Below are 55,872 nucleotides of genomic sequence, written 5' to 3'. Positions count from 1 at the left end.
AGGTCGGCATCAGCCAGCATTGGGTCAGCCCCGCCACGCCGTTCGACAGCGAGTGCGTGGCGGCGGTGCAGCAGGCGGTGGAGGGCCTGGGCTACCCTCAGCAGTCCATCGTCAGCGGCGCCGGCCATGACGCCATCCTGCTGGCGCGCTACTGCCCGACGGCCATGGTGTTCATTCCCTGTGTCGGTGGCCTGAGCCACAACGAAGCCGAAGATGTGTTGCCCGAGGACGTGCGCCAGGGTGCCGATGTATTGCTTAACGCCGTGCTGGCCCGCGCCGGCCGGGTAGCCTGAGGAGAAGTTATGCGCAGTTTTTTCCACCCTGAACAATTGCTGCACCATCCCCGCAGCTACTACTCCCGGGGCCAGATGCGCACGCCCCAGGAAGTCCCCGAGCGCGCCCGGCGCCTGGTGCAGGCGGCCCACTCCCTGGGCTTTGCGGTATGCCAACCCGCGGACGCCGGCCTGCAACCCTTGCAGGCGGTGCACGGCGCGTCGTACCTGAAGTTCCTTGAAGAAGCCTACCGGCGCTGGAAGGACATCCCCGAGGACTGGGGCGATGAAGTCATGTCCAACATCTTCGTGCGTGAGCCCAATGCGCTGCGCGGCATCCTCGCCCAGGCCGCCCGTTACCTGGCGGACGGCAGCTGCCCGGTGGGCGAGCAGACCTGGCGTTCGGCCTACTGGTCGGCGCAGAGCGCCATTGCCGGGGCCCGTGCCCTACTGGACGGCGAACCGGCTGCCTATGCCTTGTGCCGCCCGCCGGGCCACCACGCCCGGGCCGAAGCCGCGGGTGGCTTCTGCTACCTGAACAATGCGGCGATCGCCGCCCAGGTGTTGCGCGAGCGCTACGCCCGGGTTGCGGTGCTGGATACCGACATGCACCACGGTCAGGGCATCCAGGAAATCTTCTACGAACGGGCCGACGTGCTGTATGTCTCGGTGCATGGCGACCCGACCAACTTCTACCCGGCGGTTGTCGGTTTTACCGAGGAACGTGGCAGCGGAGCGGGTGAGGGCTACAACCTCAACCTGCCGATGACGCATGGCGCCAGCGAAGCGGATTTTCTTGCCCACCTGGATCAGGCCCTGGCCGCGGTGAAGGATTTTGGCGCCCAGGTACTGGTGCTGTCCCTGGGCTTCGACATCTACCAGCTCGATCCGCAAAGCAAGGTTGCGGTGACCCGCGACGGTTTCGCCATCCTTGGCCAGCGCATCCGCAGCCTCGGCCTGCCGTGCCTGATCGTCCAGGAAGGTGGCTACCATCTGGACAGCCTGGAAGACAACGCGCGGGCGTTTTTCGCCACGGCCGAGGACTGGCAGCGCTGATCGCGGTGCGCTTGCAATGGCCTGGCGGGCAGTCGGGCGTCCACCGGCTGCTCTGGGAAATTTCCTACAAACCTGCGAGATAAACCCTTCTTCGGCCCCGCGAATCGCTTGTCACTATAGCCAGCCCTACAGCCCGCAAAGTGACAGGCAACGATGGTTTCGCTCCGTGTTCTTGTTCTGGAAAGCCATTCCTTTCAACGCAACGTGATGGTCATGCAATTGCAGAAACTCGGAATGTCCGAGGTGCTGCAGGCCGAGCAGGCCGAGCAGGCCATGGCATGGATCGAACTGTCGGGATGCATCGATATCGTCCTCTGTGATCTGGCCATGCAGGGGGGCGATGCCCTGCAGTTTCTGCGCCGGTCCAGCCAGGCGGGCATGGTGCGTTCGGTGGTGCAGTGTGGCGAACTGGAGCCGGAACTGCGCCGCGGCCTGGGGCAGCTCCTGGCCTTGATGGGGGTGCGGCTGCTGGGGGAGCTGGAAACACCCCCGCAGCCCCAGCTTCTGCAGCGGGTGCTCAAGCGCTACAGCCATTGACGCCATCTGCCCAGGTCCCTGGGGTTGCCGCCGCAGGATCTGCCCAGCGAAGACGATGTGCGCCGTGGCCTGGCCCTGGGGGAGTTCCGTGCCTGGTTCCAGCCCAAGTTCGCGATGCGGACCGGCGACCTGGCCGGTATCGAAGCCCTGGCGCGCTGGGAGCATCCCTCCCGGGGCCTGCTGTTGCCGGAAATCTTCCTGGCCGCGGTGCTGGCCTACGATCTGATCGACGAAATGTTCAAGCAATTGCTCGAGCAGGGCCTGGGCATGCTGGGCATGTTGCGCCGCGAGGGAATGAACCTTGAACTGGCCTTCAACCTGCACGCCTCGCAGCTGGCGCACTGTGAACTGATCGACGAAATCCAGCACGCCTTGCGCCGCCACGAACTCCCTGGCTCGACCTTGTTGTTCGAGCTGGCGGAGAATGGCTTGCTGGATATGCAGTTCACCACGCTGGAGAGTCTGCTGCGTTTGCGCATGATGGGTTGCGGTCTGGCGATCGATGATTTCGGCATGGGATTTTCTTCGTTGAAGCTACTCTGTCAGGTGCCTTTCAATCAGATCAAACTGGAGGGCGAGTGCGTGCAGAATCTCTGGGATCCACGCAGCCGGGCGGCGGTGAGCAGCACCCTGGCGCTGGCCGCTTCGTTGAACATGAGCGTGGTGATCGAGGGCGTGAGCAGCCAGCGTATTCGCGATGAACTGGTGCGGATGGGGTGCCTGTTCGGCCAGGGTTTCTACCTGGCCCACCCGATGACGGGGCATGGCCTGCGGCAGTGGCTGGAAGGTCGTGCCCGCTGAGTCGGGGGAGTAGTGCAAGCCGGGGCGTTGGGTAGCAGTCGATCTATTTTTGGAGGTTCAATGCAAAAGGCTTTGGTTGTGGACGATCATCCGTTCATTCGCTCCACCGTGAAAATGTTGCTCAAGCAGGAAGGTTTTGAAGTCGTCGCGGAAACCGACAACGGCGTCGATGCCGTACAACTGGTGCGTGAGCATCAGCCCGAGTTGATCCTGCTGGATATTGCCATGCCACGCATGGACGGCCTGGAAGTCCTGAGCCGGATCACCGCCCTGGGCTTGACCTGCAAGATCCTGATTCTCACCTCGCAGTCGCCGCTCTATTATTCCGCGCGCTGCATGAAGGCCGGCGCGGCCGGCTACATCTCGAAAGTCGACGACCTGAGCGAACTGATCAAGGGCATCAAGGCGGTAATGTCGGGGTACATGTATTTCCCCAATCTGGCGGTCAGCTCAGTGCGTCGCAGCGACAGCGAAGCCTCGGAACAGGCGATGATCCAGAGCCTGTCCGATCGCGAACTGAGCATCCTGCAGCAACTGGCCCTGGGCATGAGCAACAAGGACATCGGCGAAAGCATGCTGCTCAGCAGCAAGACCGTCAGCACCTACAAAACCCGGCTGATCGAGAAGCTGAACATGAAGTCGGTGGTGTACCTGGCCGACTTCGCCAAACGCAATCACCTGATCTAGATGGGCAATCATTTGCGAACCGGTCTTGCGGCACTGTTTGTGTTCATCCAGCTGTGCACGGCACCGGCGGCCATGGCCGAAGCCAGGGTCCAGAGCATGGGCGTGCTCGGGCGCTCCAGCGTCGATGGCTATCACGTCTCGCTGGACGAGGCCGACTGGAGCTGGCTGCGGCACAAGGGCACGTTGCTGCTGGGGGCCTCGGAGCCTGACTACGCACCCTTTGACATGACCGGCAACGGACGCTCTTTCGAAGGCTTGTCGGCCGACTACGCGGTGCTGCTGGCCAACCTGCTGCACGTCGATGTGCAGGTGCGCCGCTATGGCTCCCGCGCCGAAGTGATCCAGGCGCTCAAGGACGGCGACATCGACCTGCTGGCCACCGCCAATGGTTTTGAAGCCGCCGACCCGCAACTGCTGATCTCCAGGCCCTATGCCGAAGACCAGCCGACCCTGGTCACCCGCAGCAACGATAGCCAGAGCCTGCCGCCCGACCTGGCGGGCAAGCGGGTGGCGATGCTCTATCACTACCTGCCGCCTGCTACCGTCAAGCAGCGCTACCCCGAGGCCCAGCTGCAACTCTACCCATCGGCCTTGAGTGCCATCGGCGCGGTCGCCTTTGGTCAGGCGGACGTGTACCTGGGCGACTCGATCAGCGCCAATTACCTGATCAACCGCAACTACCTCAACAATGTGCAGTTGACCGACTTCGCGCGCCTGGAGGTGAACCATTTCGCCTTTGCCACGGCCCAGGACAACCAACGCCTGTTGAATATCGTCAACGCGGCGCTGGAGGTGATTCCCGTCAGTGAACAGATGACCATCCACCGCCGCTGGAGTGCGGGTGGCGCGGGTATTCCCGGCCAGTCCCGCCTGCATTTCAGCGACAAGGAACAGCGCTGGTTGGAGCAGCATCCGCGCCTGAAAGTGGCGATCAACGAGAACTACCTGCCGCTGTCGTTCATCAATGCCCAGGGCGAGTTTCGCGGCATCAGTTCCGATGTGCTGAACAAGATCAGCCTGCGCACCGGCCTGAAGTTCGAGGTGGTGCGCGGCGACTCGGTGAACGAGCTGATCGAGCTGATCGAGCTGGTCAAGAGCGGCAAGGCTGACCTGCTGGCCGCCTTCACCCCCAGCTACGAGCGGGAAAACGAACTGCGCTTCACCCCGCCTTACCTGACCACGCCTTTTGTCCTGGTGACGCGTATCGACGAAGGGGCGCCGAACACCCTGGACGAGATGGCCGGGAAAAAACTCGCGTTGATCCGCGGCAACGTGCTGCGCGAGTTCATCATCGACAACTTCCCGCGCATCCAGCTGGTGGCGGTGGAGAATGCCGCTGAAGCCATGGCGCTGGTGGCCAGGGGCGAGGTGGACGGTGCGGTCAATTCACTGATCAGCGCCCGTTACATGATTTCCCGGCAGTACCTGGACCGGCTGCGAGTGACCAGCACGGTCGGCACCTTGCCAGCGCGGGTGGCCTTCGCTACCAACCGCGGGGCGCTGGAACTGTATTCGATCCTCGACAAGGCGCTGCTGAGCATCACCCCCGATGAGATGGATGCCTTGACCAACCGCTGGCGCAGTGAAGTGGTGATCAACGACAGCTACTGGCAGCGTTATCGCCCGGCCATCATCCAGGGCTTTATCGCCGCCGCTGTCCTGCTGTTGCTCGCCGTGGGCTGGATTACCTACCTGCGCGGTCTGATCCGCAAGCGTGAGCAGGCCGAGCGGGCCCTCGGCGACCAGATGGAGTTCATGCGCGTGCTGATCGACGGCACCCCGCATCCGATCTATGTCCGCGATCGCCAAGGGCGCCTGATGGTGTGCAACTCGGCCTACCTCGATGTGTTCGGTGTCGCGCGCGAAGAAGTGATCGGCAAGACCGTCGTCGAAGGTGTACTGAACGCGCAGAAAGTCGAGGCCCAGGCCTATCACGACGATTACCTGCGCGTCATGCACGAGGGCCAGTCACGGGTCCAGGACCGCACGTTGACCCTGCGGCAGGGCACGGCGCTGACGATCTATCACTGGATGCTGCCGTACCGTGGCAGCGACGGCGAGGTCGCCGGGCTGATCTCCGGCTGGATCGATGTCAGCGAGCGCCAGCACCTGCTTGAGCAGTTGCGCGAGGCCAAGGACGACGCCGATGGCGCCAACCGGGCCAAGACCACGTTCCTGGCCACCATGAGCCATGAAATCCGCACGCCGATGAACGCGGTGATCGGCATGCTTGAACTGGCGATGAAAAAGGCCGACCAGGGCGTCATGGACCGCTTCTCCATCGAAGTCGCCTCGGGGGCGGCGCTCGGCTTGCTGGAGCTGATCGGCGACATCCTCGATATTGCGCGGATCGAGTCCGGGCGCCTGTCGCTGTCTCCGCAGCGGGCCAATCTGCGGGTCCTGGTGGATTCGGTGGCGAGGATCTTCGAGGGGCTGGCGCGGCAGAAACGCCTGCGACTGATACTCGACCTCGACTTCAAGAGTAACCGTGACGTACTGATCGACCCGCTGCGCTTCAAGCAGATCGTTTCGAACCTGCTGAGCAATGCCATCAAGTTCACCCACGAAGGCGAAGTGCGTTTGAGCGTGCAGGTGGCGTCCGACACCGACGAGGAGCGCCTGGCCATCCGCCTGCTGATCGAGGACACCGGCAGCGGCATCTCGGTCGAGGATCAACAGCGCCTGTTCAGCCCGTTCGCCCAGGCCAGCAACAGCAACCCATCGGCCCGTGGCGGCTCGGGCCTGGGCCTGGTGATCAGCCGCACCCTGTGCGAAATGATGGGGGGCCAGTTGACCCTGAGCAGCGTGCTGGGGCAGGGCACGCGGATCGAGGTGCTGCTCGACTTCCCGACCCTGGCGCCTTTGCCAGAAGTCGAGACACCCGTGGTGGAGCGGATTGCGCCGCCGCAGATCCTCGACATCCTGGTGGTCGATGACTACCCGGCCAACCGCCTGCTGCTGTCTCAGCAGTTGAGCTACCTGGGGCACCGGGTCAGTGATGCCGAAGACGGCGCCCATGGCCTGCGGGCCTGGCGCAACCAGCATTTCGACGTGGTCATTACCGACTGCAACATGCCGGTGATGAATGGCTATGTGCTGAGCAAGGCCATTCGCGAGGAAGAACACACCCAGGGCCTGGCGCCCTGCCTGATCCTGGGGTTCACCGCCAATGCCCAGCCGGAGGAAAAGGCACGCTGCCTGGAGGCCGGGATGGACGATTGCCTGTTCAAGCCCATCAGCCTCAAGGACCTGGGCGCGCGGCTGGCGTTGGTCGCTCCGGGGGGAGAGCCGCCGCTGATCAAGGAGGAGGCGACGCCGCCGGCGGGTGACATCGACCTGAGCAGCCTGGAGCAGTTGACCCGGGGCGACCGGGAGTCGATCAGGAGCCTGCTCGGCGATCTGGCCGGCAGCAATGAACAGGACCTGGCCCGGCTGCTCGAACTGTTCGGCAAAAATGACCTGACGGGCCTCGCGGACCTGGCGCATCGGGTCAAGGGTGGCGCGAGAATCATCAAGGCGCACGCGCTGATTGCCTGTTGCGAGCAACTGGAAGCTGCTTGCAACGAACTGGGCGGCGAGCGCCTGACGGAATCGGTGGATGCCTTGCACCAGGCCATGGAGCAACTGGCCGAGACGCTGCAAATACACTGCGCCTGATCGCGCATTTCCCCTCTGCCGGCCCTCGCTGCTTGGCCGTTCTGGCCGAGCAGCAGGGGGGCGCAACGTGTCGCTCGAATACTTCCCGAGCCTCGCTCATGGCGGGTCGCCCGCATCGCCTGCCTGAACCGGGCGGTGCCCCAGCGGCTTGTGGCCCTGGGCTGTTCGCCCGCGGTGTCGGGCGGGGCGGGACGCTGAATCGCTCAGAAATTTCCTACAAGTCGCTGTGAATTCTCCGGCTCAATGGCGTAGGAAATCTGGCGATGATGGCTTCGTCGCAGTAGTTCAGGTGGCTTGTTCCCACATGACGCACCCCGCGTCTGGCAAACCATCCAGGCTTTCGCGACAGGTTTCAAAATCTATTTTTTGGAGTTATGCCATGAATCGCCAAGCCCTTGTCCTCGCTGTATTGGTTGCCGCCTGCGGCGCTCAATTGGCCAATGCCGCCGACGGCACCATCAATTTCAACGGTGAGCTGGTCGACCAGACCTGCACCATCGCGGTCGACGGCGTGGTGACCCCAGCCGCCGCCACTGTGACCCTGCCGACCGTATCCATCGGCCGCCTGACCGCGGCCGGCCAGGTGACCGGCCAGACCGGTTTCAACATCCAGTTGAGCAACTGCGTGGGCGCGGCCACCACCACCGCGGCCTTCTTCGAGTCCGGCGCGTCGGTAGACCCGGTCAGCGGCAACCTGAATAACATGACCGGCACCGCCACCAACGTGCAATTGCAACTGGTGGATGCCGCCAACGGTTCGGCGATCCAGGCGGGCAACACCAACCAGCGCACCCGCACCACGCGCAACACCCTGGATGCCGGCAGCGTCAACATGCCGTACGCGATCCAGTACATCGCCAGCGGCACGACCACTCCGGGCACCGTGGTCAGCTCGGTGACCTACTCCATCGACTACCAGTAAGCCCATTGCTGGTGCGCGCCCTGGCCAGCGGTCGGGCGCGCACCGGCCCCCTTGATGAGGTGCAACATGTCTGGAGTGAAGAAGAACCTGCGTCGCGGTGCCCTGGCACTGCTGGCCGCCCTGGCCTGTTCCCAGGCCATGGCCGGTGTGGTGATCACGGGTACGCGCCTGGTCTATCCGGCGAGCCAGAAGGAAATCACCGTCAAGTTGAACAACAACGGCATGCGCCCGGCGCTGATCCAGTCCTGGGTCGACAGTGGCGATGTGGAATCCAGCCCCACCAGTTCGAAAGCGCCATTCGTGCTGTCGCCACCGGTGTCGCGTATCGACCCGAGCAAAGGCCAGAGCCTGCGCCTGATGTTCACCGGTGCGGCATTGCCGGCCAACAAGGAATCGGTGTTCTGGCTCAACGTGCTGGAGATTCCGCCCAAGGCCGAAGGCCCGGTGGACTTGAACGTGCTGCAGATGGCGTTCCGTTCACGGATCAAGATTTTCTACCGCCCGGACGGTCTGCCAGGCAAGCCGACCGAAGCGATCGAGCAGTTGCAATGGACGCTGATCAAGCAAGGCCAGGGCTTTGCCCTGCAGGTCTACAACCCGACAGCGTTTCACGTGTCCATGGTGCAGTTGGCGCTGGTGGCTGGAACCCAGCGCCACGACAGTGAAGAGGGCATGGTCGGCCCTGGCCAGACCCAGGTGTTCACCGTGCCGACGCTCAAGTCCGCGCCCGGCGCGGGTGCCCAGGTGGAATTCAACGCCATCAACGATTACGGCGCCCTGGTGCCGAGCAAGCAGCTACTCAAGCCCTGATCCCTGACTCGACATTTCTGCGTTCGAGGAACCTATGACGACGTTCTCCAGCCCTGCGGCCAACCTGCGGGCACAGCCTCGCTTTGCCTTGAATCCGCTGGCGGCACTGATTTCCCAGGCTCTGGTTGCGCTGCTGGGTGTGTGTGTGGCGCACGGTGCGCTGGCCGAAGACGTGCAATTCAACGAAGTCTTTCTGCCCAGGGACTCGCAGAGCCTGGACCTGAGCGCCTACCAGAAGGGCAACCCGGTGCTGCCCGGCGAATACCGTGCGGATGTCGCGGTCAACGGTCGGCTGGTCAGTCGTCAGGACATCCGCATCAATGCCGACGCACAGGGCAGCAACCCGCTGGTGTGCTTCAACCGTGGATTGCTGGAGTTGATCGGTGTCGACCTGCGACGCCTGTCGCCCGAGAACTTGATGATCGTGGAAAGCGGCCGGCCCTGCCTGGACCTCGCGCAGCTGATCGAGGGTGCCAGCGCCAGCTTCTCACCCTCCAGCCAGCAGCTGGACATCAGCATTCCGCAGATTGCCTTGCGCCGCGATGCCCGCGGCTATGTCAGCCCCGAGCTGTGGGACCGCGGCGTGACCGCGGGCACCCTGAGCTACAACCTCAACGCCAACCACAACCGGACGGACACCGGTAACTATGACTCGGCGTACCTGGGGTTGAATGCCGGGTTGAACCTTGGCGACTGGCGCCTGCGCCACGACGGCTCGGTGAGCTGGCAGAAAGACACGGGCCAGGACTACCAGGTGCTGAACACCTACGCCCAGCGCGACGTCACCTCGCTCAAGAGCCAGTTGACCTTGGGCGAGGCCAACACCAGCGGCGAGATTTTCGACACCATCGCCTATCGCGGGGTGCAACTGGGCACCGACGACCGCATGTTGCCCGAGTCGCAGCGCGGTTATGCCCCGGTGATTCGCGGCATTGCCCGTACCAGTGCGCGGGTGGCGGTGCGTCAGTCCGGCAACCTGCTGTATGAAACCACCGTGGCGCCGGGTGCGTTCGTCATCGACGACCTGTACTCCACCGGTTACGGCGGTGACCTGGACGTGACCGTCTATGAAGCCGACGGCAGCGAGCAGCGCTTCATCGTGCCCTACGCCTCCACCGCGCAACTGCTGCGCCCGGGCGCTTCGCGCTTCAGCGTCACCGCGGGGGAAACCCGCAATAACTACATCGACCGTCAGGCCAAGGTGCTGCAAGGCACCTATCAGCGTGGGCTGAGCAACACCTTCACCGGCTTTGGCGGCACCCAGACCAGCGACGACTACATGGCGCTGCTCACCGGCCTGGCGTTCAGCACGCCGATTGGCGCCATGGCCGCCGACATCAGCCACGCGCAGACCAACTTGCCCAGCGGCGCCGCCAAGGGCCAGAGCCTGCGCCTGACCTACAGCAAGAACATCCTCAGCACGGGTAGCAACTTCGCCGTGGCCGCCACGCGCTTTTCCACCGAGGGCTACCTGGATTTCAACAACGCCGTGCAACTGCTGGACGCCGAACGCAACGCCCTGGACACCAGCCTGTTCGGTCGGCCGCGCAGCCGTGTGTCGCTGACGGCCAACCAGAGCCTCGGTGACTGGGGCCAGGTGGCATTCAGTGGGTTTACCCAGAACTACTGGAACCTGCCGGGCAGCGATGTGCAGTACCAGTTCAGCTACAACAAGCAGGTCAACCAGGTCAGCTATGGCGTCAGCGCCAACCGCAGCCGCGTCGGCCTGGGCGACATGCAGAACAACCTGCTGTTCACCGTCAGCCTGCCGCTGGAATTCGGCTCTGCGGTCAACCGGCCGCAACTGTCGGCGCGGGTCATGCGCGACACCACTGGCCACTTCAGCGAGCAGGCGACCCTGAGTGGCACCGCCGGTGAAGACCGGCGCTACAGCTACGGCGTGACCGCCGGCCATGAAGGCGCGACCCGCACCAGCAGCACCTCGCTCAACGGCCAGTACATCGGCTCCAAGGCCATGGTCGGCGCCACCCTGAGCCGCGGCGAGGGCTATGACAGCCTGTCGCTGAACACCAGCGGCACGCTGGTCGCCCATCCAGCGGGCGTGACCTTCAGCCCCTATCGCGGCGAAACCATGGCCGTGGTCAGCGCGCCGGGCGCGGCGGGAGCGAAGGTGGCCGGCTACCCGGGCCTGGAGCTCGATGGCCGGGGCAACGCCGTGGTGCCTTACCTGCGCCCTTACGAATTGAACGAAGTGGCCATCGACCCGCTGGGCACTTCGCTGGATGTCGAGCTGACCGAAACCAGCCAACAGGTCGCGCCGCGCGCCGGCGCCGTGGTGGCCCTCAAGTACGGCACCAGCAACGGTCAGGCGCTGTTGCTCAACGTGACCCTGGCCGATGGCAGCCCGCTGCCGTTCGGTGCCGGCGTGACCGACGATCGCGGTGTCTCCGTGGGCGTGGTCGGGCAGGGCGGCCAGCTGTATGCCCGGGTCAAGGACAACGCTCGCCGGTTGCTGATCAGCTGGGGCAGTCAGGCCGGCCAGCAATGCGCATTGCCCTTGCCGCCGGGCAAGAGCGACGGCCAGCAACTGCGCCAGGTGGATGTCGTGTGTTCGCCGGCCTTGTCCGACCACTCCATGGCCTCGGCCACAACCCGATAAGCCGTAGACGGAGGAAACACCATGACTCGCCAGGCCAACCCGCGGTCAGCACAAAAACGTTCCTTGAAGCGCCTGACCCAGGTCGCCGGCCTGCTGGCCGCACTGGCCAGCGCCGGCGCCATGGCCAATACCTGCCAGCTCGCCAGTGACAACCCGCTGGGTAACCAGCCGGTGACGGCCACCATGCCGCTGGTGGGGGGCAACCTCACCGTCGGGCGGGACATGCCCCTGGGCAGTGAAATCTACCGGCAGACCTTCATGCCCAGCACCAATACGATCCTTCATTGCGTCAACCTGACCGGGAGGATCCAGGAGCGTAACTACTTCACCTCGACCCCGCTGCCATTGTCCGCGTGGACGGGTAACCCCTACGGGGGAAAGGTGTATGAAAGCGGCGTGGCCGGTATCGGCGTGGCGATCTGGTTTCGCAGCGACACGCTGCCCTACAACTGGGTGATGACCAACTGCGACAACATGATGGCTAACTGCAAGGTCAACAGCGGTGCCGGCAACATGGCGCTGGTGGTGTCGCTGATCAAGATCGGTGAAGTCTCGCCGGGGGTGATCAACGGTGCGCAGTTTCCAACGGTGATCCGTGACCTGCTGACCGACAACACGCTGACCACCCTGCGCCTCGGTTTTTCGGGAAACATCAATATCGTGTCCCGCACCTGCAGCACCCCGGATGTGGCGGTGGTCATGGGCAAGCACTATCTGAGGGCGTTCTCGGGCGTGAACAGCGCAACGCCCTGGCAGGATTTTTCCATCGCCCTGAACAACTGCCCGGCCTTTCATGGTTTCTATTCCGGGGTCGGGCCGCGCTGGAACCAGTCGGGGCCGGTGGACGACCTGAACACCCGTAAAGGCAACGTGCTGCGCCTGCGCCTCGATCCGGTGCGCACCGCGATCAATCCGGGCCAGGGCATCCTGAGCCTGGACCCGAGCGCCCCGGGCGATGCGACGGCGGCCAGTGGCATCGGCCTTCAGGTCGCCGACAGCCATGGCGGGGCGCTGCCCCTGGCCACCCTGCGGACCAGTGGCATCACCCCGCGCGCGCAGGAGGGCGCCAGCTACAGCATCCCGCTCAAGGCCCGCTACATCCAGACCGCCAGCCGCGTCACGGCGGGGCCGGCGAATGCCTCGGTGGTGTTCACCATCAATTATCAGTAACGACGGGCCGGTCAGCGCACTGGGGCTGACGCTCGCGCTGTGGCCACCGGTGTGTCCAGGTCGGAGCGATCAGATGCATGCCGGGGTACGGGAGAGCCAATGATGAAAATGAAACGAGTCTTGAGGGCAGGGGCCGCAGTGTTGGCATTGTCGTCGCTGGCGGGGCTGGCGATGGCCGACTGCACGTTTATCGACGGCACTTCGCCGATGGTCAGGACCATGCCGTTGCTGGGGGGCAATATCACCGTGGGCCGCGACGTGCCCCTGGGAACCGAGGTGTATCGGCAGACCTTTTCACCGGTGACCGGTGTGAAAATCCGCTGTTCGGCCGGGCTGTACAACATCGAGACGAGCCGCGGGCTTCCTGTTCTGCCGCGGTCCTTGTCCGGTTGGTTGGGGACGCCATGGGGGGGGCATGTCTATGAATCAGGAGTGCCGGGTATCGGTGTGGCGATCTGGTACAGCGGTACTCCACTTCCATTCTCTGGCAACGGTACGAATTGTGGTGGGGGGACTGCGGATTGCATCTGGAGCGTTCAGGGAACCATGGCCTTTGACCTGTCACTCATCAAGATCGGCGATGTCTCTCCAGGGACCGTCGAGGGCTCGCAACTGCCCACGGTCGACCAGAAATGGGTGACCAGCAATACCCTCGACGTTTCCCGGGTCAACTTCTCCGGCAGCATGAACGTGGTATCCCGCACCTGTGACACCCCGGATGTCGCGGTGCCCATGGGCACTCACATGACCCATGAGTTTTCCGGGCTCAACAGCGCCACGCCCTGGAAGGACTTTGTCATCAGCCTGAACAACTGTCCGGCGTTTCACGGTACGCACCGAGGCGGCGGCCCGAGCTGGAGGAGCGATGGCACGGTTGCAACCCGTACCCCCAATGCCAACGTGCTGATGCTGCGCCTGGATGCGACCCGGCCCGCGCTCAACCCAACCCTTGGCATCCTGAGCCTCAACCCCAGCGCCCCTGGCGACGCCGTTGCCGCCACGGGCGTCGGCGTGCAAGTGGCGGACCGCGTGGGTACGCCGCTGCCGCTGGCCACCCTGCGTCCCAGCGGCATTGTCCCGAGTGCCGTGGAAGGCCGCAGCTACGACATTGCGCTCCGGGCGCGCTACATCCAGACCGCCAGCAGCGTCACGGCGGGGCCGGCCAATGCCTCGGCAGTGTTCACCATCAACTACCAGTAACGCTGGCCGGGCGTCCTCCCGCGATGCGGAAGGGTGCTCCGGGCCGCGTCTGTTTCCCACTCGGAGCCTTGTTCCATGTGCAGATTTCCATTGCGTGTCCTGGTCCTCGAGGACCATTCCTTTCAACGTCGCTTGGCGGTGAGCATGCTGCGGCAATTGGGCTGCCGCGAAGTGTTTGAAGCCGCCGACGGGGCCGCGGCCCTGGCGCTTCTGCAGGAGGTGGGCCCGGTGGATATCGCCCTGTGCGACCTGCGCATGGAGGGCATGGACGGCCTGGAGTTTCTCCAGTGTGCCGGCGATACCCGCCAGGTCGGCTCGGTCATCCTCAGCAGCTCGCTCTCGGCGGATGTGCGCCGCTCGGTACGCCAAATCATTTCCCTGCTGGGGCTGGAGTTCCTTGGCGATGTCGGCAAACCCTTGTGCATGGAGGCCCTGCAGGCCCTGCTAAAAAAGCACTTGCCTGCGCCTGCTACCAGGTGCGGCCCAGCGCCGGCCCCGGAGCGGATCCAGGAACATGAGCTCCGGCGTGCCCTGCAGGCGGGCCAGTTGCAGCCCTATTACCAACCCAAGTTCGACCTGCGCACGGGGCAGGTTCGCGGCGTGGAAGTCCTGGCGCGCTGGGTTCACCCCGGCCGGGGCCTGTTGTCGCCGGCGGCGTTCATACCGTTGCTGGAGCGGTGTGGGCTGATGGACGCACTGCTGTTCGGGCAGATGGAGCAGGCGTTGGACCTGCAACGCCAGGCGCGTAGCCAGGGGCATGCGCTGAACCTGGCCTTCAACCTGCAGGCCGCGCAGTTGACCAACGATGAACTGGCGCCCCGTATCAAGGCTCTGCTCAAGCGTCATGGCGCTGCAGGGGCGGGCCTGACCTTCGAGCTGACCGAATGCGGGCTGTTGCAAGCCACGCAGACCAGCATCAAGAACCTGGTGCGCCTGCGCATGATGGGCTGCTACCTGGCGATCGATGATTTTGGCACGGGGTTTTCCTCGTTGCAGCGTCTGTGTGCGCTGCCCTTTACCGAGATCAAGCTGGATGCCGAGTTCGTCCGGGCGCTCGGGCACGAACCGCGCTGTCAGGCGGCGATCGCCAGCACCCTGGCACTGGGCCGGGCACTGGAGATGTCGGTGGTGATCGAGGGCATCGAAACCGAAGAACAGCGTCAGCAGCTTCTGCGGCTGGGCAGCACCACGGGCCAGGGTTATCTGTGCGCCCGGCCAATGAGCGGCGGGCAACTGCTGCACTGGCTGGGGCAACAACGGATCTGTGCCTGAAGCGCCAGGAGCTCACCAATCCCCCCTGATGGCTTGGGAAAATTCCTGCATACCGGGTTTACCGCACTCGATACGCTGGCGGCGTCTCAGCTGATTTACATCAGGAATCCACTGCACACTCCCATCACGGTTTGCCACGATGACCAACAAGACTCTGCGGATACTGGTCGCTGACGATCAGCACTTCCAGCGCCTGAAAATCGAAAAGATCCTCAACCAGCTGGGGTATTTCCGAATAGCCCCGGTGCAGTCGTTCGATGAGATCGAAATCTTGACCTGTTTGGCCAGCCGGCCGTTCGACCTGTTGATCATCAGCACCACGCTGGTCGCCGAGCGAAAGATCGACCTCGATGCCTTCTGCCGCGACAACCCGCTGATTCACCACGCCCTGATCTATGACAATCAGCAGGCACAGCTGCCACCCATGCCGCAGCCGCTGCCGCCGGCGGTGCAGATCAGCCTGCCGGGGGCGCCAGGGAGCGAGTCGCTCAGACAGTTGATGGCGATCATCGATCCGCCTGTGCAACGCCCTGGGTTGCAGGTGCTGCCGTGGTTGCGCGAGCTTTCCCGGGGGCTGCGTAGTTAGCGGCTGAGGGTGGCCGTCGCAAGCGCCATACGGCACTTGCCATTCGCTTTACGTTAACGTCAAGATGCGCGGGCGCAGTTTCTCTCGTGGCGCAGGTTTTGCTTCTGCAAAGGCAGGCTGGCCACGAGCCAAACTTCCCTTTACTGCCCTTTGTACCCGGAGTAGACATTGACCACGGCTTGCGTGCCTCGCGCAATCCAAGGGAGTGGAGCGGGTACAGCGGGCGGACCGATTCGGAGCGCTTGATGACTCTTATAAAAACAATAAAGGGTGAGCAGCAACATGAAGCCCGGCTGGCCCGGGAACGGCTCCACCTGGAAGGCGAGATCCCCGACGGGGTCCTGCGTGCGGAAATCGATGCCTCATGGCGACGCAGCCTCAGTCATGGCGTGCACGTTGGCAGTCAACACCAACTGACCCTGGAATCCAGCGCCAGCCTGGAAGTGCTGCTGGCCAGCAACCGCCTGTTGCTGGACGCAGCGACACCGGCCATCGACTACCTGACCCAGCACCAGGGCCAGGACGGGATGATCATCCTGGCCAACGCCGACGCGACCATCCTGGCGATCGAAGGGCGTGCCGACCGGCTCAAGGACAGCGGCGTGCAGGACATCACCCTTGGCGCCTGCTGGAGCGAGGCCACCCGCGGCACCAATGCCCTGGGCACGGCCCTGGTGGAAGCCCGGCCAACCCTGATCGATTGCGGCGAGCATTACCTGGATCGTCTCAGTCATTTCTCCTGCACTTCGGTGCCCATCCAGTGTCCCCAGGGCGAGATCCTCGGGGTCCTCGACCTGACCCGTGAAGGCCCGCTGGGGCGTGCCCAGGACAGCACCGCGCTGCTGGCCATGGCGGTCAGCCAGATCGAGGCCCGGGTGTTCTATGCCTCCTATCCGCAACAGATCGTCCTGGCTTTCCACAGCCGTCGGCAATACCTGGAGTCGCCGTGGCAAGGGCTGCTGGCCTTGAGCCTGGGAGGGCAGGTCCTGGCGGCCAGCGGCCAGGCCTGCCAATTGCTCAACACTCCGCGCGCCGCGTTGGTCGGACGCCGTTGCGAGGAGTTTCTCGGGGTCGACGGCCTGCAGTTGCTGGCGCGCCTGCAGCAAGGCGCAGTGGGCAGCTTGCAGACCGCCAAGGGCGAGCTGTTCTACAAGGCCCTGCGGGCACCACAGCCTTCGTTGAATCTGCACCGTGGGCCGCGCAGTGCGCCACCCAAAACCGCACCGATGCCACCAGACCTGGAAGCCCTGGCCGGTGGCAACAGCCGTTACGCACGGACCTTGCGCATGGCCCGCCAAGGCCTGGCCAATGGCTTGCCGGTGTTGCTGTTGGGCGAAACCGGAACCGGCAAGGAAGTCCTGGCCCGGGCCCTGCATCGCTCAGGCAGCCGCGCCGAGAAACCCTTTGTCGCGGTCAACTGCGCGGCGATTCCAGAGGGCTTGATCGAGTCGGAGTTGTTCGGCTACCGCGAAGGCGCCTTCACCGGTTCGCGCCGGGGCGGGATGATCGGACGCCTGCAACAGGCCCACGGCGGCACTCTGTTTCTGGATGAGATCGGCGACATGCCGCTGGCCCTGCAAGCGCGACTGCTGCGGGTGCTGCAGGACCGCAAGGTGGCGCCCCTGGGCGCGGGCGAGGAGCAGGACATCGACGTCGCGCTGATCTGCGCCACCCACCGCGACCTCAAGCAGCAAGTGCAGGACAAGGCCTTTCGCGAAGACCTGTTCTACCGGGTCAACGGCATCAGCGTGCTGCTGCCGGCACTGCGCGAGCGCGAGGATCTGGCGACCCTGCTGGACAGACTGCTGAGCAAGCTTGGCGGCGCCGAAGTGGCGATCGCCGAGGACCTGCGCCGGCTGCTGGTGGACTACCACTGGCCGGGCAACATCCGGCAACTGGAGATGGTCTTGCGCACCGCCCTGGCCTTGCGCGAAGAGGGGGAAACCCACATCGGCCTCGAGCATCTGCCGGACAGCATGCTTGACGACCTGAATGCCAGCGAGCGGCCACAGACCGGAAGCATTCGCGAGAACGAACTGGAGTTGATCCGTAGCGCCCTGGACAACCACCAGGGCAACGTATCGGCCGCGGCGGACGCCCTGGGCATCAGCCGCGCGACCCTGTACCGCAAACTCAAACAGTTGCGCTGCTGATGCAGCGCCTGATCACTCGGCTGGTGGACAGCCGCGATCCCCAGGCGCTGAGCGCCGCCCTGGGCTGGCTCTACAGTTTCGTCCGGCCTCATCGCCTGGCCATTGGCGGCTTGTTGGGCCTGTCGGTGTGCGCGTCGTTGCTGGTGTTGGTGCAACCCTGGCTGACCAAGTTGCTGATTGACGATGGCCTGCTGGCCCGAGACTTTTCCAAGCTGGTGTTGATCGCCGGCCTGATGATTTTCGCCGGGTTGCTCGGCACCTTGCTGTCGGGCGTCAACCGCTACCTGCATACACGCTTGTCCGGGCGCATTCTGTTTGCCCTGCGCGATGACCTGTACCGCCACCTGCAACGCCTGTCGCCGAGCTTCTATGGACAGCGGCGGATCGGTGACCTGATGTCGCGCCTGGACGGCGATGTCGCGGAGATCCAGCGCTTCGCCGTGGACTCGCTGTTCTCCGCGGTGTCCAGCGTGATCGGCCTGGTGGTGGCCCTGGCGATGCTCCTGACTCTGTCCTGGAAACTCTCGTTGCTGGCCCTGGTGCTGATTCCCCTGGACGTGCTCTGGCTGCGCTGGATGCGGCGCAAGGTGGAACGTGACGTGCGCCAGTTGCGCGAGCGTTCGGCGGACATGTCGTCGTTCATGGTGGAAACCCTGCCGGTGATGAAATTCATCCAGAGCGCCGGCCAGCAACAACGCGAAGCCCAGCGCCTGGATCGCCTCGGCCAGGGCTACATGAGCCAGTTGCTCAAGCTGCAAGTCACCGAGTTCTTCACCCAGGCGGTGCCTGGCACCTTGACCTCGCTGTCTCGGGCTTGCGCGTTCCTGATTGGCGGTTACTGGGTGGTGCAGGGCACCTGGCAACTGGGGGCGCTGATTGCCTTTTCCACTTATCTGGGGATGGCCGTGGGGCCGGTGCAGAGTTTGCTGGGGCTGTACGTGGCAATCCAGCGCATGACCGTGAGCCTGGGCCGGGTCATGGAACTGCGGGGCGAAGAGCCGAGCATCAGCGCACCGCAAACGCCGCGGCCGGTGCCGGACAATGGCGAGTTGCACTTCAAGGCAGTGCACTTCAGTCATCCTGGCCGTGCCGTGACCTTGAGCGGCATCGAGGCGCGGATTCCCTATGGCCGCAAAGTGGCCCTGAGTGGCGCTTCGGGTGCCGGTAAAAGCACCCTGATCGACCTGTTGCAGCGCCACCACGATCCTCAATCCGGGCAGGTGCTGTTGGGGGGGATCGATCTGCGAGAGTTGGACCTGGCGCAACTGCGCCACCGGGTAGCGGTAGTCAGCCAGGACATCGTGCTGTTTCGCGGCAGCCTGGCGGACAACCTGGCCTACAGCGTGCCCGATGCCAGCCGCGAAGCGGTGGCCGAAGTGGCGCGTCTGGCGCAGTTGCAAAGTCTCATCGAGTCTCTGCCCGAAGGCCTGGACAGCCCCCTGGGCGAGCGCGGCCAGCAGCTCTCCGGCGGGCAGAAACAACGTATCGCGATTGCCCGTGCCTTGCTCCAGGACCCGATGATCCTGGTGTTGGACGAAGCCACCTCGGCGGTGGATGAGGCCACCGAGCGCGAGGTGATCGAGGCCATCGACCGGCTGTTTGCCGGGCGCACGCGGATCCTCATCAGCCATCGGCCTTCGACTCTGGCCGATGCCGACCAGCGCTTCGAACTGCTGGACGGCGTACTGCACACCGTGGCGGTGGCCCATGAAGCCTGAGTTGCGCATTGGCGTCATCGACAGTGGCCATGCCGCACATCAGCCGGTCAATGCCGGTCGGCGTTTCTTCCTGACGCCGCGAGGGCTGGAGGAGGGTGAGTTGCAGGAGGACGCTCTGGGCCATGGCAGTGCGGTGATCGAAGCCATCCGCCAGCGGGCACCGGCGGCACGCCTGTGCGTGGCCCAGGTGTTCGACCAGCGCGGAGTCACCAGTGCCCTGCAAGTGGCCGCTGCGCTGTATTGGTTGTTGGAGCAGGGCGTATGCCTGATCAACCTCAGCCTGGGCCTGCGCCAGGATCGCCAGCTACTGCGTCAGGCCTGCGCCGAAGCTGCCGCTCGCGGCGTGTTGCTCTGCGCCTCCAGCCCGGCCCAGGGTGAGCCGGTGTACCCGGCCAGCTATCCCGGGGTGTTGCGAGTGACTGGTGATGCCCGCTGTAGCGCCGATCAATGGTCCTGGCTGGACACCGCGCAAGCGGATTTTGCCGCCTGTGTGCGAGGTTGCGGCCCGGGGCAAGCCGGTGCCAGCCTGGGATGCGCCGCCTTGAGCGGGCATATCGCCGCCTACTTGCAGACACATCCCGGCGCCAGCCATCCGCAGATTCGCCAGTGGCTGCAAGCGCAAGCTGCTTACCATGGTCCTGAACGGCGACACCTGTCATGCCAGCGATCCTGATTCTCGGCGCCGGCCCGGCCGGTGCCGCAGTGGCACTGGGGTTGCGGCGTCTCGATTACCCCGTGACCCTGGTCAGTGACTGGCGGCGTTTTCCGGCCCTGGAAGGCGTCTCGGTACGGGTGCTGGAGGCCCTGCGCGGCGCCGGCCTGGAACAGGCGCTGGCCCAGGCCCTGCAACCTTCCCAGCGGCAAGTGGCGTGGAACGGCCAGGAGCATGCGCAGAACATTGAATACCTGCTGGACCGCCCGGCCTTCGACCGTGGCCTGCGCGACGCCTTGCGCTTGGCTGGAGTGCGGATGATCGAGGGGCGGGTGCTGGGCGTGCAGTCCACCGACACTGGGCATCGGGTCCAGGTGGAGGGACATGAGCAGATCTTCGGCGAGTTTCTGGTGGAGGCCCGCGGGCGCCAGGCTCCTGCGCTCGGCAAGGTGTTGTGTCAGGGCGAGGGCTCAGGCCTGCGCGGGCCGGAAACCGTCAGTCTGCTCAACCGCTGGCAGGGGCCGCGCGGCCGTGCGGCCAGCGCCGTGCACAGTCTGGAGGATGGCTGGGCCTGGATGGCCCGGCGAGCGGATGGCCAATGCTATTGGCAGCTTACGGTGGATGTGGCCAGCGCTGACCTGCCGGGCAAGGCGCAGTTGCTGGAGTATTGTCGCCAGCGCCGTCGGAGTTCGCCCCTGGCCGAGGTTTTTTTTGCCGGGGCAGAGGAGCACGACCTGCACCTGCATGCCCGCAGCAGTACGGCGATCCTCAGTCCCCAGGTGTGTGGCGACAATTGGCTGCGGGTCGGCGATGCGGCCATGGCGGTGGACCCGCTGTCGGGCAATGGGATTTTCCAATCCCTGTCCTCGGCCTTGCAGGCGCCGGCAGTGATCAACACCCTGTTGCAACGGCCGGAGCGCGCGGCCCTGGCGCGGCAGTTTCACCGGCAGCGGGTAGAGCAGCTGTTCCTGCGTTTTGCCCGCATCGGCCGGGACTTCTACGCCGACGAACAGCGTTGGCCCGAGCAGCCTTTTTGGCAGGCCCGCCGGCAATGGCCGGACCAGCGGCCGGCGCACAATACGCTGGATTTCTCTGCCCTGCGCATCGAGCGCGCCCCGGTATTACGCGATGGCCTGGTGGATGAAGTTGAGGTGGTGATTACCCCTGACCAGCCGTTGGGTGTCTGGCATGTGCAAGGTGTTGAGCTGGCGCCTGTGCTGCGTCGGTTGCAGCAACAATCGTCCCACGCAGCCTTGTCAGGCCTGGACGAAGAACAGGGCAGGGCGGTGCGCGGCTGGTTGCTGGGACAGGGCTATCGGCCATGAGGGCGCGGGGCGGGTTTAGCGCGAGCAGTCTTGCGTCGATCCTTTTCCACGGCGCCGGTCGGGCTTGTTCGCGATCCGCACAGCGCTCATCCAGAGCGTGTCGTCCCGATTTGAAGCTGTAAGCCGAGGCCCAGACAGGCCCCGGCTTAGGATGGCTAGCGGTCAGCTACCGGGATTGAGGTACACCCGCTGGCCGCCTTTCCAGGTTTCGCAGATCTTGATGTCCCTGATCGAGGTGGCCGGCACTTTTTCGTCCAGCGGATCCTGCTCGAGAATCACGAAGTCCGCGAAGTTTTTGTCCTGCAAGGACCCGGTCCAGCCTTCGGCATGGCACTGCCAGGCCGCGTCATAGGTGATGGCTTTCAAGGCTTGCTTGCGGGTCAGGCACTCGGCCTCGTTGAGGATCGGTTGCTTGCGAGGGTCGCTGATGAACTGCGCAGGCTGCTGTGTATCACGAATGCCTTCCATCTTGCGGGTCACCGCTTGCTCCATGGAGCGCAGGGGCCCCAGTGGCGTTACCGAGCAGTCGCTGTGCAGGGAGATCTTCAGCTGCTGCTCCAGGGCCGATTGGCACAGGTCGAGCATGACTTCGGCCTTTTTATCAAAAATGGCGTGTCTGAAGGAGTAGCCCCAGTACCCGACATGGCCGATCAGGAAGCTGGGTGACAGGCCCAGGCGCTTCATGGTCGCGAGGCTGTTCTCGGTCAGCAGCGAGCAGTGTTCGATGCGATGGCGTTTTTCCAGGCCGCTTTGGCCTTGCAAGGCATCCTCATAGGCTTGCAGGGTGAACTCGATGGCCCGGTCGCCGTTGGCGTGAATCATCAGTGGCCAGCCAGTCTCGACGGCATTGCGCACGAGGTTCTTGTAGGTCTCGGGGATTTTTACCGGTGTCGGCTGCGCAGTGTCGCAGAAATTGAAATTGCCCAGCGGACTAGCCGCATTGCAGCAGTATTTCGTGGCCTGGTAGCCCGTCAGCCCTTGATTGGAACCATCGGACACCAGCTTGACCGAGCCTTGATAGAAACGCTTGGCCTCTTCTCGGCTGACGGGCTGGTAGCGCGGCAGCGCTTTGATGCTATCGGCCGAGCCATCGCAGGCGGCGGCGTAACCAATCCGGAGGTTCCTCGGGTGAGTCAGGAAGTAGGCGGTCAATACCCGCTTCGACATGGGGTCCATCATCGCGTCATACAGCAGGGTAATCCCGCGGCGGGACGCTTTGTCGAAATAGTCGTCGAGGCGCTTGAAGACCTTCAGCATTTCCAGCTTCTGCTTGAGGGGAATGGCCTTGATGGCGGACAACACGTCGCCTTCCTGCAGGACGCCGTTTTTGGCTTGGATGCCGGTCTTTTTAAACACCGCCTCGCTCGCCGCGGTGTTCAGGTAGGCGGTGTGCATGGATGCACTGATGAGCAGCATTGGGTGCTGCTGGTCGATAGTGTCCAGGTTGCCGACGTCGCCGGAGCCACACTGCAAGGTGATGAGTTTGTTCTGGCCGCCAGGGACGACTTCGAAGGGCATCAGTGCCGGATCGACCATGTGTCCGAGGATCCAGCTCGAGTTGTCCTTGGGGAGGTGGCTCTGGATGGTGTCTTTTAACCAGCCCCAGTCATAGACGGGCCGTAGTCGTTGGTTCTTCTTTTCATCAGGGTTTTCGGTATCAACCGCTCCCAGGTTCAGCCAGCCTTCCATGGCACAGCTCTGCACGATATGCGCGTGGGGTTCGACCAGGCCGGGCAACAGGGTTTTACCGCCCAGGGACTGCTTCTTGTAGGCAATGCCCAGGGCTTTCATGCGGGCTTCGACGACGGCCAGGGTGCCTGATGCGACAACGTCACCGGCATGGATGCCAAGGGCCTCGACGCGTTCGTCCATGTTGCCGTGGCGCATGGGGTAGATGGTGCCGCCGGTAAAGATGATGGATTCGCCGGTCAGTTCCTTTGCCAGATCCTGTGCGCTATGTGGCTGACTCGCGGAGTGGCTGTCCGGGTCGAGAGTGTCCTTCAAAGCGTTCCAGATCGGGTTGTGGCAACCGCACTGGACATAGTCGTGATCATTTCCATTTGATCTCATGATGCTTTCCTCAGGTTTTCGGTGGTTTGAGGCGTTGCAGGTTGATGAGCCGGGCTCCTGTGCCAGGTGGCGGGTCGGCTCGCGCTGAGCGTAGCAGCCGTTTTACCCATGAACCGGGCATTGGTCGGGGGGACGCCGGCCAGCGGCCGGCGCTCCCTGACAGGGGCTGTCTGGGCTGTTGCAGGCGGCGCTCGCGGGGGGCGCGAACGCCTGATTGGCGCGGGTTAGAGCTTGATCAACACCGATTTCAGCTCGGTATAGTGCTCAATCGCCGCATGGCCCATTTCCCGACCAACGCCAGACATCTTGTAACCGCCGAATGGCAGTGCCGGGTCCAGTGCACTGTGGCAGTTGACCCATACCGAGCCGGACTTGATCCGGGGAATCATCCGGTGCACCGCCGCCAGATCGTTGGACCAGATGCTTGCCCCCAGCCCGTAGGGACTGTCATTAGCCATGCGCAAGGCATCGGCTTCATCGTCGAAAGGAATTGCCACCAGCACCGGGCCGAAGATCTCTTCCTGGACCAGGGAGTGTTTCTGGTCGACATCGACAATCACCGTTGGCTTGACGAAATACCCCGGCCCGAACTGTTCACCGCCACAGGCGATGGTGGCGCCGCTTTCCCGGCCCATCTCGATGTAGCGGTAGACCCGCTCCTGTTGCCGCGCGGAAATCAGCGGGCCCATCTCGACACTGGCATCCAGGCCGTTGCCCAGTTTCATGGCATTGGCGATGCCGGCGATGTCGGCCACCACGTTGTCGAAATGCTTGCGCTGCACATAGAGCCGGGAACCGGCGCAGCACACCTGGCCCTGGTTGAAGAAAATCGCGCTGGCGGCACCGGCCGCCGCGTTGCCCAGGTCGGCGTCGGCCATGACGATCGTCGGCGACTTGCCCCCCAGTTCCAGGGTCACCCGGGTCATGGAATCCATGGCGATCTTGCCGATTTCCTTGCCCACGGCGGTCGAGCCGGTGAAGGTCAGTTTGTCCACCAGGGGGTTGTGGGTCAGGGCGCTGCCGGCAGTGATACCGGTACCGGTGACCACGTTGAACACGCCGTCGGGGTAACCGGCTTCCTGCACCAGTTCGGCCAGCTTCAGTGCGCTCAGTGGCGTCTCATCGGCGGGCTTGAGCACCACGGTGCAACCGGTGGCCAGGGCCGGACCGAGCTTCCAGCAGGCCAGCAACAGGGGGAAGTTCCAGGCGACGATGGCCCCCACCACGCCCACCGCTTCACGGCGGATGAAGCTGTGGAACTGAGCGTCGGGCATCAGCGGCATCGAGACCTCGACGCTGCTGCCTTCGATCTTGGTGGCCCAGCCGGCCATGTAGCGCAGAAAGTCGATGGACAGCTGCACGTCCATGACCTGGGCCACGGCGGCGCTCTTGCCGTTGTTCAGGCATTCCAGCTGGGCCAGCAGCTCTGCGTCGCGCTGCATCAGGTCGGCGAGTTTCCACAGCAGGTTCTGCCGCTCCCGGGGCCGGGTGCGAGTCCAGGGTGAATCATCGAACGCCTGGCGTGCCGCCAATACGGCGCGGTTGACATCGTCCACCGTGGCCCGGGGCACCAGGCACAGCTGTTCGCCGGTGGCCGGGTTGCGCAGGGACATGGTCTGGCCGTCAGCGGCCTCGACCCAGTCGGCGCCGATCAACATGCGCGGGGCGCGCTGGATAAAGGCCGTGGTAGCGGCGAGCAGTGGGGCAATAGCCATGGCGAAGCCTCTTGTTGTAGGTGAGGCAGGGGCTTTCGCAATGGCTATGCCAGTTCCGCGTTGCTGGCTCAGGCCCGGTTTTCAGGGGGCTTGGGAGGAGGGGCCGGCGCCAGGCAGGCGCCGGTTTTTCGCAAACTGCGACAGCTCGTGAGAATCAAGAGACGCACAGGCGCATGGTTATCTGGGTCATGTCGCGCCGGCGAGGGCCGCGGCGGCTAGATATGCAACCAGGCCAGCGAGCCCAGCAGCACGCTGGCTCCGGCGGCGCCATAGGCGAGTTTCTTCAGCCATTCCTTGCGGGTCAGCAAGGTGATTGCCGCCATCGAGATGGCGATCTGAATCGCCATCATCGCCTGGGCCCAGCGATGGTGCTGGTGCAGGGCAGCTTCCGACTGCTCGTCCCATTCCCGCGCCTCGGCTTCGAGGGCCTCGGCCTTCAGGCGCACCGCTTCCTTTTCCTTCTGGTAGCGTTGGGCCTCGATGCTGTAGTGCGCGGCATCGAGCCCGGGAATATGGGTCGCCAGCTCCGCCAGGTTCTGCCGGCTGGACTTGGCCTGGTAGTAGTTCCATTGGTTGGCGGCTTCGGTCTTCTTCATCGCGGCGTTGTTCTTGTCCATCGCCGCCATGCTCTCCGTGGAGCCGGCCTGATAACTCAGGAGTGCCCCCAAGGTGGCCATGATCGCTGTCATCACCGCGATCTTGCTGGCGAAGTTGTCATTGCGCACATGGGCGTGTTCGGCCACGTGTTCCAGGTGCTTTTCGTGGGGGCTGGGCACTTCGAAGTCTTCAGTCATGGCGTCGACCTGGAGGGGAGGGTGAAGGTTTCAAATTGTAACTAGGGTAGTGGACGACGGCAGGGCTGGCGTGACTTCGTTCAGCTGGCCGACAGCCTGGGGCCAATCCCCCGCAGCGACAGGGCGTGCGGGCAAAAAAAAGCCCGCAGTGTCGCGGGCCAAATGGGATTCATTAAGGAGTGGCTATCAATCTAGGCAGCGCGAGGTGAAAGCCCCGTGAAAAAAAAGTCGTGCCGAGGAAAAACCTTACGAGTGTTAGTTCCAGTCGCACCGCGTTTTAGGATCGGTCCGATAGGCCTGCCCGGGACGCTCACGTATATTCCCTCCTGCTCGCCCAGCCAAAGGGGGTACTTCGGCTTAGGTGCCACTGCCGAAGTGATGGGCGAGCACTTTTTCCTTCCTGCTGTATCCCGCCTGTAGCTTCCTTCCTCTCTGCTCCTCGTTTATCCCGCTGTCCTTTCTGGCTGTTTACACACCTCGATCAATCATTTGCCAATGGCGCGTCACATTCCGCCGTGCTGTTTCGTCTGGATGGACTTACTGCACAAGGAGTTGCTCATGTCCGATCTACCCCTGCTGATTCTCGGCGGCAGCTACGCCGGCCTGTTGGCGGCTGCCCGTCTGCGCCGCAAGGTGCCCAAGGCGCGCATCCTGCTGATTGCCGATCAGGGGCATTTTCAGCAGCGGGTGCGCTGGCATGAAGCGCTGGCGGGCCGGCGGGTCAAGCGTGCAGCCCTGGCGCCGCTGCTGGCCAGGGCCGGGGTGGAGTTTCTCCAGGCGCGGATCAGTGCCTGGGACCCAGCGGCCCGGCAGGTCGAAGTACAGACCTTGCAAGGACCTCGGATCATTGCCTATCGCGGGCTGATCTGCGCCTTGGGCAGTGTCAGTCAAGGCAGCCAAGTGCCCGGCGCTGAATACCTGTGGCAGTTGAGTTTCGATCAGCCCCTGGCAGCGCGTCATGCTGAACTCCAGCAACTGGCCGCCCGGGGTGGGCGTTTGTTGGTGATCGGCAACGGCCTGACCGGGGTCGAATGTGCCAGTGAGCTGGCACAACGTTTCCGCGGCTTGCAGGTGAGCCTGCTGGGTAGCCAGGAGCCCTTGCGGGGTTTTTGCCGCGAGGCCCGGGAGCATGCCGAGCGCCGTCTGCGGCAATTGCAGGTGACACTGCTGCGGGGGCGGGTGCGCTGTCTGCAAGCGGACGCTGCACAGTTGGAGGATGGGCGCTTGCTCAGTGCCGACCGGCTGCTGTGGTGCGGTGGTCTGCGGGCCAATCCACTGCTGCTGGAAAGCGGCCTGCCGCTGACCCCAGAGGGGCGCTTGCGGGTCGGCGCGGACCTGCGCGTCGAAGGCTACGACCACCTGTGGGCGGCGGGGGATTGCAGCGCCGCGACCCTGACCGACGGGCAACTGCTGCGCCTGTCCTGCGCCACGGCGTTACCCAGTGGCGGACATGCCGGAGAAGCCATGGGCGACTGGCTGCAAGGGCGCCAGCCACAACCCTTTGCCTTTGCCTATGTGTTGCGTTGCCTGAGCCTGGGGCGCGGTGACGGCATCTGGCAACTGACCGATGCTCGGGATCGTGCGCAATCTCGTTGGTTGGGGGGCTGGCGCGCGGCGCTGATCAAATGGATGCTGTGCACCCTGGTCTGGGTGGCGCCCCGTTGGGAGCTGAGCCTTGGACGGGCGATCTATCATTGGCCGCGTACGGTGCTGGATAAGGAATCGATATGAGTGACCTGGGCTTCTTCCTTGCCGAACGAGCACGGCTGCAAGCCTTGGCCTATCGGCTGCTGGGCAGCCAGAGCGAAGCCGATGATGTGCTGCAGGATCTCTGGTTGCGCTGGCAGGCCCTGGACCTGCAACCGCTCAACCCCCAGGCGTACCTGACGCGAATGCTCAGCAACCTGTGCCTGGACCAACTGCGGGGGCGACGCAAACAGCTCTATATCGGACCCTGGTTGCCGGAGCCGCTGCTGGATGAGGTGCCTGACAGCGCCCGGCCCGAGGACGTGCATGGCCGTTGGCAGACCCTGTCCCTGGCGTTTCTCCTGGTGCTGGAGCAATTGACCCCGACCCAGCGGGTGGTCTGGGTGCTGCGTGAGCTCTTCGGTTATCCCTTTGCCGAATTGGGTGCTCTGCTGGGGCGCAGTTCGGCGGCCTGTCGCAAGCTGTTCGAACGGGCCCAACTGCGCCTGGCCGAACAAGCGCCGTCAATCACCCAGGAGGCGGATCGACAACTGGCCCAGGACTGCCTGCAAGCCTGCCTCAGTGGCGACACCGAGGCCCTGCTGAAGCTGTTGGCCACGGATGCGCAATTGCTGTCCGACGGTGGTGGCCAGGTATTGGCGGCGTTGCGGCCGATCCAGGGGGCGGCGCCTGTCCAGCGTTTCATTCATGGGCTACGGGGTAAGTTCAGCAACGATTTCAGCCTGCGGGTCGAGTGCTGCAACGGGCTGCCAGCGCTGCTGGTGTTTCACCGGGAACGGCTGGATATGCTGCTGACCTGCGAGGTGCGCGGGCAACAGGTGGTGCGCCTGCTGCTGGTGCGCAACCCACAGAAACTGCGAGCGCTGGTCCGGGCCTTGGCGCCTCGGGCCCAGGCGTTTAACCCGGCAGATTGAGCCGGCGCTGGATCTCGGCCCAGAGTTGCGGGTCGTCGAAGTCGTGGATCACCTGATGGGCGCCGGCGTCGAGCAGGGTCTGTGGCGGCTGGCTGGTGGCCAGGCCGAAGGTGCAGATATCGGCCTTGACTGCGGCAGTCAGCCCGGGGATCGAATCTTCAAAGGCCAGGGCCTGATCGGCGCTGGCCTGCAGGCATTCCAGGCCGCTGAGGTAGGGCAGCGGGTCGGGCTTGGCCCGCGGCAGCTCTTCGGCCACCAACACGTGGGCGAAGCGCTCCTGCAGGCCCAGCACCTTGAGCATGTGCTCGGCGTTGGCCCGAGGGGCATTGGTCACGACGCAGACACCTATCCTATGCGCCTCGGCAAAATCCAGCAGGCGCAGCAGGCCGGGCACGGGCTTGAGTTGCGGGGAGAGTTGGCGAAAGCGCACTTCCTTGCGTTCGGCAAAGGCTTCATGTTGCGCCACGCTGCGCTCGGGGAACAGGTAGCGGCACATATTGGCGTTGGCCTGGCCGCTGACATGGGCTTCGAATTCTTCCTGGCTGAAGGTCCGGCCGTCCTCTTCCAGCAGCAACTGCTGAAGGGCCAGCAGGTGCAGGGCGTCGGTGTCGGTCAGGGTGCCATCGAGGTCGAAGAGCAGAGCTTTGAGCATGGGACAGTTCCTGTCGGGCCCGATCCGGGCCCCTTGGCTGAAACGATCAAGCCCGCATCCTAACAGGCTTGATCGCAACCGTGACCGGTTCGCTCAGGGCCTCAGCCCTGGGCGTTGTCGCCTTCGCCCTGGTCTTCCACTTCGTCGGGTTGCGGGCAGTGGTCCTGAGGGTTGGCTGGCCACAGCACCTGGTCATGGCCGTCGTGCACCTGTTCGGCGCCGCAATCCACCTGGCTGACCTGGAAGCTCGGGGTGCCGTCCAGGCGATACAGGGCCTTGAGGCTGCGGGACTGGTCGTCGCCCATGCCTTCCACGGCATAACCGAAGATCGCGCCGCGGGCTTCGTCCACCACCAGTTCCTGCCACTTGCCGGGGATCAGCCGCTTGCCCTTGAGGTCGTACAGCGCCGAGGTGGCCAGGGCCGAGGTGTCATCGGTGGCCAGCAGGTAATGGCCGCTGTTATCCAGGCGGATGTCGACGTACTGGCCGGGCTCCAGCAGCACCTTGCCGCTGGCGTCCATCAGGCCCACGGTGCGCACTTGGGTGGCCTGGCCGAACAGGGTGGCCTGCTTGGTCGGGCTGTTGGCGGTGCTGAAGACGAACAGGTCGGCGTTGATCGCGCCGATCTGGGCGTAGGTGGGCTTGAACAGCTCGACGCCCTTGTCCACATCGAAGATGCCGAAGGTGGCGCTGAACACGTTCTGCAGCACCGCGACCTGGTTCAGCCCCGGCACCTGTCGGAACATGCCCAGAGGGCTGAAGCCGGCCGGGTCCGCCGAGTCATAGACTGGTTGCACCTTCCATTGGCCCTGGCGATCGATCACCCCGGCCTTGCCGGAGGTGCCGTCGGCATTCTTGGCGGTGACCAGCGCGCCCTGTTTGCCGAACACCTGGCAGCTGCCGAACTGGGCCTGGATCACCGTCTTGCCCTGGAAGTCCATGTAGCCGCAGGGGCTGTCGTATTTTTCCCGGAAGGCCACCAGGCCGTCTCCGGGTTCGCCCATCCAGTTGTAGGTGGCGGCGCTGATCAGCTGGGCCTTGGCATCGGCCAGGGCCTTGCCCTGTTCGGTGCTGACCACCAGATGCTGGTTGGCAAAGGAGTCGATGCTGTCGAAGTCGATCTTTTTCTGCTCGCCGGTCTTGAGGTTCAGCGCCCACTTTTCCTCGCCGCGCTCGGCAAGCATCCACCAGCCGCGCTTGGCGAAGTTATCGCGCACCATGCTGCTGTCATACACGGCGTCGGTCACCACCTCGCCCTTGGCGCTGAGGATGCCGCGCTTGCCGCCGATCTCGTAGACGATGAAATCGTCGTTGCCGCCCACGTACAGATCGTCGAAGCGCGGTGGCTGAATCTGCTTGCCGCTCTGGTCGAGGATGCCCAGCTTGCCGTCCTGGCCGTAGCCGAAATAGCCCGGGGTCAGCAGGCGCAGGTCGTCGGTGAAGGCCGCCTTGAGGGTCTGCTTGCCATCGGCGCTGCTGAGGTTCCAGGTACCGTCCTTGGCGAACAGGAACGTCTTGTCCAGGGGCAGGGCGACCACGGCGTCGTAGTCGTTGTCGGCGCTGATCAGCACCTTGCCGTCCTGGTCCAGCACCGCGCATTCGCCATTGGCGCAAATCGGCATGACCATGGCCGCCGGCGCGGCGGCCGCAGCGACGGCTGCGGTCTTGGGACTGGTTTCTTCCTTGCATCCGACCAGGGCCAGAGCAGACAACGAGAGGATCAGCGAGCCGAGACGGGCACTGGCGCTTCTATCCATGAACTTCAAGTTCCTTGTGATGAGGGGAGTACAGCGCGCCCCGTATGGCGGGGCGGGCAAAAACGCGGGTGATTCTGCGGTGCCGCTGGATAAATGCAAGAGCCAATTGCAAAGAAAACCATCGGTACAGCCGCACCGCCGGCCTGGCGGGCAGTCTTGGCGCTCGGTAATCGCTGTCTCAGACTGAGACGTTTGTCGCGAAATAGAACGTCGAGTAACACCCGGCCGTCCGCCATTGCTCGGCGTCGTCGCCCAAGTCATTGAATCCGGGGTTTTTTATAAGCTGGCACGCTCCGTGTATTGCATACCTGCAGACGTTTCTCTTGCCTCCATGTCCGAGCGTGCCGGGCATGGCAGAAACCATAAAAACGACTCGCTAAAAATAAGAAAGCACCGTGGGAGGTTCGACGTTGATGAAGAGAAGACTGCGCCTGAGGCTGAGCGCCAGCCTGCTGGCCATTGCCACCTGTAGCGCCTTGCATGCCCCTTCGAGTTTCGCCGCGCGCGATGCGCAGAGCATCCTCAAGGAAACCTGCCAGGGCTGTCACACCCCCGAGGCCGGGGAAGCCCTGAGCCGCATCAGCCATCAGCGCAAGACCCCGGAAGGCTGGCTGATGAGCATTGCCCGCATGCAGACCATGCATGGCCTGAAAATCAGCGATGACGATCGTCGCACCCTGGTCAAGTACCTGGCCGACACCCAGGGTCTGGCCCCCAGCGAGACCGACGACGTGCGCTACGCCCTGGAGCGGCGGCTGAACACCGTCGAGCACTTCGACGAGCAGACCACGCAGATGTGTGCCCGCTGCCACTCCGGCGCGCGGATCGCCCTGCAGCGGCGCCCGGCCCAGGAGTGGGAGCGCCTGGTGAACTTCCACCTCGGCCAGTGGCCGTCCCTGGAGTACCAGGCGCTGTCCCGGGACCGCGAGTGGTTGCCTAGCGCCCTCAAGGAAATGGTGCCCTTGCTGGCCAAGCGTTATCCCCTCGACAACCCGGCCTGGAAGGCCTGGCAACAGGCCCGTCCGCAAGCGGCGGCGCTGGCCGGGGACTGGAGCTTCAGCGGCCATCTGCCGGGCAAGGGTGAGCTGGCTGGGGTGATGAGCGTCAGCGCCGGGGACGGCGATCAGTTCAAGGTCAGCGTCAAGGGCCAGTACGCCGACGGCAGCCCGTTGAATGGCGAGGGCAGCGCGATCCTCTACAACGGTTATGAATGGCGTGGCAATGTCACCGTCGATGGTGTGGTCATGCGTCAGGTGCTGGCGGCCCAGGGCAGCGCGCTGCAAGGGCGGATGTTCGAGGCCGAGCACGACGAGCGCGGCCTCGACTTCATCGCCGCCAAGCAGGACAGCAACCGCCTCCTGGCAGTGCAACCGGGTTATCTGAAGGCCGGTGAAGAGGCCGAGGTGACCCTGGTGGGCGCGGGCCTCGCGGGCACTCCGAGCTTCGGCAAGGGGGTCGAGGTGGTGCAGGTGCTGGAGCAGAGCCCCGGGCGCATCCGCCTCAAGCTCAAGGCTGCCGCTGATGCCCAGCCGGGTGTACGGCAGGTCAGTGTCGGCAACCTCAAGGGTGTGACGCTGGCGGTCTACAAACATATCGCCGAGGTCAAGGTGGTGCCGGCATTCTCCGTGGCGCGGATCGGTGAAGGCGGCGGTTCGACGCCCAAGGTCCAGGGCCGCTTCGATGCCGAAGCCTGGGGCAAGGGCGTCGATGGCAAGCCGTACCGCATCGGCGTGGTGCCGGCGCAGTGGAAGGTCGAGGCCTTCGATGAGCAGGCGGCCAAGGATGAGGACGTGCGGTTCGCCGGCACCATGCAGGCGGACAGCGGCGTGTTCACCCCCGGGGATGCCGGGCCCAACCCGCAGCGCAAGATGTCCACCAACAACGCCGGCAACCTCAAGGTGATCGCCGCCGTGGATGACGCCGGCAAGGCCCTGACCGGCGAAGGCCACCTGATCGTCACCGTGCAACGCTGGAACAATCCACCCATTCCCTGAGTGCTGTTGAGTGCTACCGACCGATATTTTCAGGTAATCACCGCAGGCCCCGCAGCCGGGGCCGGCACAGGAGGTTGTAATGGGCGCCATTCTGAACCTGGTAGAGCGCAACCTGCACGAAGTGCAGGTGGACGCCAACCGCATGCTGTTCCACATCCCCAGCAGTTCGCTGTTCGCCAGCGATGCCCTGACCGGCAGCATCATCGATGCCTTGCGCGGGCCCGGCTGTAGCCCGCAAGACCTGATCCAGCGACTGGCGGGCGACTATGACGGCGCGGACGTCAGCGACACCCTGCGTGAACTGATCGCCCTGGAGCTGGTCAGCGACGGCTCGCCACTGACCCCGGAGATCGGCGTCAAACGGGTCGAACGCACCGCGATCAACACCGTGGTGCTCAACGTCAATACCGGCTGCAACCTGAGTTGCACCTATTGCTATAAGGAGGACCTGGACAAGCCCTCGGCGGGCAAGAAGATGGCCCTGGAAACCGCCATCGCCTCGGTGGAGATGCTGCTCAAGGAATCACCGGACGAGGAGCGTTTCACCGTGGTGTTCTTTGGTGGCGAGCCGCTGAGCAACCGCAAGCTGATCGAGGCCATGGTCGATTACTGCGAGCAGCGTTTTCGCGCGGCGGGCAAGTTCGTCGAGTTCGTCATGACCACCAATGCCACCCTGCTTACCGAGGAAGTGGTGGACTACCTCAATGCCCACCGTTTCGGGCTCTCGGTGAGCATCGACGGGCCCAAGACCGTGCACGACCGCAACCGCATCACCGTGGGCGGGCAGGGCACCTACGACGTGGTGCGACGCAAGGCGCAAATGCTCCTGTCACGCTACAACAGCCGCCCGGTGGGGGCGCGAGTGACCCTGACCACCGGGGTCACCGATGTCGAGACCATCTGGGACCACCTGTTCAACGAGCTGGGGTTTGCCGAAGTCGGTTTCGCCCCGGTGACCTCGGGGGACATCAGCAGCTTCAACCTCAGCAGCGAAGAGCTGATCGAGGTCTTCGCCAGCATGAAGCGCTTGGGGCAGCGTTACCTGGATGCGGCCCTGGAGCACCGCAATATCGGCTTCTCCAACCTGCACCAGTTGATCACCGACATCCATGAGGGCCACAAGAAAGCCCTGCCTTGCGGCGCCGGGCTGAAGATGCTGGCGGTGGATCACAAGGGCGAGCTGAACCTGTGCCATCGCTTCACCGGCTCGTCGTTGCCGACCTTCGGCAATGTGCTGGAGGGCGGGGTGAAACAGATGGAGCTCAACGACTTCCTGTCCCAGCGCCTGGACCGTACCAACACCGGCTGCGACAGCTGCCGGATCCGCAACCTGTGCTCTGGCGGTTGCTACCACGAGAGCTATGCGCGCTACGGCGACCCGGCGCACCCGACCTATCACTACTGCGATCTGATGCGTGACTGGGTGGATTTCGGCATCGAAGTCTACAGCCGGATCATGGCTCACAACCCTGCGTTCATCAGCAGCTACATCACTCCGCGCAAGGCTCACTGACATGAAGCATCTCAAGCCGATCAATAACAAAGCCCAGAAACTGGCCGAGGCCGCCGCCGAGGACCGTATCGAAGAAGTGCTGGCGATGAACTCCGTGGCCGGTTGCGCCTCGACCACCGACCCGGGCTGGGAAATCGATGCCTTTGGCGGTGTCTCGTCGCTTTGCCAGCCGATGGAGGCCGACCTTTACGGCTGCTCCGACCCTTGCTGGTGGCCGGCCCAGGTGCCGGACATGATGAGCACCTACCCCGACTGGAACAAGGACGCCCAGGCCTCCAACGACAACTGGCGCAACCTCGGCACCGTCTTCCCCAAAGACAAGTAACCGGACAGCACAAGGATTACAGCATGCGAGCTATCACAGTGTGCGGCCTGGCCGCCGGCGCGGTTCTCAGCGCCTGTTCTTTCACCGCCCTGGCCGATGAGGCCCTGGCCCTGAACAGTGGTCATGAATACATGGTGACCACCAATTATCCGAACAACCTGCACGTCCTCGACCTGGCCACCGACAGCCTCTACAAGACCTGCAAGATGCCCGACGCCTTTGGCCCCGGCACCGTGCAGCTGTCGCCGGACCGCAAGATTGCCTACGTGCTGAACAACCACTATGCGGATGTCTACGGCGTCGAGCTGGACAGCTGCAAGCAGGTGTTCCACGCCAGCATCACCCAGCAGCCGGGAGAGAAGGCGCGCTCGATGTTCGCCTTCACCGTCAGCCACGACGGCAAGGAGTTGTACACCGTGGCCAACCCGACCGTGCTGCTCAATGATCGCTACGAGGTCAAGGAGCCGCGGCTGGATGTCTACGCCACCGATGCCGGGCTCGACGCCAAGCCTGTGCGCAGCTTCCCCGCACCACGGCAACTGACCATCATGCAGAGCGGCGACGACGGCACCCTGTATGTGGCCGGACCGGACCTGTACAAGGTTGACGTGAAGACCGGCAAGTTCGAGGTGCTGATCCCCAGCCGGCACTGGAAACGTCCGAACTACAGCGCTCCGGACGTGCTCTACATCTGGAACCAGCAGACCTACCGCCACGATTTCTCGCTGCTCTACACCGCGGCGAAATTCAAGGACAAGCAGCAGGACCCGGCGACCGCCGAGCCGCTGTACGGGCTGTTCAGCATTGACTTGAAGACCGGCAAGACGGAAACCACCGACTTCGGCCCCTTGACCGAGATCTACTTCAGCGGCATGCGCTCGCCCACGGACCCGAACCTGATGTACGGCGTGCTCAACCGCCTGGCCAAGTACGACATCAAGCAGAAGAAACTGCTCCAGGCCGCGACCCTGGAACACTCCTACTACTGCCTGTCGTTCAACAAGGCCGGGAGCAAGATCTACCTGACGGGGACCTTCAACGACGTGGCGATCTTCGACGCCGAGAGCCTGGCGCAGGTGGGCAAGATCACCTTGCCCGGTGGCGACATGGCGGCCACCACGACGCAGATCTTCATTCGTTGACCAAATGCAAGAGCTACTTATTAGAGTAAGTAGCTTTTGGCAAAAAACTTCATGAGGTGAGGTTTCAGCAGTCGAAAATATTTCTACTGATCTGACGAAGGCGATTATTTTTGTTGATTACTCTGTAGAAGAAATAATTATCAAAAGTTATTTTTCTTTCGAGAATGGTGTGTTCTGTGCTTTTATCTTTTTCCATGATGATCTGTTTGAAACTATGAACAGGCTCGTCGTTCTCATCTGTAGTGAATTTGTGGTCAGTAAAGTACATGCTGATTGATGGTCGATCTTGTAGTTTTTCTTTTGCTATTATTTGTCCGGTTTTTGCGGTGAAAAAAAGGCTTGTGTTTTGTATTTTTTCTACAATTTCGGTGTTTCCAATGAACTGATAGCTTATGTTGGTGCTGTGAGCCATGTGTAGAAAGGCATAAGGTAAGTTGAATTTGTTTATATGGCGATAATATATTCCTTCCGCCTGTTTGAAGTTTTTGAGCATTTTGGTGAATAGGTTTTCTGAGAGTTTTATTCCGCAAATGCTCGTGGCGAAGCTGTATAGAGTTTCGCTGTGTTCGAGTATTATTTCTTTTAGGTAATCTGAATCTTTCCCAGAGCCTCTTTTAGCATTGCCAGAAAAGGAAAGTGGTTTTGAAAAAGGGCATGAGAGGTAGCTTGCTTCATCATATAGACCAAAATCTTTAATCGAGTGTTGGTAGTGTCGGCCATGGAGGGGCATGGCCGAGCCATTTTTCTCTGTCTTGCCATCATTGTAGAGATTGATAATTGTGATTGGGTTACTGCAGCCAGGGCAGTATGCAAAATAGCGTTTCTTATCGCCTATTGTTTGATAGTAGGGATGACTTTCTTTCGTGTCTTGTTCAAAGCTCCGAACTGAAAGCTCTATAAATTCATCTGCAGTCTGTGAGAGTTTGTAGTATTTCATCTTGAGCTCGCTTTACGGTATTTTTGAGTTTATAGATTGCGCCATGTATTGTTAGGGGCATCGCTCCATGCTTTTGTATAGTCTGCTTCGGATGGAGGTATCAGGTTGAACCAGTTATAGCTGTAAACACTCTCTCTCAGTGCGGGAATCTCCGACTCATGCTGAAAGCCGCTGCCCGGTAATCCTGACTCTGAGTTGACTACAAGGACTGTCAGTGGTGGTAGAGAGTTCTGTTCACAGAAAAACATGATGTGCCCGAGTTGTCTCCCCAAGGTGCCTGAGCCGTTGTATCCCAAAAGCTCTGCAAGGTTTGAGTAAGTCATTATCTGGCGGTTATGAGATTTTGAAACCAATATTTGCCAAATTTGCATTGCGCGAACGGGAAGGCGTGGTGCGTTAGAGAAAAACTCTATGGACATGTTCTATTCCTTTAGTTTGATTGCTTTTAAAGTGTGCGGTTTGTGTTGGTGGTTTCTGGACTTTGGACTTTGTTTGTTGCTCTAGAAGTAATGAAGAAGTGTGTGACTTATTATTGGTAATGAAGGCTACTATTTTGCCATTACTCTGTCTATGTTCTTTGCTTTGCTCATAACGCTGAGCAACTGGTAGAAAGTACCCACTTCGGACTATTGGCCGAAATCTACTTCAGCGGCATGCGCTCGCCCAAGGACCCGAACCTGATGTTCGGCGTGCTCAACCGCCTGGCCAAATACGACATCAAGCAGAAGAAGCTGATCCAGGCCGCGACCCTGGAGCACTCCTACTACTGCATTTCGTTCAACCAGGCGGGGAGCAAGATCTACCTGGCGGGGACCTTCAACGACGTGGCGATCTTCGATGCCGAGAACATGCAGCAGATCGGCAAGATCACCTTGCCCGGCGGCGACATGGCAATCACCACGGCGCAGATCTTCGTGCGCTGACCTTGTCTGCAGCTACCGGCTCCTGCTGTAGGAGCCGGCTTGCCAGCGAACAGGCCCGCGCAAGCTGAGGGGGGCCTTACTGGTGCTTTCGCGGGCGAGCCCGCTCCTACTGGGCGGGTACCGGGCAGCTCAAGTCGCCTTCCTGGCACTTGAGGTAAGTCTTGAACGATGCCACCCGGGCCTTGGTCAAGGCCGTGGTGCAGTTGCTGTAGACCAGTGGATAAACACTGCCGCCTTCCACTCCTGACGCAGAGAAACTGCACTCGGCATCCCTGAATGCCACCCAGGCACGCTGGGCGCTGACCAGCAGTTTCTTGGTTTGCGGCTGGTCTTGCAGGCGTTGGTTGATCTGCTGGTACAGGCTGTTGAGCTCCTTGTCCGCGGCCTGGAACTGCCGGCCGGCGCACTGGTTCATGTCGGTCTGGGTGTTGGCGCTGTCGCACTCGTCGGCCTGGGCCAGCGGGGCGAGCAGCAACGGCGCAAGGGCCAGGAACAGGATTGGACGCATAGGAAGTCTCGCTATTGGGCAATGAGCGTGGGAGGCAAGTCTAGCCGCGGCTTGGCGGCCACTCGGGCCAGCTGTCCAGGGTATCGTGGGCCAGCCACGGCACGTCGTGGGAGGTCCAGATGTGCACCTGCGGGGTCAGCCCCGGATCATCATCCAGGGTGGCTACCCGCAGGATCACGTGGGGTTGCCCCGGCCGCTCCGCCAGCAGATGAGAACCGCAGACCGAGCAGAAGTGCCGCAGCTTGCCGGGTGATGATTCATAAGTGCTCAGCCGCTCCTGGCCCTGGGTCCACTGGAAGTGCTCGCGCATGACCCCGGCGGTGGAGGCGAAGGCTGCCGCGTGGGCTTTGCGGCAGGTCTGGCAGTGACAGTGGCCGATGGGCATGTCCAGGCGCGCGACCCGATATTGCACGGCCTTGCACAGGCAACTGCCGTGCAGTGGCCGGGGTTGCCCGTGGCGTTGCGCGGCCAGCAGCAGGTCGTCGGCCATGGCTTGAATCTCCTCGCTCATGTGCAGTTTCGCCAGCCAGTGCCGCGGTATCCCTTGAACCCCGTAGAAGGCCCCGGCCAACTGGCCGACGATGGCGGCCGTGGTGTCCGCGTCGTCGCCCAGGTTGGCGGCGGCGAGCACCGCCTCGGCGTAGCTGTCGCTGTGCTGGAAGCACCACAACGCGGCTTCCAGGGAGTCGACGCAATAGCCGTTGCCACGAATCTGTTCGCGGGTCTTGTCCAGGTAGCGGCCCTGGGCCAGGGCGATGACCTTGGCTTCGCCAAAGCCCGGGTCAGCGAGCTGTTGCAGTTGGGTTTTATCCGCGCCGCTCAAGGCCTTGGCGATCAACCCGGCGAACAGCTGGCAGCACTCCACGGCTTCGGCCGCGCCATGGGTGGTGCGCGAGCTGGCGCCGGCAAACTCGCGGACCCGGGCCAGGTCGGGGTAGTGAAACAGCACCACCGGTGCCAGGCGCATCAGCGAGCCGTTGCCGGCGGTCTGCGGGTCGCTTGAGCCGGCAAAGGGCTGGCCATGTTCCTGGAAATCGCTGAGGGCCTGGCGCACGGTCATGCCAATGTCGAAGCACTCGCCAGTGGCGCTGAGGTAGCCCCATTGCCACCAGTTGAGGTAGCGGCCCATCTGGTCGGCGGCGTCGAAGCCGTCCTTGCGCAACAGGCTTTCAGCCAGGCACAGGGCCATGGAGGTATCGTCGGTCCACTGTCCCGGCGCCAGGTTGAAGGGGCCGCCACCCTGCATGTCGGTCACCGCCGGGAACGAGCCCCGCGGCTTGAATTCCGCCGTGGTGCCCACGGCATCGCCACAGGCCAGGCCCAGCAGGCTGCCACGGTAGCGATCGGAAAGGGTTGGGGGCATGGCTCGTCCTTGAGAAGGAATTGACGGGCGACATTAGCATTTTTTTCTGTCCGCCCGGGCGTCCCTGGTGCTTGACGCAGAGCCCTGGCCGATCGTGCAACTTGCCGGTTGCGATAGCGCTCAGGCGGTCTAGTGTTGATCACTGGAGGTGTCCTATGAACTCATCAGATCGCATCGAAAGAAAGATTCTGCTCAAGGCCAGCCGGGCTCAGGTCTGGGCTGCGCTGAGCCAGGCCGAAGCCTTTGGCGAATGGTTCGGGGTGGCCCTGCAAGGCCAGCGTTTCACACCTGGCCAGCGGGTCCGCGGGGCCATTACCTATCCCGGGTATGAGCACCTGACCTGGGACGTCATGGTCGAACAATTGCTGGTGGACGAATTGTTCTCCTTCAGCTGGCATCCCTACGCCATTGATCCACAACAGGACTACTCGACGGAGCCCACGACCCTGGTGCGATTCGAACTGGAGGAACGCGGCGACAGCACCCTGCTGCGGGTGACCGAATCGGGGTTCGATGGCGTTCCCGCAGAGCGCCGGCTCAAGGCCTTTCGCATGAACAGCCGGGGCTGGGAAGAGCAGATGAGCCATATAGAAAACTACTTGCAGTTGCGCTGAGGGCGTCAGTGGCTAGCGCCAATCTACAAGCGGCAAGTGGCAGATAGAGCTTGAAGCCGCCAGCGTGTAGCTCGAAACTTGCCGCTTGCCGTCGCTTCTCACGAGCCTTTGAATGTTTGAACCCTATGTACAACGTTGGTGCCTGGTGCCCGATGGCGATGCCATTGTCACGCCGGGCAGTCGCTTGTTGCCGGTGCGCCTGGAAGATGGCGCGCCGGCGATGTTGAAGATCGCCCTGAATGAGGATGAACAGGCCGGCAACCGGCTGATGGCCTGGTGGGCCGGGGAGGGTGCTGCGCGAGTCTATGCCCAGGAGGATCGGGCTTTGTTGATGGAGCGTGCCCAGGGCCCGCGCTCGTTGATGCGCATGGCTCTGGCTGGCCAGCACGATGAGGTCAGCCATATCGTCTGCGCCACCCTGGAGCGCCTGCACGCTCCGCGTCCGCAACCCTTGCCACCGCTGGTGCCTCTGGATCATTGGTTCAAGGATCTGCATGAGGCCGCGCGGCAGCAGGGCGGCCTGTTCCTCGAGAGCCAGGCGGTGGCGGAGCAATTGCTGGCCGCGCCGCAGGATGAAGTGGTGCTGCACGGTGATGTGCACCACGACAACCTGTTGGACTTTGGCCAGCGCGGCTGGCAGGTGATCGACCCGAAGCGGGTGCGAGGCGAGCGCGGTTTTGATTTCGCCAACCTGATCTGCAACCCGCAACTGCCCAGTGCCACCGACCCGGCGCGTTTCACTCGGCAGGTGCAGATCATTGCCAAGGCCGCCGATCTGCAACCGCGACGCTTGGTGCAATGGGTGCTGGCCTTCAGCGGTTTGTCCGCCGCCTGGTTTCTCCAGGACCAGCACCCGCCCGGCGCTCATCACCAGCTCAAGCTCGCGGCTTTGGCGGTTCAAGCGCTGCAGAGCTGAGATCAGGGTTTTCGGAAGTGATGCATGGCGAATGTCTTACACGCAGTGCTAGCTAATGCGTCTTTTTGTCCGATGACTTTGTGTTTAATCTTCTTTCCCACAACTGCAGCGCAGGAAGCGCTCAGGATCAAGGAAGGTCGACCATTAGCACGGATGCTGCAGACAGGAAGTCATAATGGTCTTGGAAAAAACCCGCTTCGGCGGGTTTTTTTTCGTCTGCTGTTTGCGCAGGCGGGTGGCGCTGCAGGGCATTGTTGCAGGCGCGGCCCGGCGGCGTGTCGCTGTCGGCAAAAGGGTGCGGACGATGGCCTTCACCGACAAGCCGGCGCCTGCACCAGGGCACTCAGCGGGTGACTTCGTTGCGCACCTTCTCCAGGGCCTGCTGCAGCAGCGTCAGGCTGATGGAGCCCAGGGCCACCCGCAGGGCCTGGGGCACATGCACGGTGGTGGCAAAGGGTTCGGCAGAGGTGACGGTCACCCCTTGGCGCTCCAGGGCCGCGACCACCTCGTCGGCGCGCAGGCCTTCCGGCAGTTTCAGCCAGAGAAAATAGGACGAAGGGTGGGCGAGGAACTCGCAGCCTTGCAGTACCCGACGCGCTAGCGCCTGACGGGCCCGGGCATCGATGCGTTTCTGTTCCTCCAGGCTGTCCACCAGCCCCGACTCGATCCAGCGACAGCCCAGGGTCACGGTCAGCGACGGGGTGCTCCAGGTGGACACGCGAATCGCCCGTTCCAGGGCCGGAATCATTTCCAGGGGCGCGACGATAAACCCCAGGCGCAGCCCGGAAGCGACGCTTTTCGACAACCCGGAAATATACAGGGTGCGCTCCGGGGCCAAGGTCTGCAGTGGCTTGGGTGCAGGTTCGGCAAGAAAGGCGTAGGCACCGTCTTCGATCAGCAACAGGTCGTGATCACGGGCCAACTGCGCCAGGCGCTGGCGTTCGCCCAGGGGCATCACCGTGCCCAGCGGGTTGTGCAGGGTTGGCATGCAATACACCGCCCGCACCGGGCGCCGACGACACAGGGCCTGCAGCGCATCCAGGTCCATCTGGCCATGGCTTTGTGGCAGTGGTTCGAGGTCCAGGCGATGGACCTGGGCCAGGGTTTTCAGCCCCGGGTAGGTGAGGGCATCCACCGCCAGGATGTCACCCGGTTGCAGCAGCGCCAGCAGGCTCACCGCCAAGCCTTGTTGGGCGCCGTTGACGATCAGTACCTGCTCGGCGCCGACCCGGACCTCGCGGTTGCGCAGGTGCCGGGCCGCGGTCTGGCGCTCATGGGGGCGGCCGCCTTGAGGCGCGGAGTGCAGCAGGGCATCGAGGTCGCCGGAGGCGGCTATCGCACGCAAGCCTTCGCGCAGGCTTTCTGCCTGGCCGGGCAGGGACGGGTAGTTGAACGCCAGGTCCACCGAGGAGGCACTGCTGGGGTGCTGTTCCAGGCCCATGCCCCGGGGCAGGCTGGTGTCGCGCACGAAGGTCCCGCGGCCTGCTTCGCCCACCACCAGGCCGATGGCTTCCAGTTCGTGGTAGACCCGCAAAGCGGTAGCCAGGGCCACGTGCTCCTGGCTCATCAGGGCCCGCACCGTGGGCAATTGCGTGCCGGGCGCAAGCTGCCCGGCGCGGATGCGTTGGGCGAAGTGATCGACGATGGTCTTGTAGCGAGTCCGGCGCATGAGGGCAGCCCTGTGTATCTAGAACACTTTTTTGTTTGTATCAGGTCAGCGCCCTAATCTAGCGTCTTTCCTGCTGGAGCGCTGCCGCTATGTTGGACCTGGCCACCCTGACGATTTATATCGGTGCGGTACTGCTGTTGTTGCTGTCGCCGGGGCCGAACATGGCGTTCGTCATCAGCCACGGCGTGGCCTATGGCTGGCGCGGCGGCGTGGCCTCGGGGTTAGGCATCGGCGTGGCGGACATCTGCCTGACCCTGCTGACCGCCACCGGTGTCACCGCGCTGGTCGCCGGCTGGCCGCTGTCCTTCGAGCTGATCCGCTACGCCGGGGTTGTCTATCTGCTATGGCTGGCGTGGAAAGCCCTGCGCACTGGGGCAGGCCCGAGCCTCGCCGAGACCGCGCGGGTGCCGCTGGCCACGGTATTCGTGCGGGCCCTGTGCAACAGCTTGCTGAATCCCAAGGCGCTGCTGTTCTTCATGGTGTTCCTGCCGCAGTTCGTCCAGCCCGCGCACGGCAGCATCGCCCTGCAATTGATTCTGCTGGGGCTGGTGCTGACCCTGGTCAGCGGCATCTTCCACACCACCCTCGGGGTGTTCGGTGCAGCCCTGAGCCGTGGCTTATCCACCACCTCTCGCTTTGCCCGGCTGCAATCCTGGCTGTTGGCGGCGGTATTGCTGTTGCTGGCCTTGCGCCTGGTGTTATTGACCCAGCCGGTCTGAATCCTTACCCCAACGGAGTTCGAGCATGTACATCGCCGCCTTTATCTATAAACCGGGCCAGCGCGACGAAGAGTTCCACCGTCTGAGCGCGATCATCGATGAAATCGCGATCAGCCTGCCAGGCTTTGTCGGCACGCAATCCTGGACCTCGGCCGATCAGCAGTTGATCAACGCCAGCTACTACTGGGAGGACGAGGCGTCGATCCAGGCGTTTGCCCGGCACCCGGCGCACCTTGAGGCCAAGCGCCAATACCAGCGCTGGTACGCCGGTTACCAGGTGGTGATTTCCAAGGTCGAGCGGGCTTATGGCGACGGGGCGATTACTCAATTGCTGGCGAACAACCGTCACGGCGAGGTGGCTCGGGCCTGATCGGTGTGGGCAAGAGGCGGCCATTGTGGTGCAATGGCCGACTTTTTTTCAGGCTCTAGATCATGGACGAGACCCGTTTTTCCTCTGCCGCAACCTTCGGCGCCGTTCCATGCTTGCTGCGGACCAGCAGGGCCAAGGCGAAGTCATTGAGTCGGCCAGCCAGCTTATGGTCCGTGGTGCTGGGCATGGCGTCGTTCCCTGCATGGGGACTGGGCGGCCACTCCTCCTGCCAGGGCCCCAACTGCCCGGGCCTGGTGGAGACCTTGGGCTTTTTGGTCGCGGCCTTTGTCCTGCTCAACGTGCTGGGCGCGCTGTGGATGATAGGGCGGAAAATCAACTCGATATGGCGGCGTTGGCGTTATCCACAGGCCAGCGTTGCTGCAGAGCAACCCACCCCGGACGACCCGCCGTCCCATTGAGCCGGACGGCGGTGCTCGTCTTGTCAGGTCTGTTGCAGGCGCTGCGCTGCACGCAAGGTAATCTCTCGGCGTTTTTGCAGTGACTGCGCGCTGCTCGCCCGGACTTGCTGGACCACGCTGGCGGGCGCGGTGTCGGGGCTGCCGGCGTTGAACGGTGGCGCCGGGGCGTACTCCAGTTGCAGTTGCACGCGCTGCGCGCTGGCGCTGTCGAACAGTTCGCCGGCCAGGGTCAGGGCGAAGTCGATCCCCGCGGTGATACCGCCGCCCGTCAGCAGATTGCCGTCACGCACCACACGCTCACGCACCGGCATGGCTCCCAGCAGCCCGAGCAACTCGTGATAGGCCCAGTGCGTGGTGGCGCGCTTGCCCTGCAGCAGGCCGGCGGCGCCGAGCACCAGGGCACCGGTGCAGACCGAGGTCACATAGCGCGCCTGGGCCGCATGCTGGCGGATGAAGTCCAGGGTCTGTGGGTCCTCCATCAGCGCCCCGACCCCGGCACCGCCGGGGATGCAGATCACCTCCAGGGGCGGGCAGTCATCGAAGGTGGTGGTGGGTTGCAGGATCAGGCCGGAGCTGGCGCGGATGGGCGCAAGGTCCTTCCACACCAGGTGCACTTGCACCTCCGGCAACGCGGCCAGCACATCGTGGGGGCCGGTCAGGTCCAGTTGCTGAACCTCGGGAAACAATAGAAAACCGATCTGCAGTGCCATTGCCTGTTCCTTGTGTCGATGAGGTGGACGGCTTGACTCTAGCGTTCTAGGATTTGGCGCATACGCCAACCTGCCCTCGGTTTACGCCAATCATGCCCGGCACTGCAAAAAACCTGTTTGTCCTGGCCTTTGCCAATGCCCAGTTGCTCGATGTCACCGGGCCGCTGCAGGTGTTCGCCTCGGCCAATGATCGGGCCCGCGGCCTGGGCCTGCCCTTGCCCTACCAGCCGCGGGTGATTGCCAGCCCGGGCGGGGCAACGCTGACCTCATCGGGGTTGGCGTTGTTGGCCGATCCACTGCCGGCAGCGGAGGAGGCCTGCGACACCTTGATCATCTCCGGTGGCTGGGGGGTCTACAAAGCGGCCAAGGACCCAGAGCTGGTGGCCTGGATTGCCGCCCGGGCGAAGGCCTCGCGGCGCGTGGCGTCGGTGTGCACCGGGGCTTTTCTGCTGGCGGCCAGCGGTTGCCTGGACGGGCGCCGGGTGGCGACCCACTGGACCCGTTGCGAGCAACTGGCTGAGGCCTATCCGCAGCTGCGAGTGGAGGCCAATCCGATCTTCATCAACGATGGCCCGGTGTGGACTTCGGCCGGGGTCACCGCCGGCATCGACCTGGCCCTGGCCCTGGTGGAGGCTGACCTGGGTCGTGAAGCGGCGCTGGACGTGGCCCGGCAACTGGTGGTGTTTCTCAAGCGTCCGGGGGGCCAGTCACAGTTCAGCGTGACCTTGTCGCTGCAGAACAGCGGCGGGCGTTTCGATGCGCTGCACAGCTGGATCGCCGAGCACCTCAACCATGCACTGACGGTGCCGGTGCTCGCCCAGCAGGCGGCCATGAGCGAGCGCAGTTTCGTCCGTCATTATCGCGCTGACACCGGCCAGACCCCGGCCCGGGCGATTGAACTGATCCGCGTGGAAACCGCGCGACGGCTGTTGGCCGACACGGGTTTGCCGATCAAGCGCATCGCCGTGCAATGCGGTTTCGGCAGCGAGGAAACCTTGCGCCGCAGTGTGCTGCGGGCCCTGGGCGTAACCCCGCAGGCCTACCGCGAACGTTTCGCTACGGCTCCGCAATCTGGCTGATCCCGCGGGCCGCGCTCACTCTTCCAGCAGGCTCAGTCGGCCATCCTCATAGCGCACTTCACGGCCGAGCCAGGCCGGGTCCACCTGGGGCAAAACCGCCGACGGCTTGCGCAACTCGCGCAGCAGGGTCGAGCCGTGTGACAGGCGCCCGCCCATGCGGGCGATCACCGCCCGGGCCTGCTGGTAATGGGCGTAGCGCCCAGGATCGAGGGTGTCCTCCAGCAGAATGTCGACCCCCAATCGGCCTTGGGCCTGCCCCGGATAAATCATGAACCCGCTGGCCTGTTCACTGCCTTCGCGACCGTCCTGCCAGAAGCTGCCGCCACGGTTGCGCACATGCTCATGGGGGGCGAACCAGTAATCGCGATCAGCCTCGGGCAGCGCATGGTGCAGGCGAAAGAAAATCCGCATCAGGTTGTCCCGGTACCACTCGCGCACTTGCAGGTAGTAACCACGCAGGCCCGGCAAACCCAGGCGGTGGGCCAGGGCGATGCTCGGGCTCCAGCGGGGGAAGGCTTGCAATGGCAGGTCCGCGCAGTGCGGGCGCGGAGTGCCGGGGTCGGTTTCCCAAGGCAGGCGATGGGGGCTGTTTTCCAGGTTGTCGTAGGCCGTCGGCGGACGCCCCAGCAACGCGCCACCGCTGCTGGCCAGGGCGGTGGCGATGCACAGGTTGCCCTGGACCACGAACACGTAGAAACGGCTGAACCAGTCCGCCAGTTGCTGGCCGTCGGCGCCTGCGTTGTGCAACTGCGCCAGTTCCTCATCGAAGCGCCGCAGGCCGCGCTCCAGAGTCAGCAGGTGGCCCCGGGCGATGTGCTGCATGCGTAAGAAACGCGGCAGTGAACGCAGCAGGCGCAGTGGGCGCAAGGGCAGTGCCGGGGTCGCTCCGCCGACTTCGCCGGCATAGCTGGAGGAGGGCAGGCCCCAGTCGGCGAGGCGCGCCAGGAACAGATCATTGTTGATGTAGGAGGCGCCGTCGAACACCGCGGTGAACGGCTCGTTGTCCTGCAGCACCCGGGCGTCCCAGCGTGCCATGATCGCCGGAATGCTCGCCGCCGCCCGGCGCTGGCCGTACTCGACAAAGCGGCTGGGCTGCGGCGGCAGGATCTCGGCGATGTTGGCTGCGGTCAGGTGCCGGCGCCAGCCGTAGTCGCTGATGGGGCGGTATTGCAGCAGCCACAATTGCTGGCCGTCCCAGGCCCATTCGATGTCCCCGGGGACGTAATGGAAGACCTTCAGCACCCCTTGCAGGAAGTCCCACAAGGCACTGGCGCTCAAGCCCTGGGTGGTGGCGAACGTACCGCTTTGCCAGGCTGCACCGAGGCGCGAAAGCACTGCCCGCTGCGGGCTGACCTGACCGTCGGCGAGGCTTTCCAGATGGCCTTCGACCCACTCCAGCTCGACTGCCAGATGACGTACGAAAGCGATCCCCGACAGGCTCGGCTGGATGAAGCGCTGCACCACCACTTCCTCGACCCCGGCGTCCCGCAGTTCAGTGATCCGCGCCGCGACATCAACGCTGGCGACCCGCAGATAGGTGGTGCTCAAGCCGGCATTGGCCGAGTCGGCCTGGTCTTCGCCGTAGCTCGACGAGCGCACGGCCCACAAGGCGTGCGGCTGGCTGCCGAGCAAGGCCGGCAGGCGCGAGTCGCTGGCGCTGTCCAGGGACAGGGCACTGGGCACCGGCTGGCCCGCCAGCTCGGCCAGGCGCAGGCGCCCGCCCTTGGTGTGGGCGACAAAACCGCTTGCAGCGGACTCCAGCCAGGCAACGAATTCGCCGGGCTCATCGATCCACGGGTAATGGCCCCAGCCCGGCTTGAGGCTGATCTTCAGGTCGGCGCGAGCGAGGATCGCCGACCAGGCGGCGGCCTGGGCAATCCCCAGCATCCGGTCCTGATCACCCCAGACCAGTTCCACCGGGTCCTTGATCCACTCCAGCAGCGGCAGCGCGGTGTCGGCCCGCAGTTGATCCCACAAAGGCACGAACGCCCGGCAGCGGGCATAACCCGAGCCCATGCGCTGGTAGTGTTCCTGGGTCCAGCGCTGACGGGAAAACTTGTGCGCGAACCACTTCGGCTTATGGCTGAGCAAGCCATGGATCAACAGGCGCGCCGGCAGCGGCGACATCAGCGCCGGCAAGCGCCGCTGCCAGAGAAAGGCCCCCACCGGCGCCAGCAATACACTGCGCGAGAAATGCCCGGGGCGGCGTTGCAAGGCGTGCAGCACGAGCAACGCGCTGACCCCTACCGCGACGATCGCGTTGCCCGGTTTGGTCATGCCCAGCAGTGCTTCGGCGTATTCGCCCAGATCGTTGCAGGGCGCTTGCGGATTGTCGCCAAACCCCGGCAGCTCCAGGGCTTGCACCTGGTAGCGGTGGAAATGCAACACGGCGTCGTCCCACCAGTCGGCGGCGCTGCCATTGCCCGCCAGCAGGTACAACAGGGGCTTGCTCATCGACAATCCTCAGGTCAGGTCGCGCAGGGCGGCGTCCAGGGTCGGGTAGCGGAAGCGGTAGCCAGATTGCAGCAGGCGCGCCGGCACCACGTGCTGGCCGTCGAAGAACAGCTCGGCCATTTCCCCCGCCAGGGCGCGCACCGGGGCGGCCGGCACATGCAGCCACACCGGGCGCTTGAGCACCTTGCCGGCGGTCTTGGCAAAGGTGCCCTGGCTCACCGCTTCCGGCGCCACCATGTTGTACGTGCCGGCCAGGGACGAGTCGTTCATGGCCCGGGCGATCACTTGCAGCACATCGTCGCGATGCACCCAGCTCATGATCTGCCGGCCGTCGCCCATACGCCCGCCAAAGCCGAAGTGGAAGGGCATCAGCAAGGGTTTCAGGGCGCCGCCGGGACCGAACACGATGCCTAAGCGCAGGACCACCTGACGCACGCCGAAGCGGGTCGCCGGTTCCGCCGAGGACTCCCAGCGGGCACACAGGTCGGCCATGAAGCCTTCGCCGCGCTCGGCGTTTTCATCCAGGGTCTGGCTGGCGTCGCGCACGCCGTAGAAGCCGATGGCCGAGGCTTGGATCCACAGTTCCGGCTTGTGCTGGGCGTGTTGCAGCCAATTGAGCAGGGCCTCGGTGGTCCCCACCCGGCTGGCCAGCAGTTGCGCCTGGCGCTTGGCCGACCAGCGCGGTCCGGCCACCGGCGCACCGGCCAGGTTGATGATCACGTCGAAGACCTCGCCGTGGCCGAGCTTGCTCAGGCTGCGCAGGCAGCGCGCGCGCCCATCGAACAGGTAGGCGGCGCGCAATGGGTCGCGGGCCAGCACGCTGACGGTGTGCCCGGCATCCAGCAGTTGGTTGACCAGGGTTTCACCGATGAAGCCGGTGCCGCCGGTGACCAGCACCCGCTTGCCGCTGCCACCGGTAAAGGGATTGGCGCCCTGGCCCTGGCGTTGCAGGCGCAGGGCGGCCAGGCCGTCGCGAATCCCCGAAGCCGTGACGCCGACGGCGAACAGGCTCAGCGCCCAGCCTTGCCAGCCCAGGTCAAGCGGGCTCAAGGCGCTGGGCAGGCGTGACCATTCCAGCAACTGCAAGCCGTACAGGGCGAAGAATGCCCCGGCGTTGATCGCCAGCACGGTGTGCATGATGCGTTCGATGGCCGGCAGCTTGCGGCTGCGATCCTCGACCACGAAGTCCCACAGGGTCAGGCCGATTTCCAGGGCGAACAGCACGGCGATCACCAGGGCCCAGATGCCCTGGAACGCCAGGTGGGCGATGCCCATGAACAGCACCCCGTAGAAGCACGAGCGCAGGGCATGGATGCTCAGTTCCTTGCGGGCGCTGTGGCGTTGCGGCAGGGCCACGGTGAGTTCGTGATGGTAGATGGTATCCAGGGCGCCGAGCACGCCCTGGGCGAGCAACAGGGCGATAGCCCACTGCAGGATTGGCAAATCAGCCACGATGGTGAAGTCCTTTTACGAGGGAAGGCGAGAAGTACGGCGGTCGTTGCGGTACAGCCACAGCAAGGGCGGCAGCAAGACCAGCAGGGCGAAACTGTCGACCCACAGGTGGGCGGTCATGTGCATCTGCCAGGACAGCCACATGTCCTGGGGAGCCCACAGCAGGATGCCGGCCATCAGCCAGGCCCAGGCTGCCGGGCTGCGCAGGCGGTCGCCCAGGTGCACCAGGGCCAGCAGATACAAGGCGTAGCTTTGCAGCGTGGCGCCGAACAAACCCAGCCACCAGATCTGCTGGGCCCGGGCCGGGGCAGGCGCGGCGGCGCCCCAGAAGGCCTGTTCGATGCTGCTGAGGTAGTCGTTGAACAGTGCGCTGTGGCCGGCCCAGGCCAGCAGCAGGCCGGCCAGCAAATGGCCGACGCCGGCGGCGTACAGCCAGAGCACCAGGGCTCGGCGCAGGCCGGGCCGGGAAGAAGGGGCGGCAGATAACATTCCATGTCCTGTGGGGGGTCGAGGCCGCGAAGTGTACCGATTTTTCCCTGCTTACAGTGCGCTTGTTGCTCGGTTTGTGGGCGGCCTCAGCCGTCTTGCAGCATCTCCAGCCGGTCCTGGACCAGGGCCGCCTGCTGCCCGGAGCGCATGACCTGCTCGCGGACAAAACACGTCGGCCCGTAGCCGTGCAGATAGGGCACGATCACCCGATAGCCGCGTGCGGCCAGGGGCGGATCGGACCGAGAAACCCTCGCTGCAACTCGCCGCCAGGGGGCAGCGAATCGTACTGGGTATCCTGATCGACATAGAACACCTCGCTGATGGCTGAACACCGGGCGGTAGTGATCGTCGGCGGCGAAACCCCGCACGGGATTGAGGGCGCGAGTCTTGGCCGGGGCGCCACCGGCAGGGGATGAAAACCGATGCTCAGGCTTGCTGCAGACCTTGAGCATCACGCCAGTAGAGGGTGCTCTCGTACTGGAAAGAGAGGATGAATCGCGCCTCGCAAGTGTCGGCGATCTGGCTCAGCAACCGCTGGATTTCATCCAGCGAAGAGTGCCCGTCAGGCTCCGGCCCCTTGATTCTCAGGTAGCAGCGCAGGCCCACGGCGAAGCTGCAGCCTTTACGGTCCTCAGCGTAGATTTGGTTGTCCCCGGAGCTGTCTTTGCAACTTAGGGTCATCCCCGAAGGGAAGCGTGCCTCGATGCCATTGGCTGGATCCGCTTCCAGGGTGCCGTTGCAGTGTTCGATGGCTTGCCTGAGAAGTGCGCTGTCCAGGTGCCTGTCGGCTTCAAGATGCAGATCCATTCCCATGATTTTTCCTGTGTGCGATCGGCTCTTCAGCGTCAAGATTCTATCTTTGGTTCTCGGCCGTGGCAGCGTGCATGTGCCCGCAAGCCGGCAGGGGCGCTAGCGCAGCAACTCGTCAGTGGTGGTCAGGTGCTTGAAATGATGGCGCCACAGATCGACCCCCAACTGGCCGCTGCGATCCAGGGACGAACCCACGGTCAGGTCGGTGATCAGGGTCGGCTGCAAGCCGGCATCGAACAGGGCAAAACCTGCCGCCAGGACGCAGGTGTCGGTCTGGATGCCGCACACCAGTACTCGCTCTGGACTCAGGCTTTTCAGGTAGTCGAGGATCTCCGGCGTCGGTCCATAGCCGTGCTTGATAAAGACTTGTTCGGCGGCCACCAGGCTGTGATCGTCTGCCGCCGGTTGCCAGCCCAGTTGGCGGGCGAACGGCGTGCGGCTTTCGTCGTGGCGCTCCACGGTGGCCACTGAGGGCATGCGCCCGAGCAGTCGGTTGATGCCCTCCACCAGCCATTGCGGCGGGTTGAAGCACGGTTGCACATCAATGATCAGCAAGACCTGCTGCATGGTGTTCTCCTGGTAACGACAGCTTTGACCGCAGAGCGAAACGCGCGCCAGTTTGCCGGGGAAATCTACTTCAAGCGAGCGTTGCCGGTTGGCGCAGACCGATGCAGTTGCCCCACGGATCCTGCACCTGGCAGATCAACTCGCCGTCGCCAATAGCCATCGGTCCACGGTAGAGGCGCCCTCCTAGGGCCGTCAGGCGCTGCAACTGCGCCGGCAGGTCGGTTACCCGCCAATACACCACCGAGCCTGCCGGGCCCTGGCCGACCTTGGCATCGGCCGCGACGATCTCGATGGCGATGCCGTCGATCTGCAGATGGCCGAAGTCATCGGGCGCGTGGACGATGCGCCGCGCCTGGGGGAACGCTTGGGCGTACCAGTCGGTGGCGGCGCGCCAGTCGGAGGCGTGAATCATCACCGCGATAATTGGCGAGTCGGGCATGGCGGGAATTCCATTTCAGGCCGCAACGGGGGCCGGCGGCGCTCAAGGTTGCCAGACACTCTTGTCGCCGCTCAAGCGCCGGTCGAGAAAGCTCGCGGCGCTGATCAGCGCCACTTGTTGGGCGAAGGATAGCTGCATGGGGCGTTCCTTTATCAGGGCGCGTGTTCAGCCTTTCAGAGCAACGCAGGTGTCCATCGGCGAGCGCAGCTTCAGCGGCCTGCTAAAAGCACAGGCCTGGTTGGTCAGGCCGGCGATGTGCATGTTCATCTGGTGGAAATGGTTGCTCAGGTCCTGTTCCTGGCGCTGTTCGATAAAATGCACCGATAGTAGTTCGGCGAACTGGCTGTGAATGATCACCGAGTCGGTGACCTCGACCAGCAGGTTGCAGCGGTCAAGATCCCCGGGGTGATCAGCTAGGCGGCTTGCTCACTCAGGGGCAGAACGCACTGGGCGAAATTGGAGACGATCAGCTGCGAACAGAAGAGCCGGTCCTCATCAATGGTCTGCCCCGGTCTTGATGGCCTCGATCAGCCCCCGCCATCATCCACCAACAGCGCCGCGTGGCTGTAGCCGGAGCCGGTGGCGGACTGGAGCAGGCTGTGCCGGGCAGCGTTGCGGCTGAGCAGAATGTCGCCCACCTGAAGTCTTGAACCATCGAGTGAAAAACAGGTGGCTGCCGGTTGGGGAGCGCGCCTGGCAAAGCGGTCCATGGAGTTTTCACGTTGAGGCAGGGGGTATTTCAGTGGTTGGCCCTGGCGTGTGGAGCGTCGTTACGGCGTAAACCGCGCAGGAGCAGTTGCAAGCCGACCAGGCTCTCTTCAAGTTTCTGTGCCGGTTGCGGTGCATTGGCAATCCACAGGGCGGCCTCCACCAGGGCGCCGTTGATCAGGCGCGCCATGGCCCGTGGCGCGACCGGTTCGATCACTTGGGCCTGGATCAGCTGGCTCAGGAGGGCGCCAAGGGTGTCGATGCACTGCTCCTCGCTCGCCTGGCTGGTATCACTCAGTAGCGCCCGTGCATCCTGCAACACGATGCGCTGGATTTCCGGTTCCAGGGCCATCTGCAGGTAGGCCTGACAACGTTGGCAGAACGCTTCCCATGGATCGTCAACCTGGCTGGAAATCGCCTCCAGGCGCTGATCCATCTCGGTATCGATCTGTTGCACCACGGCCGCCAATAACCCCAGCTTGTCACCGAAATGGTGATACAGCGCGCCCCGGGTCAGGCCGGCTTCGGCGGTCAGTTCGTCCATCGATGCCTTGGCGTACCCCTGTCGGGCAAATGCCTGGCGGGCGCTGGCAATCAACTTGGCGCGGGTTGCTTCGATCATTTCGGCGCGTGGGCGGCTGCTCATGAGGTTCGGATCTCCACTCGATGAAGGGTTGACATACGCTGCGTATGTTCGCATGATTTTTCACATACGAGGCGTATGTATTTTTACTGCAGGGCCACTTTGTGGCAAGTTGCAGCCCCCCAAGGAGTCGTTGTAAATGGCCAACCCCTATCGTGAATTGTTCAACGCCCCCGGCAGCCGGGCGTTTGTCCTGGCCGGGATGGTCGCGCGCATGCCGATCTCCATGACCGGTATCGGTCTGATCACCATGCTGGCGCAACTGCATGGCGGTTACGCCCTGGCCGGTGGCGTAGCGGCGACCTTTGCCCTGGCCACGGCCCTTTGCGCGCCCCAGGTCTCGCGGCTGGTGGACCGCTTCGGCCAGGGCCGGGTGCTGCCCCTGGCTGCCGGCCTGGGGGGCGGAGCGCTGCTGGCACTGCTGTTGTGCACGCGCTTGCAGGCGCCGTACTGGACGCTGTTCGTGTTTGCCGCCCTGGCCGGTTGCATGCCCAGCATGTCGGCCATGGTCCGGGCCCGCTGGACCGAGCTGTACCGTGGCCAGCCGCAGTTGCAGACCGCCTATGCCCTGGAATCGGTGCTCGACGAGGTTTGCTTCATCATCGGCCCGCCCTTGTCGGTGGGGCTGTGCGTGGTGCTGTTTCCCGAGGCCGGGCCGCTAGCGGCGCTGCTGATGCTGGCCATCGGGGTCAGTGTGTTCGTCCTGCAAAAGGCCACCGAGCCGCCGGTGCATCCCCACGCAGAGGGGCAGGGTGGCTCGATCATCCGTTCCGGGGAGATTCGCCTGCTGGTGCTGCTGATGTTGGCCATGGGCATCATTGTCGGGGTCGTCGATGTGGTCAGCGTGGCCTTTGCCCAGCAACAGGGACAGCCGGCGGCAGCGAGTATCGTGCTCTCGGTGTACGCCATCGGTTCGTGCCTGGCCGGCATCGTCTTCGGTGCGCTGAAACTCTCGATCCCGTTGCCACGGCTGTTCATGTACGGCGGCATCGCCACCGCGGTCACCACCCTGCCGTTGCTGCTGGCGAGCAACATCCTCGGCCTGGCCCTGGCGGTGTTCGTTGCCGGGCTGTTTTTTGCCCCGACGCTGATTGTCGCCATGGCCCTGGTAGAGCGCATCGTACCGGCGGCCAAGCTTACTGAGGGCCTGACCTGGCTGGTCACCGGCTTGAGCATCGGGGTGGCCCTGGGGGCCGCCGGGTCCGGGGTGCTGGTGGACCATTTTGGCGCACGCAGCGGGTTCTGGCTGGCCTTGGTCGGCGGTGTGGTGGTGCTCGGTGCGGCGTTGCAGAGCTATCGACACCTGAGCCGGGGTGAGCCGGCGGACTAATTTGTCCGGCCCGTGCCGCGTTTTCCTTAACAGATGATTTGTCGAGGGCAATACCGTGACCAAGTTGAGTTTGCTGTGCCTGCCGTATTCCGGCGCCAGCGCCATGGTGTACAGCCGCTGGCGGCGCAAGCTGCCGCAGTGGCTGCAACTGCAACCGTTGGAGTTGCCTGGGCGCGGTGCCCGTTACGCCGAGCCATTGCACACCGACATGCGCCAATTGGCCATGCAACTGGCCCGGGAAATCCAGGGCACGTTGCGTGCGCCGTATGCCTTGTTCGGGCACAGCCTGGGGGCGTTACTGGCGTGTGAACTGGCCCATGCCCTGCGTGCCCTGGGTTGCCCGGAGCCGGTGGCGCTGTTCGCTTCGGGCACTGCGGCGCCGACCCTGCGTGCTGAGTACGACCGGGGTTTTGCCGAACCCAAGACCGATGAGCAACTGATCGATCAGTTGCGCACTCTCAATGGCACCAGCGAAGAGGTATTGGCCAATCGGGAACTGATGGACCTGACCTTGCCGATCCTGCGCGCCGACTTCCTCCTGTGCGGGCGCTTTCGCCCCATGCAGCGCGAACTGCTGAGCTGTCCGGTGCATGTGTTGGGTGGCAAGACCGATCGCGCCACCACCGAGCAACTGATTGGCTGGAGCAAGGAAACCTGCGGCAGTTTCTCGGTGGACATGCTGGCGGGCGGGCACTTTTTCATCCATGCACATGAAGCCCGGGTGCTGAGCCT

51 protein-coding genes and 3 pseudogenes (2 of these 54 running past the window's edge) are annotated in these 55,872 nt (G+C 63.8%); 32 read left to right on the top strand and 22 right to left on the bottom strand.

Annotated elements, in window-relative coordinates; genetic code table 11:
• The 17 genes from GV818_RS22840 to qhpG form a co-directional block, all read left to right on the top strand.
• On the top strand, window positions 1–293 hold the end of the coding sequence (locus GV818_RS22840; RefSeq protein ID WP_161777612.1) for a Zn-dependent hydrolase. It extends 937 nt beyond the left edge of the window; only the last 293 of its 1,230 coding nucleotides appear in the window; the start codon falls outside the window, past its left edge; its stop codon occupies window positions 291–293.
• A 9-nt stretch (window positions 294–302) separates the two neighbouring features.
• Entirely contained in the window at window positions 303–1,328 is a 1,026-nt protein-coding gene (locus GV818_RS22835) for a histone deacetylase family protein (protein WP_161777608.1), read from the top strand.
• A 153-nt stretch (window positions 1,329–1,481) separates the two neighbouring features.
• A complete protein-coding gene (locus GV818_RS22830) occupies window positions 1,482–1,865 on the top strand; it encodes a response regulator (RefSeq protein WP_161777607.1) in 384 nt (127 codons plus the stop codon).
• Window positions 1,866–1,889: 24 nt separating this feature from the next.
• Complete coding sequence (locus GV818_RS22825; RefSeq protein WP_161777606.1) at window positions 1,890–2,666, top strand: EAL domain-containing protein; 777 nt, start codon at window positions 1,890–1,892, stop codon at window positions 2,664–2,666.
• Between the two features lie 60 nt (window positions 2,667–2,726).
• The gene (locus GV818_RS22820; protein ID WP_161777605.1) at window positions 2,727–3,353 is read left to right on the top strand and encodes a response regulator transcription factor; all 627 of its coding nucleotides are present in this window, start codon (window positions 2,727–2,729) and stop codon (window positions 3,351–3,353) included.
• Window positions 3,354–7,010 (top strand): transporter substrate-binding domain-containing protein, encoded by a 3,657-nt coding sequence (locus tag GV818_RS22815; RefSeq protein ID WP_161777604.1) that lies wholly within the window; start codon window positions 3,354–3,356, stop codon window positions 7,008–7,010.
• Between the two features lie 379 nt (window positions 7,011–7,389).
• Entirely contained in the window at window positions 7,390–7,932 is a 543-nt protein-coding gene (locus GV818_RS22810; protein WP_161777603.1) for a fimbrial protein, read from the top strand.
• A 66-nt stretch (window positions 7,933–7,998) separates the two neighbouring features.
• Window positions 7,999–8,742 (top strand): fimbria/pilus periplasmic chaperone, encoded by a 744-nt coding sequence (locus tag GV818_RS22805; protein ID WP_161777602.1) that lies wholly within the window; start codon window positions 7,999–8,001, stop codon window positions 8,740–8,742.
• 34 nt (window positions 8,743–8,776) lie between these two features.
• Complete coding sequence (locus GV818_RS22800) at window positions 8,777–11,362, top strand: fimbria/pilus outer membrane usher protein (protein WP_161777601.1); 2,586 nt, start codon at window positions 8,777–8,779, stop codon at window positions 11,360–11,362.
• A 21-nt stretch (window positions 11,363–11,383) separates the two neighbouring features.
• Window positions 11,384–12,532: a fimbrial protein gene (locus GV818_RS22795; protein WP_161777600.1), complete on the top strand. Its 1,149-nt coding sequence runs from the start codon at window positions 11,384–11,386 to the stop codon at window positions 12,530–12,532.
• A gap of 102 nt (window positions 12,533–12,634) precedes the next feature.
• Window positions 12,635–13,732 (top strand): fimbrial protein, encoded by a 1,098-nt coding sequence (locus GV818_RS22790; RefSeq protein WP_161777599.1) that lies wholly within the window; start codon window positions 12,635–12,637, stop codon window positions 13,730–13,732.
• A gap of 75 nt (window positions 13,733–13,807) precedes the next feature.
• Window positions 13,808–15,004 carry an EAL domain-containing response regulator gene (locus GV818_RS22785; RefSeq protein WP_161777598.1) on the top strand — a complete coding sequence of 399 codons (1,197 nt, stop codon included), beginning with the start codon at window positions 13,808–13,810 and terminating at the stop codon, window positions 15,002–15,004.
• 139 nt (window positions 15,005–15,143) lie between these two features.
• Window positions 15,144–15,590 (top strand): chemotaxis protein CheY, encoded by a 447-nt coding sequence (locus GV818_RS22780; protein WP_161777597.1) that lies wholly within the window; start codon window positions 15,144–15,146, stop codon window positions 15,588–15,590.
• Window positions 15,591–15,835: 245 nt separating this feature from the next.
• On the top strand, window positions 15,836–17,743 hold the full coding sequence (locus GV818_RS22775; RefSeq protein WP_161777596.1) for a sigma-54-dependent Fis family transcriptional regulator: 1,908 nt from the start codon (window positions 15,836–15,838) through the stop codon (window positions 17,741–17,743).
• Window positions 17,743–19,461, top strand: a complete 1,719-nt coding sequence (locus GV818_RS22770) for an ABC transporter ATP-binding protein (RefSeq protein ID WP_161759059.1) — start codon at window positions 17,743–17,745, stop codon at window positions 19,459–19,461. Before GV818_RS22775 ends, GV818_RS22770 begins: the two co-directional genes overlap by 1 nt.
• Window positions 19,451–20,134: a subtilisin-like serine protease QhpE gene (qhpE, locus tag GV818_RS22765; RefSeq protein WP_161777595.1), complete on the top strand. Its 684-nt coding sequence runs from the start codon at window positions 19,451–19,453 to the stop codon at window positions 20,132–20,134. The genes GV818_RS22770 and qhpE overlap by 11 nt, the downstream gene beginning before the upstream one ends.
• Window positions 20,119–21,438, top strand: coding sequence for a flavin-dependent monooxygenase QhpG (gene qhpG / locus GV818_RS22760; RefSeq protein WP_161777594.1), 1,320 nt, complete (start codon window positions 20,119–20,121; stop codon window positions 21,436–21,438). Before qhpE ends, qhpG begins: the two co-directional genes overlap by 16 nt.
• Before the next feature lie 162 nt (window positions 21,439–21,600).
• On the opposite strand, the gene GV818_RS22755 is transcribed toward qhpG, so the two are convergent.
• The 3 genes from GV818_RS22755 to GV818_RS22745 form a co-directional block, all read right to left on the bottom strand.
• Window positions 21,601–23,508, bottom strand: a complete 1,908-nt coding sequence (locus GV818_RS22755) for an amidohydrolase (protein ID WP_161777593.1) — start codon at window positions 23,506–23,508, stop codon at window positions 21,601–21,603.
• 224 nt (window positions 23,509–23,732) lie between these two features.
• Window positions 23,733–25,223, bottom strand: a complete 1,491-nt coding sequence (locus GV818_RS22750; RefSeq protein ID WP_161777592.1) for an aldehyde dehydrogenase family protein — start codon at window positions 25,221–25,223, stop codon at window positions 23,733–23,735.
• Between the two features lie 215 nt (window positions 25,224–25,438).
• On the bottom strand, window positions 25,439–26,017 hold the full coding sequence (locus GV818_RS22745) for a DUF4337 domain-containing protein (RefSeq protein WP_161759054.1): 579 nt from the start codon (window positions 26,015–26,017) through the stop codon (window positions 25,439–25,441).
• Window positions 26,018–26,575: 558 nt separating this feature from the next.
• Between GV818_RS22745 and GV818_RS22740 the strand changes: the two genes are divergently transcribed.
• Window positions 26,576–27,748 carry an NAD(P)/FAD-dependent oxidoreductase gene (locus GV818_RS22740; protein WP_161777591.1) on the top strand — a complete coding sequence of 391 codons (1,173 nt, stop codon included), beginning with the start codon at window positions 26,576–26,578 and terminating at the stop codon, window positions 27,746–27,748.
• Window positions 27,745–28,638: a sigma-70 family RNA polymerase sigma factor gene (locus tag GV818_RS22735; RefSeq protein ID WP_161777590.1), complete on the top strand. Its 894-nt coding sequence runs from the start codon at window positions 27,745–27,747 to the stop codon at window positions 28,636–28,638. The genes GV818_RS22740 and GV818_RS22735 overlap by 4 nt, the downstream gene beginning before the upstream one ends.
• Here the strand turns inward: GV818_RS22735 and GV818_RS22730 are convergent.
• Both GV818_RS22730 and GV818_RS22725 read right to left on the bottom strand, forming a co-directional pair.
• Window positions 28,622–29,290 carry an HAD family hydrolase gene (locus GV818_RS22730; protein ID WP_161777589.1) on the bottom strand — a complete coding sequence of 223 codons (669 nt, stop codon included), beginning with the start codon at window positions 29,288–29,290 and terminating at the stop codon, window positions 28,622–28,624. The two genes, GV818_RS22735 and GV818_RS22730, sit on opposite strands and share 17 nt — an antisense overlap.
• 101 nt (window positions 29,291–29,391) lie before the next feature.
• A complete protein-coding gene (locus tag GV818_RS22725) occupies window positions 29,392–31,047 on the bottom strand; it encodes a WG repeat-containing protein (protein WP_161777588.1) in 1,656 nt (551 codons plus the stop codon).
• Window positions 31,048–31,460: 413 nt separating this feature from the next.
• Between GV818_RS22725 and peaA the strand changes: the two genes are divergently transcribed.
• The 4 genes from peaA to peaD all read left to right on the top strand — a co-directional run bounded on the left by peaA (window position 31,461) and on the right by peaD (window position 36,021).
• Window positions 31,461–33,041: a quinohemoprotein amine dehydrogenase subunit alpha gene (gene peaA, locus GV818_RS22720; protein WP_161777587.1), complete on the top strand. Its 1,581-nt coding sequence runs from the start codon at window positions 31,461–31,463 to the stop codon at window positions 33,039–33,041.
• Window positions 33,042–33,120: 79 nt separating this feature from the next.
• Window positions 33,121–34,554 carry a quinohemoprotein amine dehydrogenase maturation protein gene (gene peaB / locus GV818_RS22715; RefSeq protein WP_161759048.1) on the top strand — a complete coding sequence of 478 codons (1,434 nt, stop codon included), beginning with the start codon at window positions 33,121–33,123 and terminating at the stop codon, window positions 34,552–34,554.
• A 1-nt stretch (window position 34,555) separates the two neighbouring features.
• On the top strand, window positions 34,556–34,879 hold the full coding sequence (gene qhpC / locus GV818_RS22710) for a quinohemoprotein amine dehydrogenase subunit gamma (RefSeq protein WP_025126299.1): 324 nt from the start codon (window positions 34,556–34,558) through the stop codon (window positions 34,877–34,879).
• Between the two features lie 23 nt (window positions 34,880–34,902).
• Complete coding sequence (gene peaD / locus GV818_RS22705; RefSeq protein WP_161777586.1) at window positions 34,903–36,021, top strand: quinohemoprotein amine dehydrogenase subunit beta; 1,119 nt, start codon at window positions 34,903–34,905, stop codon at window positions 36,019–36,021.
• Window positions 36,022–36,085: 64 nt separating this feature from the next.
• On the opposite strand, the gene GV818_RS22700 is transcribed toward peaD, so the two are convergent.
• A complete protein-coding gene (locus GV818_RS22700; protein WP_161777585.1) occupies window positions 36,086–36,958 on the bottom strand; it encodes a hypothetical protein in 873 nt (290 codons plus the stop codon).
• A gap of 29 nt (window positions 36,959–36,987) precedes the next feature.
• Window positions 36,988–37,377 carry a hypothetical protein gene (locus GV818_RS22695; protein WP_161777584.1) on the bottom strand — a complete coding sequence of 130 codons (390 nt, stop codon included), beginning with the start codon at window positions 37,375–37,377 and terminating at the stop codon, window positions 36,988–36,990.
• A gap of 189 nt (window positions 37,378–37,566) precedes the next feature.
• On the opposite strand from GV818_RS22695, the pseudogene GV818_RS22690 reads away from it, so the two are divergent.
• Window positions 37,567–37,881, top strand: a pseudogene (locus GV818_RS22690) (quinohemoprotein amine dehydrogenase subunit beta); the annotation flags it as partial.
• Between the two features lie 106 nt (window positions 37,882–37,987).
• Here GV818_RS22690 and GV818_RS22685 read toward each other — a convergent pair.
• The 3 genes and pseudogenes from GV818_RS22685 to GV818_RS22680 form a co-directional block, all read right to left on the bottom strand.
• Entirely contained in the window at window positions 37,988–38,389 is a 402-nt protein-coding gene (locus GV818_RS22685) for a lysozyme inhibitor LprI family protein (RefSeq protein ID WP_161759046.1), read from the bottom strand.
• 40 nt (window positions 38,390–38,429) lie between these two features.
• A complete protein-coding gene (locus GV818_RS34535; protein ID WP_306108703.1) occupies window positions 38,430–38,879 on the bottom strand; it encodes a GFA family protein in 450 nt (149 codons plus the stop codon).
• Between the two features lie 51 nt (window positions 38,880–38,930).
• Window positions 38,931–39,752, bottom strand: a pseudogene (locus GV818_RS22680) (ADP-ribosylglycohydrolase family protein); the annotation flags it as partial.
• 155 nt (window positions 39,753–39,907) lie between these two features.
• Between GV818_RS22680 and GV818_RS22675 the strand changes: the two are divergent.
• Window positions 39,908–40,366: an SRPBCC family protein gene (locus tag GV818_RS22675; protein ID WP_161777582.1), complete on the top strand. Its 459-nt coding sequence runs from the start codon at window positions 39,908–39,910 to the stop codon at window positions 40,364–40,366.
• Between the two features lie 112 nt (window positions 40,367–40,478).
• Window positions 40,479–41,282 carry an aminoglycoside phosphotransferase family protein gene (locus GV818_RS22670; RefSeq protein ID WP_161777581.1) on the top strand — a complete coding sequence of 268 codons (804 nt, stop codon included), beginning with the start codon at window positions 40,479–40,481 and terminating at the stop codon, window positions 41,280–41,282.
• A gap of 343 nt (window positions 41,283–41,625) precedes the next feature.
• On the opposite strand, the gene GV818_RS22665 is transcribed toward GV818_RS22670, so the two are convergent.
• Complete coding sequence (locus GV818_RS22665; RefSeq protein ID WP_161777580.1) at window positions 41,626–42,951, bottom strand: PLP-dependent aminotransferase family protein; 1,326 nt, start codon at window positions 42,949–42,951, stop codon at window positions 41,626–41,628.
• 89 nt (window positions 42,952–43,040) lie between these two features.
• On the opposite strand from GV818_RS22665, the gene GV818_RS22660 reads away from it, so the two are divergent.
• Both GV818_RS22660 and GV818_RS22655 read left to right on the top strand, forming a co-directional pair.
• Window positions 43,041–43,670 carry a LysE family translocator gene (locus GV818_RS22660; RefSeq protein WP_161777579.1) on the top strand — a complete coding sequence of 210 codons (630 nt, stop codon included), beginning with the start codon at window positions 43,041–43,043 and terminating at the stop codon, window positions 43,668–43,670.
• Between the two features lie 25 nt (window positions 43,671–43,695).
• Complete coding sequence (locus tag GV818_RS22655; protein WP_161759040.1) at window positions 43,696–44,040, top strand: antibiotic biosynthesis monooxygenase family protein; 345 nt, start codon at window positions 43,696–43,698, stop codon at window positions 44,038–44,040.
• Between the two features lie 55 nt (window positions 44,041–44,095).
• Here GV818_RS22655 and GV818_RS34530 read toward each other — a convergent pair whose 3' ends face one another.
• Window positions 44,096–44,227, bottom strand: a complete 132-nt coding sequence (locus tag GV818_RS34530; RefSeq protein ID WP_256679513.1) for a hypothetical protein — start codon at window positions 44,225–44,227, stop codon at window positions 44,096–44,098.
• Here GV818_RS34530 and GV818_RS22650 point away from each other — a divergent pair.
• Window positions 44,226–44,459 carry a hypothetical protein gene (locus tag GV818_RS22650; RefSeq protein WP_161777578.1) on the top strand — a complete coding sequence of 78 codons (234 nt, stop codon included), beginning with the start codon at window positions 44,226–44,228 and terminating at the stop codon, window positions 44,457–44,459. The two genes, GV818_RS34530 and GV818_RS22650, sit on opposite strands and share 2 nt — an antisense overlap.
• Before the next feature lie 23 nt (window positions 44,460–44,482).
• Here GV818_RS22650 and inhA read toward each other — a convergent pair whose 3' ends face one another.
• Window positions 44,483–45,169, bottom strand: coding sequence for an isonitrile hydratase (inhA, locus tag GV818_RS22645; RefSeq protein WP_161777577.1), 687 nt, complete (start codon window positions 45,167–45,169; stop codon window positions 44,483–44,485).
• A gap of 92 nt (window positions 45,170–45,261) precedes the next feature.
• Here inhA and GV818_RS22640 point away from each other — a divergent pair, with 92 nt between their 5' ends.
• Window positions 45,262–46,248 carry a GlxA family transcriptional regulator gene (locus tag GV818_RS22640; protein ID WP_161777576.1) on the top strand — a complete coding sequence of 329 codons (987 nt, stop codon included), beginning with the start codon at window positions 45,262–45,264 and terminating at the stop codon, window positions 46,246–46,248.
• A 15-nt stretch (window positions 46,249–46,263) separates the two neighbouring features.
• Here GV818_RS22640 and GV818_RS22635 read toward each other — a convergent pair whose 3' ends face one another.
• The 9 genes and pseudogenes from GV818_RS22635 to GV818_RS22595 all read right to left on the bottom strand — a co-directional run bounded on the left by GV818_RS22635 (window position 46,264) and on the right by GV818_RS22595 (window position 53,813).
• Window positions 46,264–48,702, bottom strand: coding sequence for an alpha/beta hydrolase (locus tag GV818_RS22635; protein ID WP_161759036.1), 2,439 nt, complete (start codon window positions 48,700–48,702; stop codon window positions 46,264–46,266).
• 9 nt (window positions 48,703–48,711) lie between these two features.
• On the bottom strand, window positions 48,712–50,154 hold the full coding sequence (locus GV818_RS22630) for a TIGR01777 family oxidoreductase (protein WP_161777575.1): 1,443 nt from the start codon (window positions 50,152–50,154) through the stop codon (window positions 48,712–48,714).
• A gap of 15 nt (window positions 50,155–50,169) precedes the next feature.
• On the bottom strand, window positions 50,170–50,643 hold the full coding sequence (locus GV818_RS22625; RefSeq protein ID WP_161759034.1) for a hypothetical protein: 474 nt from the start codon (window positions 50,641–50,643) through the stop codon (window positions 50,170–50,172).
• 98 nt (window positions 50,644–50,741) lie between these two features.
• Window positions 50,742–50,876: pseudogene (locus tag GV818_RS22620) on the bottom strand (alpha/beta hydrolase); the annotation flags it as partial.
• A 193-nt stretch (window positions 50,877–51,069) separates the two neighbouring features.
• Window positions 51,070–51,450, bottom strand: coding sequence for a hypothetical protein (locus GV818_RS22615; protein WP_161759033.1), 381 nt, complete (start codon window positions 51,448–51,450; stop codon window positions 51,070–51,072).
• Window positions 51,451–51,552: 102 nt separating this feature from the next.
• Complete coding sequence (locus GV818_RS22610) at window positions 51,553–52,020, bottom strand: cysteine hydrolase family protein (RefSeq protein ID WP_161759032.1); 468 nt, start codon at window positions 52,018–52,020, stop codon at window positions 51,553–51,555.
• Between the two features lie 70 nt (window positions 52,021–52,090).
• On the bottom strand, window positions 52,091–52,459 hold the full coding sequence (locus tag GV818_RS22605; protein WP_161759031.1) for a VOC family protein: 369 nt from the start codon (window positions 52,457–52,459) through the stop codon (window positions 52,091–52,093).
• 165 nt (window positions 52,460–52,624) lie between these two features.
• Complete coding sequence (locus GV818_RS22600; RefSeq protein WP_161777574.1) at window positions 52,625–52,816, bottom strand: hypothetical protein; 192 nt, start codon at window positions 52,814–52,816, stop codon at window positions 52,625–52,627.
• Window positions 52,817–53,198: 382 nt separating this feature from the next.
• Complete coding sequence (locus GV818_RS22595) at window positions 53,199–53,813, bottom strand: TetR/AcrR family transcriptional regulator (protein WP_161777572.1); 615 nt, start codon at window positions 53,811–53,813, stop codon at window positions 53,199–53,201.
• A gap of 136 nt (window positions 53,814–53,949) precedes the next feature.
• On the opposite strand from GV818_RS22595, the gene GV818_RS22590 reads away from it, so the two are divergent.
• The gene (locus GV818_RS22590; RefSeq protein WP_161759028.1) at window positions 53,950–55,140 is read left to right on the top strand and encodes an MFS transporter; all 1,191 of its coding nucleotides are present in this window, start codon (window positions 53,950–53,952) and stop codon (window positions 55,138–55,140) included.
• Between the two features lie 55 nt (window positions 55,141–55,195).
• A protein-coding gene (locus tag GV818_RS22585; RefSeq protein WP_161759027.1) for a thioesterase II family protein crosses the window boundary here: on the top strand, window positions 55,196–55,872 show its 5' portion. It continues 67 nt past the right edge of the window; 677 of the gene's 744 nt are visible here — the first part of the coding sequence; it begins with the start codon at window positions 55,196–55,198; its stop codon lies beyond the right edge, outside the window.

The organism is Pseudomonas sp. Fl4BN1, assembly GCF_009908285.1.
GTDB lineage: Bacteria > Pseudomonadota > Gammaproteobacteria > Pseudomonadales > Pseudomonadaceae > Aquipseudomonas.
This window is presented reverse-complemented; position numbering and strand designations above follow the sequence as displayed.

What these genes read in the sequence shown, in the direction of transcription:
- GV818_RS22835 (WP_161777608.1), top strand. Translation starts at nt 303, where the DNA reads ATGCGCAGTTTTTTCCACCCTGAACAATTGCTGCACCATCCCCGCAGC.
- GV818_RS22830 (WP_161777607.1), top strand. Translation starts at nt 1,482, where the DNA reads ATGGTTTCGCTCCGTGTTCTTGTTCTGGAAAGCCATTCCTTTCAACGC.
- GV818_RS22820 (WP_161777605.1), top strand. Translation starts at nt 2,727, where the DNA reads ATGCAAAAGGCTTTGGTTGTGGACGATCATCCGTTCATTCGCTCCACC.
- GV818_RS22815 (WP_161777604.1), top strand. Translation starts at nt 3,354, where the DNA reads ATGGGCAATCATTTGCGAACCGGTCTTGCGGCACTGTTTGTGTTCATC.
- GV818_RS22810 (WP_161777603.1), top strand. Translation starts at nt 7,390, where the DNA reads ATGAATCGCCAAGCCCTTGTCCTCGCTGTATTGGTTGCCGCCTGCGGC.
- GV818_RS22805 (WP_161777602.1), top strand. Translation starts at nt 7,999, where the DNA reads ATGTCTGGAGTGAAGAAGAACCTGCGTCGCGGTGCCCTGGCACTGCTG.
- GV818_RS22800 (WP_161777601.1), top strand. Translation starts at nt 8,777, where the DNA reads ATGACGACGTTCTCCAGCCCTGCGGCCAACCTGCGGGCACAGCCTCGC.
- GV818_RS22795 (WP_161777600.1), top strand. Translation starts at nt 11,384, where the DNA reads ATGACTCGCCAGGCCAACCCGCGGTCAGCACAAAAACGTTCCTTGAAG.
- GV818_RS22790 (WP_161777599.1), top strand. Translation starts at nt 12,635, where the DNA reads ATGAAAATGAAACGAGTCTTGAGGGCAGGGGCCGCAGTGTTGGCATTG.
- GV818_RS22785 (WP_161777598.1), top strand. Translation starts at nt 13,808, where the DNA reads ATGTGCAGATTTCCATTGCGTGTCCTGGTCCTCGAGGACCATTCCTTT.
- GV818_RS22780 (WP_161777597.1), top strand. Translation starts at nt 15,144, where the DNA reads ATGACCAACAAGACTCTGCGGATACTGGTCGCTGACGATCAGCACTTC.
- GV818_RS22775 (WP_161777596.1), top strand. Translation starts at nt 15,836, where the DNA reads ATGACTCTTATAAAAACAATAAAGGGTGAGCAGCAACATGAAGCCCGG.
- GV818_RS22770 (WP_161759059.1), top strand. Translation starts at nt 17,743, where the DNA reads ATGCAGCGCCTGATCACTCGGCTGGTGGACAGCCGCGATCCCCAGGCG.
- qhpE (WP_161777595.1), top strand. Translation starts at nt 19,451, where the DNA reads ATGAAGCCTGAGTTGCGCATTGGCGTCATCGACAGTGGCCATGCCGCA.
- qhpG (WP_161777594.1), top strand. Translation starts at nt 20,119, where the DNA reads ATGCCAGCGATCCTGATTCTCGGCGCCGGCCCGGCCGGTGCCGCAGTG.
- GV818_RS22755 (WP_161777593.1), bottom strand. Translation starts at nt 23,508, where the DNA reads ATGAGATCAAATGGAAATGATCACGACTATGTCCAGTGCGGTTGCCAC.
- GV818_RS22750 (WP_161777592.1), bottom strand. Translation starts at nt 25,223, where the DNA reads ATGGCTATTGCCCCACTGCTCGCCGCTACCACGGCCTTTATCCAGCGC.
- GV818_RS22745 (WP_161759054.1), bottom strand. Translation starts at nt 26,017, where the DNA reads ATGACTGAAGACTTCGAAGTGCCCAGCCCCCACGAAAAGCACCTGGAA.
- GV818_RS22740 (WP_161777591.1), top strand. Translation starts at nt 26,576, where the DNA reads ATGTCCGATCTACCCCTGCTGATTCTCGGCGGCAGCTACGCCGGCCTG.
- GV818_RS22735 (WP_161777590.1), top strand. Translation starts at nt 27,745, where the DNA reads ATGAGTGACCTGGGCTTCTTCCTTGCCGAACGAGCACGGCTGCAAGCC.
- GV818_RS22730 (WP_161777589.1), bottom strand. Translation starts at nt 29,290, where the DNA reads ATGCTCAAAGCTCTGCTCTTCGACCTCGATGGCACCCTGACCGACACC.
- GV818_RS22725 (WP_161777588.1), bottom strand. Translation starts at nt 31,047, where the DNA reads ATGGATAGAAGCGCCAGTGCCCGTCTCGGCTCGCTGATCCTCTCGTTG.
- peaA (WP_161777587.1), top strand. Translation starts at nt 31,461, where the DNA reads ATGAAGAGAAGACTGCGCCTGAGGCTGAGCGCCAGCCTGCTGGCCATT.
- peaB (WP_161759048.1), top strand. Translation starts at nt 33,121, where the DNA reads ATGGGCGCCATTCTGAACCTGGTAGAGCGCAACCTGCACGAAGTGCAG.
- qhpC (WP_025126299.1), top strand. Translation starts at nt 34,556, where the DNA reads ATGAAGCATCTCAAGCCGATCAATAACAAAGCCCAGAAACTGGCCGAG.
- peaD (WP_161777586.1), top strand. Translation starts at nt 34,903, where the DNA reads ATGCGAGCTATCACAGTGTGCGGCCTGGCCGCCGGCGCGGTTCTCAGC.
- GV818_RS22700 (WP_161777585.1), bottom strand. Translation starts at nt 36,958, where the DNA reads ATGAAATACTACAAACTCTCACAGACTGCAGATGAATTTATAGAGCTT.
- GV818_RS22695 (WP_161777584.1), bottom strand. Translation starts at nt 37,377, where the DNA reads ATGTCCATAGAGTTTTTCTCTAACGCACCACGCCTTCCCGTTCGCGCA.
- GV818_RS22685 (WP_161759046.1), bottom strand. Translation starts at nt 38,389, where the DNA reads ATGCGTCCAATCCTGTTCCTGGCCCTTGCGCCGTTGCTGCTCGCCCCG.
- GV818_RS34535 (WP_306108703.1), bottom strand. Translation starts at nt 38,879, where the DNA reads ATGGCCGACGACCTGCTGCTGGCCGCGCAACGCCACGGGCAACCCCGG.
- GV818_RS22675 (WP_161777582.1), top strand. Translation starts at nt 39,908, where the DNA reads ATGAACTCATCAGATCGCATCGAAAGAAAGATTCTGCTCAAGGCCAGC.
- GV818_RS22670 (WP_161777581.1), top strand. Translation starts at nt 40,479, where the DNA reads ATGTTTGAACCCTATGTACAACGTTGGTGCCTGGTGCCCGATGGCGAT.
- GV818_RS22665 (WP_161777580.1), bottom strand. Translation starts at nt 42,951, where the DNA reads ATGCGCCGGACTCGCTACAAGACCATCGTCGATCACTTCGCCCAACGC.
- GV818_RS22660 (WP_161777579.1), top strand. Translation starts at nt 43,041, where the DNA reads ATGTTGGACCTGGCCACCCTGACGATTTATATCGGTGCGGTACTGCTG.
- GV818_RS22655 (WP_161759040.1), top strand. Translation starts at nt 43,696, where the DNA reads ATGTACATCGCCGCCTTTATCTATAAACCGGGCCAGCGCGACGAAGAG.
- GV818_RS22650 (WP_161777578.1), top strand. Translation starts at nt 44,226, where the DNA reads ATGGCGTCGTTCCCTGCATGGGGACTGGGCGGCCACTCCTCCTGCCAG.
- GV818_RS34530 (WP_256679513.1), bottom strand. Translation starts at nt 44,227, where the DNA reads ATGCCCAGCACCACGGACCATAAGCTGGCTGGCCGACTCAATGACTTC.
- inhA (WP_161777577.1), bottom strand. Translation starts at nt 45,169, where the DNA reads ATGGCACTGCAGATCGGTTTTCTATTGTTTCCCGAGGTTCAGCAACTG.
- GV818_RS22640 (WP_161777576.1), top strand. Translation starts at nt 45,262, where the DNA reads ATGCCCGGCACTGCAAAAAACCTGTTTGTCCTGGCCTTTGCCAATGCC.
- GV818_RS22635 (WP_161759036.1), bottom strand. Translation starts at nt 48,702, where the DNA reads ATGAGCAAGCCCCTGTTGTACCTGCTGGCGGGCAATGGCAGCGCCGCC.
- GV818_RS22625 (WP_161759034.1), bottom strand. Translation starts at nt 50,643, where the DNA reads ATGTTATCTGCCGCCCCTTCTTCCCGGCCCGGCCTGCGCCGAGCCCTG.
- GV818_RS22615 (WP_161759033.1), bottom strand. Translation starts at nt 51,450, where the DNA reads ATGGATCTGCATCTTGAAGCCGACAGGCACCTGGACAGCGCACTTCTC.
- GV818_RS22610 (WP_161759032.1), bottom strand. Translation starts at nt 52,020, where the DNA reads ATGCAGCAGGTCTTGCTGATCATTGATGTGCAACCGTGCTTCAACCCG.
- GV818_RS22605 (WP_161759031.1), bottom strand. Translation starts at nt 52,459, where the DNA reads ATGCCCGACTCGCCAATTATCGCGGTGATGATTCACGCCTCCGACTGG.
- GV818_RS22595 (WP_161777572.1), bottom strand. Translation starts at nt 53,813, where the DNA reads ATGAGCAGCCGCCCACGCGCCGAAATGATCGAAGCAACCCGCGCCAAG.
- GV818_RS22590 (WP_161759028.1), top strand. Translation starts at nt 53,950, where the DNA reads ATGGCCAACCCCTATCGTGAATTGTTCAACGCCCCCGGCAGCCGGGCG.